Genomic DNA, 54,220 nt, shown 5'->3' with positions numbered 1-54,220 from the left:
GGCCAAGCACAGCGCCACCGAACACCAGCGAGTTGGGGATGCGGCGCGTGCGCAAATCGTTCCAGACAGCTAGTGCCAACAAGCAGCACAAGATAATCAGCGGCAAATGAGTCATGAATCTCCTTGTTGAAAAGGGAGCAGACAATTTAGTGTATAGAAATTTTTCGAAGCGGCGTGCACCGTTTCGGAAATTTTTTTAACTTGCAAATGAGTAGGATTCGATCTGACCAGATATGGCGGCAGCAAGGCGGTGATCGCGGCGAGGCAGGCTCAGGTTCTGGAGCCGAGTACGGCGAGGATGGCGATGATCACGATCACGGAGGCCAGGGCAGCAATCAGCGCGTATTCCATCAGCGTGGCGCCGTCGTCATCGCTGACGAAGCGGGCGATACCGCGTTGGAAGAAAGGAAAGCGCATTATTGCTCCATGAGTGAAAGGGATAGAATCAAATGCCAGTCTAGGCGACTGACAGCGTTTTCACATCGGACAAACGTCCTGATTTGTAGTGACATTTGTCATTGTTTCGTTTCCGGCAAAAAAAATCCGGAACCGTGGTTCCGGACAAATAACTACCAGGAGGTTGCTACGAGGAGACTAAAAATCAGGAAGACTTGATCAGGCCGGAAATGTAAGTCAGCGAAGCGGTGATCTTGGGGCCCAGAATAGCCAGGCCGGCGGTGATCGCTGCGGCGATGGCAGCGGCCATCAGGGCGTATTCGATAGCGGTGATGCCGTCTTCATCGCGGAGGAAGTGTTTGATTGCGTTCATGGTGGTTCTCCTAAGTTTGATCAAAGTGAATGGATGGCGTCTGGATTACGACGATTTGATCAGACCGGAAATGTAGGTCAGCGAAGCGGTGATCTTGGGGCCGAGGATGGCCAGGCCGGCGGTGATCGCTGCGGCGATGGCGGCTGCCATCAGGGCGTATTCGATAGCGGTGATGCCGTCTTCGTTGCGGATGAAGTTGGTGATTGCGTTCATGATTGAATCCTCGTTAAAGTTGGTTGAGTAAGGGATGACTACATCAACTAAAACGGGGTTCAGGTTTTAGGTACTGCGGTATGGCTTGCTGATGTAAGTCATTCTACGCACCTTGCCACCGTCTTACATCCGACAAACGTCACGATTTGCGGTGACATTTGTCACGCACGAGGGGAGCCGCAAGTCGCGGCTGCGCCTGTGCTGCGAGGAGTGGGTCCGGCGTATTCCTGTGATGGCCGGAAGTACTGTAGCGAGATGCGCTCCTGCGGCGACGCCAAGGATTTTTTTAAGCACTGCCCGACGGTCAAAATGGATGGCGACAATGATGGTATTTCTTGCGAAAATCAGTGGTGTACTTAGGACATGCGACAGATGACTGGGATGATTGCAAGATCAAGCTGGCTGGCCCTGTTCTGGATGGGGCATATATCCTTTGCCTGGGCTGGGGCCTTTGAGCGGGATTTTGTGGTGGTGTATGTGGATACGAAAACCGAAGCGAGATTTGGCGCTATTCCGCTAAACCGTGGCGTGCTAGCACAGGGCGTCGACGCTATCGCGGATGCCGGTGCGAGAGGTCTGGTGCTGAAGTTTTTCCTTGATCAGCCGAAGCTTGCGGATGACGATGAACGTTTAGCCAGAGCGTTATCGCGCCTGCCGACGGTACTGCAAGCGCGCATGGATGATGCGGAAAGCAAGCCCAATCCGCTCCCGCAACAATTTACGCTGCAGGGCGAATTCAATGCGGCCGTCGTTGGCCAAAGCGGCTGGCTGCCGTTGCCAGTGTTTATGCAGCGCGCCAAGGATATCGGCTTCGTGGACTTTAATTCGTCCTCCGTGCCGATGATTGAACAGTATCAGTCACGTGCGGTGAAGTCATTGATGCTATGTGCAATGGAGCTGGCGGCGGGCACGAAGGCCACAATATCGCCAGGCAGGCAGATCGAGATAGGCCAGCAGGTGATTGCGCTTAATCCGCAAAACCTAGCCACCGTGAATTTGATCGCGCCACCAGTGCAGCACAGTGTTTCGTTCAGCGCCTTATTAGATGGCAGCGCGAGGGCGGCGTTGAAAGGCAAGGTTGTCATATTGGCCTACGATGGGCCGCATATCGAGCAATTCGATACCAGCCTGGGCGCCATGGGCGCGCATCGCTACTTCGTCAATATTCTGCGTTCGCTGTATGGACGGTGACGCGGGGCCAGCGGGCGGCGTAGTTTTTTTGCGTGGTGCGCTGGTGATAGGTATCCAGGCTGACGCGCGTCGGATTGCGGCGCACCACGCAGTTGAACAGATCATCCAGGCCGTGCGGGGCGATCACTTCGATGCTGTCGTCCGCATGCAGGCACAGGCCGACCGAGGTGGCGTATTCGGGCCATGACGCGACCGCCTCATGCAGTGAGGTTAACGGTTCGACCGCGTGGCCGAAATACTCTGCAAACCAGTGATGTACCGCCGCCTGGTTGGTGACTTCCCACGGCGTATCCGGCATCAGGACGGACAGTCGGTGCTGGATGTCCGCATCGCGCGCCGGCGTCAGATCGCTTGCATCGAAATAGGCGACATCGATATCGGGCAGGTGTGTCGGCGTGGCGTAGCCGTGCAAGGCGTCCCACACCAGATTGCGCACCGCGCCGGCGCCGATGCACCAGGATGGCAGGCCGAGTTCACGCACCGCGCGCAAGGCGGGCATGAGCCAGGTGGACGATTGCGCCAGTTGGCGGAGCCTGGCCTCCAGATCAGTAGTGGATATATGCATGACAGTCTGCATGTTAGCAGACAAAAAAATCCGGCACGAGGCCGGATCTTCAAGGGGTACTACGAAACTGCTATCAGGACGATTTGATCAGGCCCGAAATGTAGGTCAGCGAAGCGGTGATCTTAGGGCCCAGGATGGCCAGGCCAGCGGTGATCGCGGCGGCGATGGCGGCTGCCATCAGAGCGTATTCGATTGCGGTGATGCCGTCTTCGTTGCGGATGAAATTGGTGATTGCGTTCATGATTGAATCCTCGTTTAAGTTAGTTGGAAAGTTTGCTTCAACTAAAACGGGGTTCAGGTTTTAGGTACTGCGGTATTGCTTGCTGATGTAAGTCATTCTACGCAGCGTATCACCGCTGCGCAGCGGACAAATGTCATTTTATGCCGTGACATTTGTCACGCCGTGCCTGGTCGCATACACATATAGCTCCAGCCGATTGGCCACGCCCAGCTTCTGATAAATGGTAGTGAGGTTGTTGCGCAAGGTCGGCTCGGCGATGAACAGCCTGGACGCCAGCTCCTTGTTCGGCGCGCCATTTCCTTCCACCACCACCGCCACGATCTTGCGCTCCTTCGGCGTCAGCGTGGCGATGCGCGCCGCTTCCGGATCGGCCTTGGCCGGTGCAGACAACTGGCCCAGCAGCGCATTCATCAGGCTGGGATCGACGCACATATCGCCCTTGGCGACGGTGCGTATGCTGTTCAGCACCACCTCGGCCGAGGCCTCTTTGCTGACCACGCCGCGCGCACCCAGCTTGACCGCCTGCGTCAGCAAACCCTGATCGCGATTGCCGCTCAGGATCATCACCTTCACACCGGGATGCTCCGCCAGCAGCTGCGGCAGAATCTCGATCGAGCTGCGGCCCTCCAGGTCGAGGTCAAGCACGATCACTTCCGGCTTGAGCGCGCTAGCCTGTTGCAAGGCGGTGTCGTTGTTGCTGGCGGTGCCGAGCAGCTGAAAGTCGCTGCCGCCGCCTTCGATCAGTTTTTCCAGGCCCCACAACATGGTCTTGTGGTCGTCTACCAGCATGAGGCGGATAGGTGTGCTCATGGTGTTGTCTCGGAGAGTTATACCGGGATGGCGATGCTGACCGTGGTGTGGCCCGGCGTATCGCAATCGATCGCGATATTGCCGCCCAGCGCCGCAGTGCGCTCGGCCAGCGATCCAGGCAGGAATGGGGCCGATGGACCTTCCGGTGTGTCGTTGTCGATGCGTATCCGCAGCTGGCCGTCAGCATTGCTCAGGCTGATCGAACCACTGCGGGCACGCGTGTGTTTGCGTATATTGTGCATGCCTTCATTCACGATCTGGAACACTTCCGCAGCGAGCCTGTCGCTGATGGCCAGGCCTTCTTCCGCCTGGATGGTAATCTGGATATCGTAGAACTCCTGCACCTGCTGCGCCTGCCGGCGCAATGCCACCAGCAGCTCGGCCTCGGTCTGCGCCGCGCCTTGCCGCACATTGCGGGTGAACTGGCGCATGTCGCTGATCACCTGGGTGGTCATGTCGAGCAGTTTATCAAGTTCAGCCGATACCGGGTGATCAGATTGCAGCGACTGGCGCACCGCGCTGATGCCGTGCCGCAGCCCGATGTAGGGCTGGATGGTGGTGTCGTGCAGGTCGCGCGCGATCTTCTGCCGCTCGCGGAAGGCGGCATCCGAGGCCAGCCGGTCGAGCAGCACAATGTTCTCGATCACCGGGAACACCTGTGCCGCCAACTGTTGCAAAAATACCGCATCGACGCGGCTGAAGCGGTGCTTCTCCGACACGACATAGATGCGGCCTTCGCCCTTGCGCAAGGGCAGCGGCGCGCTGACGAAGGAACTGGCGTCCAGCAAGTCGATCAGCTGTTCGACGTGCTCCGGCGCCAGCGGCTGCCAGCGCGTATCGCCCGGCACGCGCTGGCGCGATTCCAGCGTGCGCGGCAGGCGTGGATGCAGCGGCGCCGAATACTGCGCCAGCGCTTGCGGCGCGAACACCAGCAGCGGCGCGGCCGCGCCTTCCGGCAGGCGCGACAAGGTGGAACGGCCACCCGGCATACCGGACGAATGCAGCTGCCACAGGTCATCGCCGCTATCGCGCATCAGCAGCAGGCAATTGCTGGCATGGTAGAAGTCGCGTGTCTGCGTCAGCATGGTGGCGATGGTCTGGTCGACGCCGAAGCGCGGATTCGACAGCCGGCTGACATCGCGCAGCAAGCTCAGGCGCCGGCGCTGCGCCACGCCCATGCCGCCCCAGTAGGCGATCATGTAGCCGAGCGCCAGCACGAAGGCGGTGCGCAGCAGCAGGTGGCCGTGGTTGATATTGCTGTCGGTCAGCCAGGTGGCCAGCGCCAGTAAAAAAGTGGCGCCCAGCGTGATGCGCGCGCCTTCGTCGAAGCCCCATTGGAACGACGCGGTCAGGATCACGAAGAAGAAGAACGGGAAGAAGAAGCTGTTGCCGCCGCCGGTGCAGTAGACCATCAGCGCGAACCAGCCCAGGTCGATCCAGTACACCAGCTTGCCGTGCCAGAAGGGATTGCGGTAGCGCCGCGCCGCCAGCAGCAGCGCCAGGCTGTGCAGCATGTAGCCGCCGAAGATGAGGGAGCTGAGCAGCGTGCGCTCGCCATGCCGGTTGCCCAGGTCGCCGGGGGCGACAAACAAGGTCAGGATGGCGGTCAGCGCCAGCACCAGGCGCATGACAAACACCATCGATGCGCCGACGGCATCGCCGCCGGCCTGCAGCGCTGCGGCAGGTGGGCTGTGTGGTATCACTATAGCGATTCGCTAGTTGTTGCCAACGCAACCGAGTCTACGCAGGCTAAGCTGTAATGTCTAGCCGGAGCGTGATACGCTGCACCTATGATTCACGCCTGCGTGATTGCTGTCGTCCGCAGGCGCCGCGTTTTTGATGCTTTCTCAGAACATTAAATAACTAGGCGAAAGAAAATGAATCGGTCTACAATGCCTTACCGTCACCTCATTCCTGTGGCGCTGCGACCGGCCTCTACTGCGCCGGGCAGCCAGTCAGCAGTGCCGCGCCATCCGCGCTCCCGCCTGTATTTCCAACCAGCTGTACCTTCTGACCGTACCACGGACGCAACACCATGAGAGTGCCTGCCTTCCAGCGCCGCCAACGCGGCTCGGCTGTCGTCGAGATGGCCATTATCGCCCCGGTGGCGTTTTTGTTGCTGATCGGCGTGATCGAATTCAGCCTGGTGTTTTTCACCACCTTGACCATGCAATACGCAGTGCGCGAAGGCGCGCGCTATGCGATCACCGGCCGCACCGAGGCGAATGCATCGCAACTGACTTCCGTGATGAATGTCATCCGCACCAATTCGGCTGGCTATCTGGATACGGTGTGTCCGAAGTTTTCGGTCAATGGCACTGCGTCCTCGTCCGGTAACTCCAGCACCTTGCTGGGCGCACCGGGCGACATCATCGTGCTGCGCCTCGATTGCACCTGGAAGCTGGCGACGCCCATCGTCGCTGCGGTGTTCCCGAACGGCGAGTACAAATTTGCGGTGGCGGCCACGATGCAGAACGATGCCGGGAGCGGACAATGAGGCGGCCGGGGAGATTGCCGCCGCATGGTCGTGGCCGTGGCCTGGCTGCGGTTGAATTCGCGCTACTGCTGCCGGTGCTGCTGATCTTGATGATCGGCCTGGTGGACGTGGCGCGCGCGTTGCAGGCGCAGATGATATTGATCAACCTGAGCCGCGAGGCAGCCAACCTGGCTTCGCGCGGCAAGCTGCAGTTGTCGGAAAATGCGCAGACCATCATCGGCCAGGTAGCGGCATCGGCGCCGCCGCTCGACATGAACAAGCTGGGCATGATTTACGTCACCCGCATCATGGGCTCGACCAGTGGCGGAACTACCAAGAGCATCGTGCTGGAGCAGTATCGCTGGGATGATGCAAGTAACAACCGTGGCTACCGCGTCAGCGGCTACGCGCCACTGAGCAAGGTCTGGACTTGCAGTAACTGGGCCAGTGGCACGGCCGGCACCTGCCTGGTGCCGAGCGGCGCGACGGCGCCGGTGGTGTCGATGATGAGCGGCCAGTTGCTCGATGGCGAAGTGATCTACGTGGTCGAGGCCTACTACAAATTCAATATGCTGTTCCAGACCTTCACCTTCGGCAGCTTCAGCACGCCGACGCTGGCGGCGGACTTTTATTCGATGACGGTATTCTGATCATGCGTACTTATCAAAAACAACGCGGCGGCGTGATGGTGATGGTCATCGTTTCGCTGGTGACTTTGCTGGCGGTGGTAGGGCTGGCCTTCAGCGCCGGGCTCAGTTATCTGGTCCGCTCCAAGCTGAACGCCGCCACCGACGCCGCCGGCCTGGCGGGCGCGCGCGCCATCAGCAACGGCAACAACCAGACCGAGCAGACCGCCAACGCCAAGGCGGCGGCGCAGCGCTTCTTCTACGCCAACTTCCCGGCCAACTACATGATGTCGACCGCGACGCTGAATGATGTTGGCGTGTCGTTCAGCGGCAGCGAGGTGACGGTGACGGTGAGCGCTTCGGCGACCATGCCGACCGCGCTGTTCGGCGGTTTTGCCTCGGGCGTGCTGTCGCCGTCGGTGCTGACCGAAACCAAGCGCAAGGACCTGGACATGATACTGGTGATGGACGTGTCCGGCTCGCTGGCGCCGTCGGCGGCCAATGTGCGCAGCTCGGCGGCCACCTTCCTCAACCAGTTCAATGTGACGCGCGACCGGGTGGGGCTGGTGCGGTTTGCGTTTGGCGGCATCGTCGACGATCCGATCCGCCAGATTGCGCGCGGCTTCGACCGGACCAGCATGATCAACCACATCAAGGCTTACCAGTTCAGCGGCGCGACCGCATCGGCCGAGGGCATGTACTGGGCGCGCAAGGAAATCAACGGCGTGCCGACGGCCAACCTGAACCGCTCGAATATGCGGGTGATTGTGTTCTTCTCGGACGGCACGCCGAACTCGATCGGCGCGTATCTCAACTGGAAGAGCTCCAACCCCTGCAGCACGCCTGGCATTGTCTATACCGATGACGATGGTTCGGGCACGCCGGCCGGCCTGTACAAGACCGATGAGCAATACGAGGCTGTTGGTGGCAACTGCACGCCGTCCGACCTGCCGAGCAAAGTGGCGTCGCTGCCGGACTGGTACAACGCGCACAACACGGGCGTCTACCCACTGGTGGCCAACGATCCCTTGCAGCGTGAATTCCCCATTGTGACCAATTCGCCGCGCGTGGTGACGAATACGCTCAACTACCAAAACGTCAACCGCGCGGCGCGCAACCTGGTGGAAGCGATGGCGTCGAAATCGCGCGACGAAGGCATCTACATCTTCACGCTGGGGCTGGGCTCCAGCCTGAAAGCGGCAACCGGCTACGATGGCGAAAAAGGCGAAGACACGCTGAAGTGCATGGCCAACTCGGTAGACGCACCGTCGCGCTGCTACAACCCCGCCAAGCCGGTGGGCGTCTACTGCTTCGCCGCAACGCAGTCCGACCTGACGCCATGCTTCTCCAAACTGGCCTCCGCCATCCTGCGCATCTCCAAATAAATCCGGAGTTTCAGCGGGCGGCCATGGGAGCGAGGCCTTTGTGGGTGTAGGACATCAGTTCCCAGCTGTCGCGGCTGTAGAGGCGGCCCTGGGCGTCGGTGTCGAGGTAGTCGAGCTTGACGTAGTTGTTGAGCGCGGGGACGAACCAGACGGTTTCGGTGAGGTTGCCGCTGTCGGCGCCGCTGTCGACCGCGCCATAGCGTGCTTCGATGACGATTTTCAACGCTTCGAATTCGCCTGCCGGGACGCGCACTTTTTCCCAGTCGAGTACCTTGCCCTTGATCTGGTAGCGCCATTGTTTGCCGGCCTTGCTGTTGTCGCCGATGATGTCGCTCGTCCATTCCTTGCCCGGCGTCAGCGGGAAGGCGAAGCGGGCGAACGATGGCGCAAAGTGCATGCCGCCACGGTCGATGGGATTCATGTCGGGACTGAATAGCTGCGTGCTGAGCAGGGCGCCGCTGGCGGCACGCTTGATCGCCATGTGCACCCCGGCGCTATCGATGGCCACGACTTCCATGCGGTTGATGTTGCCTTTGCTGCCTTTCCAGACGTCGGTGTATTGATAGGTCCATGAATCCCCCACAGCCGGCGCCGGGGCCGGCACCGATTCATGGTTGCCCGCCTGCGCGAGTGCGCACGGCAGGATGAAACAGAGCACTGCAAACGAACGTTTGAAAGTCATGCTGTCTCCTTTATTGTGAATTGTGCACTGACTATATAGGCAACATTGAAACAGTGCTAGCGGCAGTGCAGCATAAATAATTAGGACTCTTTACTAAATCGAAAAAGCTGTTATCCTGCGGTCTCGGTGGTAGTAATTTAGGAATCCTAATTAAATGGAGAAAATCATGAAAGCATTTGCAGCAGCAGTTTTCAGCCTGGCAGCCCTGACAGCCCAGGCCCACGAAGGCCACAAGGGCGGCATCGCCAGCGAACCGGTCAAGGCGGTCAAGGCGCCGTTCGATATCGTCCACACCAAGATCACCACCGAAGGCAATATGGCGGTGTTCCACATGGCGGTGTCGGGCAAGGCCGGCAAGTCCAAGCCGTCCAAAACCGGCAAGCTGGCCGGCAGCAGCGTGTTTTCCTATGTCTGGCCGACCACCATGGACCCTTCGGTGGTGGGCTTCGATCAGGGCGCCGGCATCCTGGCCTTTGCCGTCACCTCGCACCCGGACTTCGACGACACGCCGCTGTACGACGAAAACGGCGACGGCAACCTGAGCAACGATGGCGACCTGTGGCACTCGCACTGGGTGGTGCTGAAACCGGATGACGCCTGCGGCAAGGGCGCGCTGAAGGTGGTGGATATTCCGGAAGGCGCCAAGCCCAAGCTGCCGCGCACCTGGCCCGGCCTGCCGCTGCTGATCGACAGCCCCGGCTACTCGCCGCTGTTCAAAGGTGGTACGGTGGAAGTCAAAGTGCCGTTCGATGATATCGGCGTGGTCAACGCGGCCGGCTTTGACGGTGTGACCTCGGCGCTGCGCGTCAACGCCAGCGTGCACAGCCCGCTGCTGTGCGTGGTGGATGTATTCAAGGTCGCCTCCGGCAAGCTGACGCTGCCGGGCAAGGTCAACCAGTAATCACCAGCGCGCGTCCTGGACGAAGTCGACCAGGGCGCGCAGCGGCGCCGGCAGGTAGCGGCGGCCGGGGTAGTACAGCGATGGCCCGGAGAACGCGGGCCACCAGCGTTCCAGCACCGGCATTAGCGCGCCGCGTTCGAAGTGCGGCTTGAGCCAGTCCTCGAACAGGTAGACCAGGCCGCTGCCGGCCAGCGCCGCATCGACCGCCAGCTCGGCGCCGCCGCCCAGGCTGACGATCAGCGGGCCGCTCGGCTCGATCACCACCTTGCGGCCTTTCTGCTCGAATTCCCAGGCCGGCATGGCGCCGCTGGCAAAGCGTCCGCGCAGGCAGATGTGGCGCAGCAGGTCTTGCGGCCGCTTCGGCATGCCGTGTTGTTCCAGGTAGGCCGGCGAGGCCGCCAGGCCGAAGCGCTGGCGGCGCGGCCCGATCGGGATCGCCACCATGTCCTGTTCCATTCTTTCTTCGTAGCGGATACCAGCGTCGCAGCCGGAACGCAGCAGATCGACAAAGCTGTCTTCCACCGTCACTTCGACGCAGATTTCCGGATAGGCCGCCATGAACGGCGGCAGGATGCGCGGCAGGATCAGCTTGGCCGCGCTTAACGGCACGTTCAGCCGCAGCCGGCCTGCGGGACGGTCGCGGAAGCCGTTGACCACATCCAGCGCCGATTCCACCGCGCCCAGCGCCGGTTCCAGCTGTTCCAGCAGGCGCTGTCCGGCGTCGGTGGCCAGCACGCTGCGGGTGGTGCGGTTCAGCAGCCGCACGCCCAGGCCGGCCTCCAGGCGCCGCACCGCTTCGCTCAGTTGAGAAGGGCTGCCGCCGGTTTGCCGCGCCGCCTCGCGAAAGCCGCCATGCTTCGCCACCGCGACGAAGGCGCCGATGTCCTGTAGGTTGTCCATTGTTGACTGTCCTGAATTCAGCACAAGCTGTGTGATTGTGCTGTATTGTCGCACAGCCTTCCCAGGCCTAGACTGTGTGCATCAACTAAGCAGGGAGCACACCATGAACACTTTCCAACTCGGCGATCTGACTGTCAACCGCATGGGCTACGGCGCGATGCAACTGGCTGGCCCGCACGTCTTCGGTCCACCGAAAGACCGCGAACAGGCGCTGGCCGTGCTGCGTGAGCTGGCTGCGCTGGGCGTCGATCACATCGATACCAGCGACTTTTACGGGCCGCATGTCACCAACCAGCTGATCCGCGAAGCACTGCATCCGTATGCCGACGACCTGACCATTGTCACCAAGGTCGGCGCCACGCGCGGCGCGGACGCCTCCTGGCTGCCGGCCCAGTCGCCGAAAGAGCTGGAGACGGCGGTGCACGACAATCTGCGCAACCTCGGCCTGGAGGTGCTGGACGTGGTCAATATGCGCCTGATGTTTGATGTGATGGGGCCGGCCGAAGGCGATATCGAAGCGCACATCACGGCGCTGGCCGAGTTGCAGCAGCGCGGCCTGATACGCCATATCGGCCTCAGCAACGCCACTGCGCAGCAAGTGCAGCAGGCACGCGGCATCGCGCCCATCGTCTGCGTACAGAACCAGTACAACCTGGCGCACCGCCACGACGATGCGTTGATCGATACGCTGGCACAGGATGGCATCGCCTACGTGCCGTTCTTCCCGCTGGGCGGCTTCTCGCCGCTGCAATCATCGCAACTGGCCGAGGTGGCGGCGCAGCTGGAGGCTACGCCGATGCAAGTGGCGCTGGCCTGGCTGTTGCAGCGTTCGCGCAACATCCTGCTGATTCCGGGCACCTCATCGCTGGCCCACCTGCGCCAGAACGTTGCCGCAGCGACCCTGGTATTGCCGCCGGAAACCCTGCAAAAGCTGGATCAAATCAAGGGCTGAAAATCCTTTCCATATTGTGGGATGCGGCATGGTGGGGTGCCGCATCATTTTTTCCATTTTTTGAAAAGGCGTTTCATATCAAGAAAAATTCTATCTATCTCATTGAAAAATAACGAATAAATTTAAGTTATATGTCTTATATAAGACTTTGTGCGCCGCATCAGAATGTCCTACTATTTAGTCATGCGGTTTTGCTTATTCGTGTTTTTCTTTAGGAGATAAAAATGTCCCAGTACCAAGACGACATCAAGGCAGTTGGCGCTTTGAAAGAGCAACAAGGTTCCGCCTGGAACGCCATCAACCCGGAGTCCGCTGCCCGCATGCGCGCGCAGAACAAATTCAAGACCGGTCTGGACATTGCCAAGTACACCGCCAGGATCATGCGCGCCGACATGGCCGCTTACGACCGTGACCCATCCAAGTACACCCAGTCGCTGGGCTGCTGGCATGGTTTCATCGGCCAGCAGAAGATGATCTCGATTAAGAAGCACTTCAACAGCACCGACCGCCGCTACCTCTACCTGTCGGGCTGGATGGTGGCCGCGCTGCGTTCCGAGTTCGGCCCGTTGCCGGACCAGTCGATGCACGAAAAAACCGCCGTCTCGGCGCTGATCAAGGAGTTGTACACCTTCCTGCGCCAGGCCGATGCGCGTGAGCTGGGCGGCCTGTTCCGCCAGCTCGATGCCGCCGAAGGTGCCGCCAAGGCTGCGATCCAGGACAAGATCGACAACCACGTCACGCATGTGGTGCCGATCATCGCCGACATCGACGCCGGCTTTGGCAACGCGGAAGCGACCTATCTGCTGGCCAAGCAATTCATCGAAGCGGGCGCCTGCTGCATCCAGATCGAAAACCAGGTGTCGGACGAGAAGCAGTGCGGCCACCAGGACGGCAAGGTCACCGTGCCGCATGAGGACTTCCTGGCCAAGATCCGCGCCATCCGCTACGCCTTCCTGGAGCTGGGCGTGGACGACGGCATCATCGTCGCCCGCACCGATTCGCTGGGCGCCGGCCTGACCAAGCAGATCGCCGTCACCAATCAGCCGGGCGACCTGGGCGACCAGTACAACGCCTTCCTCGACTGCGACGAAGTGTCGGCCGATGCGCTGGCCAATGGCGACGTGATTATCAAGCGCGACGGCAAGCTGCTGCGTCCGAAACGTCTGCCGAGCAATCTGTTCCAGTTCCGCGCCGGCAGCGGCGAAGCACGCTGCGTACTGGACTGCATCACCTCGCTGCAAAATGGCGCCGACCTGTTGTGGATCGAAACCGAGAAACCGCATATCGCGCAGATCGGTGGCATGGTCAGCGAAATCCGCAAGGTGATTCCGAACGCCAAGCTGGTGTACAACAACAGCCCGTCGTTCAACTGGACGCTGAACTTCCGCCAGCAGGTCTACGATGCGTTCAAGGCCGAAGGCAAGGACGTCAGCGCCTACGAGCGTGGCCAGCTGATGAGCGTGGAGTACGATGACAGCGAGCTGGCCAAGCAGGCCGACGAGAAGATCCGCACCTTCCAGGCCGATGCGGCGCGCGAAGCGGGCATCTTCCACCACCTGATCACGCTGCCGACCTACCACACGGCCGCGCTGTCGACCGACAACCTGGCCAAGGAATACTTCGGCGACCAGGGCATGCTGGGCTACGTGGCAGGCGTGCAGCGCAAGGAGATCCGCCAGGGCATCGCCTGCGTCAAGCACCAGAACATGTCCGGCTCAGACATCGGCGACGACCACAAGGATTACTTCAGCGGCGAGGCCGCGCTGAAGGCGGCCGGCAAAGACAACACCATGAACCAATTCTGACCTACCCGGTCAAGTCCTCAAGAAGCTCGCCCACAAGGCGAGCTTTTTTTATTTCAGCTTTACCCAAAGAGGATTTCAGTCACATCAAAATCACGTCGTACTGCTCCTGGTGATAGGTGTTCTCGACTTGCAGCGAGATTTTTTTGCCGATGAAGTCGCCCAGCATGGCGAGGTGCTGCGATTCCTCTTCGAGGAACATGTCCACCACTTCCTGCGAGGCGAGGATGCGGAACTCGCGCGGGTTGAACTGTTTGGCTTCACGCAGCAGTTCACGCAGAATTTCATAACAGATGGTGCGCGATGTTTTCACCTGGCCCTTGCCGCTGCACGCCGGGCAGGGTTCGCACAGGATGTGCGCCAGTGATTCGCGGGTGCGCTTGCGCGTCATCTCCACCAATCCCAGCGCCGAGAAGCTGCTGACCGACACCTTGGTGCGGTCGCGCGACAGCGCCTTCTTCAACTCGCCGAGCACCGCGTTGCGATGCTCGGTGTTTTCCATGTCGATGAAGTCGAGGATGATGATGCCGCCCAGATTGCGCAGCCGCAGCTGGCGGGCGATTGCATGCGCCGCTTCCAGGTTGGTCTTGAAGATGGTGTCGGCGAAATTGCGCCCGCCGACGAAGCCGCCGGTGTTGACGTCGATGGTGGTCATTGCCTCGGTCTGGTCGACGATCAGGTAGCCGCCCGATTTGAGGTCGACGCGCCGTCCCAGCGCGCGCAGGATTTCTTCCTCCACGCCATACAGGTCGAACAGCGGCCGCTCGCCGGTGTAGTGGTTGAGCCGCGCCAGCACGCCCGGCGTGTAGGCCTGGCCGAATTCCTGCAGGCTCAGATAGTTTTCGCGCGAGTCGACCTGGATGGTCGCCGTCTCGTCATGCACGAAGTCGCGCAGCACGCGCTGGGCCAGACTCAAGTCCTGGTGCAGCAGCGTGGTGGCCGGCCTGGTGCGTGCGCCGTGGGTGATCGCGGCCCAGGTCTTGCGCAGGTATTCGACGTCGGCGGCGATGTCGGAGTCGGAAGCATCCTCGGCCTGGGTGCGGATGATGTAGCCGCCTTTTTCATCTTTCGGCAGCAGGCTTTGCAGGCGCGTGCGCAGGGCTTCGCGCTCGGACTCCTTTTCAATCTTTTGCGAGACGCCGATATGGCCGTCCTGCGGCAGGTAGACCAGCATGCGGCCGGCGATGGAAATCTGCGTCGACAATCGCGCGCCCTTGGTGCCGATCGGGTCCTTGATCACTTGCACGGTCAGCACCTGGCCGTCGAACAGCAGTTTTTCGATGGGCGTCGGGGTGGCGTTGTTGCCGCCGTCGTGCGGGCGGGCTTCCCAGATGTCGGCGACGTGCAGGAAGGCGGCGCGTTCCAGGCCGATGTCGATGAAGGCCGACTGCATGCCGGGCAGCACCCGCACCACCTTGCCGGAATAGACGTTGCCGGCCAGTCCGCGGGTGAGTGTGCGTTCGATGTGGAGTTCCTGCACGGCGCCCTGCATGATGAGGGCGACGCGGGTTTCCTGCGGAGTGATGTTGATCAGGATGTCTTCGTTCATGCCCTGATGATACACGGCAGGAGTCGGGTACGCCACAAAGGTGGCTAGGGCAGCGGCAAACCCGCCTGGCGCAGCAGTTGTACGGTTTCGTAAATGGGCAGGCCCATGATGCCGGAGTGGCTGCCGGCGATATGTTCGATGAATGCCGCCGCCGGACCCTGGATGCCGTAGGCGCCGGCCTTGTCATATGGTTCCGGCGTGGCGCAATACGCGGCGATGGCGGCCGGCGACAGCACGCCGAAGCGCACTTCGGACACCTGGGTGATCTGGCCGGAAAAGCTGGCCGATTCCACCGCGATCGCGGTCAGCACCTGGTGGGTGCGGCCGGACAGCTGCTGCAGCATGGCGATGGCTTCCGCCGTGTTGGCCGGCTTGCCGAGGATGGCGCCGTCGATGGTGACGGTGGTGTCGGCCGACAGCACCGGCCGCGCCGCCATGCGGCGCTTGACCACCAGCTCGGCCGCAAACACGGCTTTTTCTTTCGCCACCCGCGCCACATAGTCGAGCGGCGCTTCGCCGGGCAGCACTTCCTCGGTCACGTCGGCGCCGCGCGGACCGTCGCTGCGCAGCATCAGCAGCTCGAAGTCGATGCCGACCTGGCGCAGCAGCTCACGCCGGCGCGGGCTTTTGGAGGCGAGGTAAATCTTTTTTTCGACCGGCTTCATAAGATATACCCGAGTTAGACGCGGTGATACGGATGGTTCTGGGTAATGGTCCAGGCACGGTACAGCTGCTCGGCCAGCATCACCCGCACCATACCATGCGGCAGCGTCATGCTGGAAATCCGTATCAGGCCTTCGGCGCGCGCTTTCAGCGCCGGATCGAGGCCGTCGGCGCCGCCGATCAGGAAGGCGGTGTCGCGGCCATCCTGCTGCCAGGCTTCCAGTTGCTGCGAAAGGCCGACCGAGGTCAGGTCCTTGCCGCGTTCGTCGAGGGCGATGATGCGCACCGATTTCGGCAGCGCCGCTTCGATGCGCTCGCGCTCCAGCGCCATTGCGGTGGCGGCGGTCTTGCTGCCGGAACGTTCGACCGGCTTGATTTCCTTCAGCACGATCTTCAGTTCCGGCGGCATGCGCTTCACATACTCGGCATAGCCGGATTCGATCCAGGCCGGCATTTTATGGCCGACCGCAGCGATGATCAGCTGCATGCTGGATTACTCTTCGGATTTCTTGATGCGCTTGATGACGGTCTTGGCCGGCGCTTCTTCAGCTTTCGGCTTGGCCGTACGTGGCTTCGGCGAGGCTTTCAGTGCCTTGATGGCGGCGACCGTGGTCTTCGGCGCGCCGACCTTGATCTTTTTGCCGGCTGGGACAGCGGCTGGCTTGGCAGCAGCTTTCTTGGTCGCGGCGGTGGCGGTGGTCTTGGCGGCGGCCGGCTTGCGTGCGGCTGGCTTCTTCTCGACCACTGCTTCGGCGGCAGCGGCTTTCTTGCCGGCGGCCAGGTGGCTGCTGATCTTTTTCGGTTCGGCTTCTTCGGCTTCCTTGGTGCCCTTGCGCTTGGCGGCGCCCAGTTTCACCGGCTTGTCGCCCCAGATCTCTTCCAGACGGTAGTAAGCGCGGATAGGCGCTTGCATGATGTGGACGATCATGTCGCCCAGGTCGACCAGCACCCATTCACCGGTGTCCTCGCCTTCCATGCCGTAGACGTTGCCGCCGGCTTCCTTGACCTTGTCGCGCACCGAGGCGGCCAGCGCCTTGGTCTGGCGGTTGGAGGTACCGGAAGCGATCGCGATGCGGTCGAACAGGCTGGTGAGGTGGGTGGTGTCGAACAGGACGATGTCTTGAGCCTTGACGTCTTCGAGGGCGTCAACGACCAGGGTTTGCAGTTTTTTGATGTCCATTAGCTTGTATATAAATTGTGTTGTTCAATATAGTCTAGCACTAGCGGCGGGATAAGCGAGTCCGCCTTTTCCCCCCGTTGTAATGCCGCACGTATCCGGGTGGCAGAGATATCCACCGCGAAGTCTTGTGCCAGATACGTCAGACCATGCGGCGTGTTACGGATTTGTTCCGGCGTTCCCAGCCTGCTGGAAAACGCCTGCGCCACTGCCGGCGGCAAGCCGGCGGTGGCAAGGTTGTAGCCAGGGCGCGCCGCTACGCAGATATGTGCGTAGCCGAACAGCGCCTGCCATTCGTGCCAGGTGTCGAGCCGCTGCAGCTGGTCGGCGCCCATCAGGAAGCTGATGCTAGCCTGTGGTCCCAGCTCGGCGCGCACCTGGCGCAAGGTGTCGATCGTGTAAGTGGCCACGCCCAGCGCGCCACGGGCGATTTCCTGCAGGTCGACGCTGACGCTGAACGGCTGGCCGGCAAACGCCAGCGCCAGCATGTCGGCGCGTTGCTGCGCGGAGGCCTTCAGCGTGGCTTTTTGCCACGGCAGTCCGGTGGGGATCACGCGCAGCTGGTCGACTTGCAGCAGCGTGGCGAAATAGGCGCCCAGCGCGACATGACCATGGTGCACCGGATCGTAGCTGCCTCCCAGCAGTGCGACGCGGAACGCCATCGTTATGCGGCGAGCCAGTCGCGGTGCGGCAGGAAGTCGGTGTACAGCGCCGCTTCCGGCGAACCGGCTTCAGGGTCCCAGCGATAGCGCCATTTGACGACAGGCGGCATCGACATCAGGATCGCCTCGGTGCGGCCGCCGGATTGCAGGCCAAACAGCGTGCCGCGGTCGAATACCAGATTGAATTCGACATAGCGGCCGCGCCGATAAGCCTGGAAGTCGCGTTCGCGCTCGCCGTAAGCCGTCTCCTTGCGCTGCTCGACAATCGGCAGATAGGCTTGGAGGAAGGCGTCGCCGACGCTTTGCGTCATGGCATAGCTTTGCTCAAAGCCCGGCGCGTTGAAGTCATCAAAGAAGATGCCGCCGACGCCGCGCGCTTCCTGGCGGTGCTTCAGGTAGAAATACTCGTCGCACCATGTTTTAAAGCGGCCATGCAAATCCGCGCCGAACGGGGCGAGGGCGTCATGGCAGGTCTGGTGGAAGTGCCTGGCGTCTTCCTTGAAGCCGTAATACGGCGTCAGGTCCATGCCGCCGCCAAACCACCACACCGGCTCGCCGGCGCTATTGGTGGTGCTGAAGAAGCGTACATTCATGTGCACCGTCGGCACGTAGGGATTGCGCGGATGGATCACCAGCGACACGCCCATCGCTTCCCACGGATTGCCGCCGATGTCCGGGCGGTGTGCCGACGCCGACGGCGGCAGCCTGGCGCCCATCACATGCGAGAAGTTGACGCCACCGCGCTCGATCACATTGCCTTCTTCGACCAGGCGCGAGATACCGCCGCCACCTTCGGCGCGCTGCCACTCGTCGCGCAGGAAGGACTTGCCGTCAACGGCTTCCAGTCCCTGCACGATGCGGGCTTGCAGGTCGAGCAGCCAGGCTTTGACTGCGGCCGGCTGCGGTGGCGTGGTGGTGCTCATCTCAGTGTTTCAGCCCGCGCCAGCCGATATCGCGACGGCATTGCGCGCCTTCAAAGCTGATCTGGTCGACCACCTCGTAAGCCTGTTTCTGCGCCAGCTTGATGCTGTCGCCCAGGCCGACCACGCACAGCACGCGGCCGCCGGTCACCTGCAGCTGGCCATCCACGTCGGCGGTGCCGGCGTGGAAGGTCACCGACTCCGGCGTCTCGGCCGGGATGCCGTCGATCACGGCGCCTTTCAGCGGCGCGTCCGGATAGCCGGCAGCGGCCAGCACCACGCCCACGGCGGTGCGGCGGTCCCATTCCAGCTCGATCTGGTCCAGCGTGCCGTTGACGGCGTGTTCCATCACCGCCACCAGGTCGGTCTTCAGGCGCGACATGATAGGCTGGGTTTCCGGATCGCCCATGCGGCAGTTGAATTCCAGCGTGCGCGGATTGCCGGCGGCGTCGATCATCAGGCCGGCGTACAGGAAGCCGGTGAAGACGATGCCGTCCTTGGCCATGCCGGCGATGGTCGGGTTGATGATTTCGCGCATCACGCGGGCATGCATGGCCGGCGTGACGATAGGCGCAGGCGAGTAAGCGCCCATGCCGCCGGTGTTCGGGCCTTCGTCGTTGTCTTTCAGGCGCTTGTGGTCCTGGCTGGTGGCCAGCGGCAGGATGTTTTTGCCGTCGCACATGACGATGAAGCTGGCTTCTTCGCCGGCCAGGAATTCCTCGATGACGATGCGCGCGCCGGCGTCGCCGAAGCGGTTATCGGCCAGCATGTCGTCCACCGCGCGGTGTGCTTCTTCCAGCGTCAGCGCGACCACCACGCCTTTGCCGGCGGCCAGGCCGTCGGCCTTGATGACGATCGGTGCGCCATTGGCGTCGATGTAGGCGTGCGCCGGAGCGACGTCGGAGAAGGTCTGGTAGTTGGCGGTCGGGATGCCGTGGCGCTGCATGAAGGCCTTGGCGAAGTCCTTCGACGATTCCAGCTGCGCCGCTTCCTTGGTTGGGCCGAAGACTTTCAGGCCGCGTGCGCGGAACAGGTTGACGATGCCGCCGGCCAGCGGAGTCTCAGGGCCGACCACGGTCAGGCTGATGCCTTCGCTTTCGACGAAGTTGGCCAGCTCGTGCAGGTCGGTGATGTTGACGTTGACCAGGCGTGCGTCGCGTGCGGTGCCGCCGTTGCCGGGGGCCACGTACACCATCTGGATGCGCTCGGATTGCGCCAGTTTCCAGGCCAGCGCATGTTCACGGCCGCCGGAGCCGACTACCAGTATTTTCATAAGTCCTCAGTCTTCGCTCAGTCTTCGATCTCTACGTTGGAATACACTTCCTGCACATCGTCCAGCGCTTCCAGTGCGTCCAGCAGTTTTTGCATCTTGACCGCGTTGTCGCCGCTGACGCCGGTCACTGCGTCCGGCTTCATGACGATTTCGGCCACTTCGGCCTTGAAGCCCTTGGCTTCCAGCGCGTCCTTGACGGCGGCGAAATCGTGCGGGCCGCACAGCACTTCAATGCCGCCTTCGTCGTCGGTCAGCACGTCTTCGGCGCCGGCTTCCAGCGCCACTTCCATCAGCGCGTCTTCATTGGTGCCCGGTACGAACAGGAACTGGCCGCAGTGCTTGAACATAAAGGCCACCGAGCCTTCGTTGCCCATATTGCCGCCGTTCTTGTTGAAGGCGTTGCGGACTTCGGCCACGGTGCGCACGCGGTTGTCGGTCATGCAGTCGACGATGATGGCCGCGCCGCCGATGCCGTAGCCTTCGTAGCGGACTTCCTCGTAGCTCGCGCCGTCTTCGCCGCCGGTGCCGCGGGTAATCGCGCGCTGCACGTTATCCTTCGGCATATTGGCGTCGGCCGCCTTGTCGATGGCCAGGCGCAGACGCGGATTCGCGTTGATATCACCGCCGCCCATGCGCGCAGCAACGGTAATTTCCTTAATCAGGCGTGTCCAGATCTTGCCGCGTTTCGCGTCAGTTGCTGCTTTTTTGTGCTTGATATTGGCCCATTTGCTGTGTCCAGCCATGTTCGGTCTTCCTTCGGCGGTGTATCGGTAATTATGTGTTGGTGGAGCGGTGAGGGCGGTATTCTAGCATAGGGGCCAGCCGAGAACCTTTTCCATCACCTCCGGCAGTTGGATTTGCGCCACCCAGTCATGCGGGCGTTTGACCAGGGTGGCGGCGCTGTTGCGGCGGCGCGTACAGCGGGATGCTGGCGTCGAACTTGAGGATGCTGAGGATTTTGGACCGTTCGAAAAAGCGGTACCGGTGTTTTTTCAGGCCGGCGATGAAGCCGCGCGGGCTGATGCAGCGCGCCAGCCGTGCATACACCATATTTCACGCTAGAGGTGACACTCCATTTTTTGTAGAGAAGCTGTCATATCCCGCTGCTAGGCTTTACTTTTTTGACATTATTACGGCAGCGGGAGCCACCATGGACAGACGGCAGTTTCTTAAATTCGGCAGTTTTATTACGGTATCGGCGGCGACTGGCGCCGCACTGAGCGCTTGCGGCGGCAGCGATGGCTCGGCAGACAACGGCCTGGCGCCGGCCACCGGCGCGTGGAAGTTCCCGCAAAGCGTGGCCTCGGGGGACCCGCGCGCGGACAGCATCCTGCTGTGGACGCGCGCCGTGCCAGCGGCAGCCGACAATGTGGCCGCCGTGGCGGCTGGCGCCGATACGGCGATCCGCCTGATCGTCACCTCCGCCGACAACAGCGCTGCGCTGGGTGGCAGCACTGCGCTGAGCGGCGCCACCGTAGCCGATGTGCGCCTGCCGCTGCAAAGCCGGTACGACAACACCATCCGCCACAAGCTGACCGGCCTGACGGCTGGCACGGTGTACTACTACCAGTTCATCGCCGGTGACAACCGCTCGAACGTTGGCCGCTTCAAGACCGCGCCGGCAGCGGACGCTGATGTGGCGCAGCTGCAATTCGTCTACATGACTTGCCAGGACTGGAGCGTGAATCACTGGGGCGCGATGACCTCCATCGCCGCCGAGCAGCTGGATTTCATCGTCCATCTGGGCGACTACATCTACGAGACGGTGGGCGAGGACTTCCAGCTGGGCGCGGTGGAAAGCCGCCACGATGCGCTGGTGCTGCCGGACGGCGTGTTCAAGAACGGAAGCTCGGGCGCCAAATATGCCAATACGCTGAACGACTACCGCTACCTGTATAAGAAGTACCGCACCGATACCCGTTTGCAGGCGCTGCATGAGCGCTTCGCCTTCATCGCCGTGTGGGACGATCACGAATTCACCGACGACGCGTGGCAGGACGCGCAAACCTATGACGGCTCGTTTAACGCCGACGGCTCGGACCTGCACCAGTCCACGCGGCGGCGCAACGCCAACCAGGCGTGGTTTGAATTCATGCCGGCCGACGTGTCGCTGGATGCGGCCAACACCACCTTCCAGAACATCAGGATTTACCGCGATTTCCAATTCGGTAAATTGATGCAGCTGGTGATGACCGACGAGCGCTTGTACCGCTCGGACCATGTGATACCGGAATCGTCCGTGAATCCGGCGACCGGCAAGCCGCTGGGCCGCATCGGCTCGCGCTACCTGGTGCCGCAGGATTTGTTCAACAGCGTGGAAGCGCAAAAGATGGCGGGTGCGAAAACCATCGGCCTCGATCCGCTGACCACGGCCACCATCCTCGGTAACACGCAGCGCCAGTGGTGGATGGACAAGATGAAGTCCGCCAGTTCGACCTGGAAGCTGTGGGGCAATGAAGTATCGCTGCTGCGCATGGGCATGAATGGTGTGGACGCTGTTGCCACGCTGCTGGCCTTGAATGCAGTGTCGTCGCTGGCCACCTCGGTGGGTACGACGGCAGCAGCGGTGGGCGGCAACTTTGCCGTGGCCGGTGCGATTGTGGCTGCCGTGACGGCAGGCGCATCGGCCGCCGTTGCGCAGGCTGGCGCGGGCGCCATTGCGACTTCAGCCGCCACCGGTGGCGCGCTGGATGCGCAGGCTGTTGCTGGCGTCAAGGCTGGCCTGACAGCGGCGCAGGCGTCGATCGCCGTTGGCGCCTTTGGCAAGGTCGCCACCGCCGCCGCCTCCGGCCAGGGCGGCGCGGCATTGGCCGCTGTGGCGGGGCAGACCATCGCCTTCGGCTACATCAAGCCGGAAGTGCAGGAGAACAAAGCCAATTCGGTGTTTGTGGCGGCATCGGGCAAGAAGGAGGCGCTGGCCTCGTTCTTCACCAAATTCCTGCTCAACTGCGACCAATGGGATGGCTACAACAGCGAGCGCAAGGCGCTGATGGCGCACCTGAAAACCAATAACGTCAAGAACGTGGTGGCGCTGACTGGCGACATCCACGCCTTCTTTGCCGGTACGGTCAGCGATGATTTTGATGCGGCGGGCGGTGGCGCGCCGGTGATGGTGGACCTGGTGTCGGCCGGCATCAGCTCCGACTCCTTCTTCAGCTATCTGCGCGACGCGGCGGCGGCGCTGGGCGATATCGGCACGCTGGTGTCGTATCCGCTGGCGGTGCCGGTGACGGGGCTGGGCACGGTCAACCTCAGCTTCAACCTGCTGGACTACACCATGGGCAAGACCGCGCCCACGGTGGCCGCGCTGGCCGAGCAAACCCGCGTACAGTTGCGCGGCGCGCTGGCGGCGAAGGGCATACCCGAAGCGCAGCTGGAAGCCACCACCGGCGCGGTGCTGGCCGGCCTGCAAGCCAACGTCGACTTCAACACCAGCCTGCTGGCCCTGGCGCAGCAACTGGCGGCACTGGGCAACAACCTGTGGCTCAAGCATCTGAATACCGACGCGCAAGGCTACACGCTGGTCACTCTCACCCCCGGCAAGCTGACCGCGCAATTCAAGCAAGCCAACAAACTAGTCGGCACCGCTGCCCCCGCCGCCGCCATCGCGCGCACTACCATGGCGACGGTCACAGCTGGCGTCGCTGCAGTAACTGTCAACTAGCAGCGACCCGTAACGCCAGTTTGAGCGCCTTCGTTATGACCTTCAAACTGGCGTTATGAGGAGGATTCTTTTGCGAGAGAAGCTGTTGCAAGGACAGACTCGGTATCGATAAGGAATTTGCCAAAGCATCAAATCCAATCGTGCCGACGATGAGTACCCGCAGCATACCCTGAGCCGGTTCACACTCGCTTTGTGATAGCAGTTCCTCTAGCTCATCAAGCAGAATGTTTGTGAATGCTTGATCACTGCGGATCTGTTCAATAATTTCAGTTTCAAAGTCAACGGTCAGCTCCATAATTTCCCTCCGTCGTTCGCTCTTTTCCGCAGTTTGTACTCTTCGTGCATGCTCTTGGCACGTGTAATGTCGATCTGCTGGCGCTGCTTTGTTCCACCGCCAAATAATAAAATCACTGTGTCGCCGTCCTGCGCCAAATAAACGCGATAGCCGGGTCCCCAGTTGATTACGTATTCTCCTATGCCTGCAAACCATTTTACTCGCGAGAGATTCCCTTTCTGGAGGCGAAATATCGCAGTTGAGACTTTCGCCATTGCTCGCCTGTCCAGTTGAGCGTACCACTGCTGAAAAGGAACGGAATGATCCGCTCGCATGTACTTTTTAATCGTGATGTCCATCGAAGAATGCTCACACAGCCTATCATCAATCAATTTGATGTGGCTCACGCGAGTTGGAAAAAGCGTGGCGGCAAGCAGTGGCAGGCGTTAGCGGCTACAATTTGATTATGGACAAAAGCATCACACATGGCGCTCCGGCGCGGGCCGCTTATTTGGGTGGGTTGGGGATCGCCGTTGGCGGCGCGGTGTTGTTTTCTACCAAGGCCATTGTTGCCAAGCTGTTGTACCGATATCAGATCGACGCGGTGACGCTGATTGCTTTCCGCATGCTGTTCTCGCTGCCGGTGTTTGCCGCCGTCGCCATCTGGAAATCGCGCAACGCCGCGCCGCTGTCCAATAGCGACCGCTGGCGCATCGTCGGCCTTGGCCTGGTCGGCTACTATTTGTCCAGCTTTCTCGACTTCCTCGGACTGCAATACATCTCGGTCGGCCTGGAGCGGCTGATCCTGTTCCTCACGCCGACCTTCGTGCTGCTGATCAGCTCCACCGTGCTCAAGCACCGCATCAGCCGCAAGCAATGGATGGCGCTGCTGATTTCCTACCTCGGCATCGTGCTGGTGTTCCTGCATGACCTGCAGGGCGGTGGCAATGTCGCGCTCGGCGCGGCGCTGGTCACCGGCTCGGCCGCCGCCTACGCCGCCTATCTGCTGCTTTCCGGGGAAATGGTCAAGCGGCTTGGTTCGCTGCGGCTGGTGTCGTACGCGATGTGCGTCTCGACCGTCGCCTGCGTCGGCCAGTTCTTCCTGCTGCGGCCGGCCTCCGGCCTGCTGCAGCCGCTGCCGGTATATGGCCTGTCGCTGGTCAACGGCCTCCTGTGCACAGTGGCGCCGGTGTTCATGACCATGATCGCGGTGGAACGCATCGGCGCCGGCGTGGCCTCACAGGCTGGTATGATCGGCCCGGTTTCAACGTTGTTTCTGGGGGCGCTGCTGCTGGGCGAGCCCGTCACCTCCTGGCAACTGGGCGGCACCGCCCTGGTGTTGGCCGGGATCTATCTGCTGTCCAAAAAATAAAAGGGATCAAGAATGAAATTCCGCATCGCGCTGATTGCGCACGACAAGAAAAAAGACGACATGATCGCCCTGGCTGCCGAGTACAAGGCCTTTCTCTCCACCTGCGCGCTGACCGCCACCGGCACCACCGGCGGCCGCCTGATCAACGAGATCGGCCTGGAAGTCGACCGCAAGCACTCCGGCCCATTCGGCGGCGACTTGCAGATCGGCTCGCTGCTGGTCGAAGGCCAGATCGACTGCGTCATCTTCCTGCGCGACCCGATGACGCCGCAGCCGCACGAGCCGGACATCAACGCCCTGGTCCGCGCCTGCGACGTGCACAATACGCCGTGCGCGACCAACGTGGCGTCGGCACATCTGGTACTGTCTCAACTGCAGCAGCGCGCTGCACAATAATTATTGGAGGAAGGAAATGGTGAAGGCGATACGCATCAACCGCGTCGGCGGTCCCGAGGTGATGGAACTGGTGGAGGTCGACCTGCCGCCCCCCGGTCCCGGCGAAGTGCGCATGCGCCATGAAGCCATCGGCCTGAACTACATCGACGTCTATCACCGTACCGGCCTGTACCCGCAACCGATGCCCGGCGCGCTGGGCGTGGAAGGCGCCGGCGTGGTGGAAGAACTGGGCGAGGGCGTGACCGGCCTGCAAGTGGGCGACCGCGTGGCCTACGGTGGCCGTCCGCTGGGCGCCTATTCCGAAGCGCGCAACATCCCGGCCTCGCAGCTGCTGGTGCTGCCCAAGCAGATCGAATTCGACACCGCCGCCGCCATGATGCTGCAAGGGCTGACGGTGCAATACCTGTTTCACCGCACGGTGCCGCTGAAAGCCGGCGACACCATCCTGTTCCACGCGGCCGCTGGCGGCGTCGGCCTGATCGCCTGCCAGTGGGCGCGGGTGATGGGCGTCAACCTGATCGGCACGGTCGGCTCGGCAGAAAAGGCCGCGCTGGCGATTGAAAACGGCGCCAGCCACGTCATCAACTACAACACTGAAAACTTTACCGAGCGGGTGAAAGAGCTGACCGGCGGCAAAGGCGTTTCGGCGGTCTACGATTCGATCGGCAAGGACACCTTCATCGGCTCGCTGGATTGCTTGCAACCACTGGGTACCATGGTCAGCTTCGGCAATGCCTCCGGCCCGGTGCCGCCGTTCAGCCTGACGGAACTGGCCAGCCGTGGTTCGCTGTTCATCACCCGCCCATCGCTGATGGCTTACACCGCCAAGCGTGAGGACCTGGAAGCGATGGCCAGGTCGCTGTTTGGCGTGGTCAGCAGCGGCGAAGTGAAAATCGACATCCGCCAGCGCTATGCGCTGGCCGACGTGCAGCAGGCGCACCGAGATCTGGAGGCGCGCAAAACCACCGGCTCGACGATTTTGCTGCCATGAGCGAGGGTTCGGACTACGACGAGAACGGCAGGGAAGGGGACGGCGACTTCTCTGACATGCTGAGCGAAATGCGCATCCTGCTGCCGGGGGCGCAGATGCTGTCGGCGTTCCTGGTGATATTGCCGTTCAACTCAGGCTTCGCGCAGATCGTCCACATGGAAAAGCTGCTGTTCCTGGCGACCTTCTTCTTCGCGCTGACCAGCCTGGTGCTGCTGAGCGCGCCGGCGATCCAGCACCGCGTGATGCGGCCGCTGAAGGACCGCGTGCGCTTCAAGCGCATCGCCACGCGCCAGATCGTCGCCGGCGCGTTTGCGCTGGCGATCGCTCTGGTGCTGGGAACGGATCTGGTGATTTCGGAGGTGTTCGGCGCCACCATCGGCCTGCTTGCCGCCGGCCTGATGGCGCTGTTGATTGTGGTGTTCTGGTGGGTGATGCCAGTCTACCTGCGGCGTAAAATTTAGTTGACCTTTTGCGCCGGATTGGCGGCCTGCACCGAGTTGCTCTTCGGCTCCAGCGTGATGTCGATGGTGCGCGGCACGCCGTTTTCGCCAGGGAAACCGGTGAAGGCGCTCTGCACCAGGGCCGGCATCACGTAAGGCGTGGCCTGCACGCCGCTGGTGTTCTGCACCGTCACGTCATACAGCTTGCTGCCACTGGCGCTGTTGATGGTCACGCGCAGCTGGCGCTGGTATTGGTGCTTGATGCGCTCTTCCACACGGGTTGGACCGTAGAAGAATGGATCATAGTAGAACGGGCGATAGGCCCAGCGCGAATAGCCCCAGCCGTAACGGCCGTAGTAGCCCGGACCCCAGTACGGGCTCATGAATGGATCTTCCTGAATCACCCGCACTGGATGGTCGATGGTGAAGAATTTCATGCCGACGAGCAACTTGGGCTGCTGGCCGTCCGCCACTTGGTGGAAGCCCAGCTTGCCCAATTCTTTGGCAACCAGTAGCTGGTAATTGCGGTATTCCAGGGTGTCGTCCGCGCCTTGCGGCGCTTCGAACGCGAAGGATTTGTCCTGAATATCGGCCGGCCAGGCATTGAAGGCGGTCACATTGCTATGGATGGTGGTGGCGCAGCCGCTCAGCAGTAGTACGGCGGCGGCCGCCAGGGTGGCGAGATATTTCATGATAAAGCCCTCTCAGATAAGACGGTATTTTCCAGAGCTAAGTGTATGACGCACCCCTGGAGCTTGCACGATTATTACAGAATGTTACCGCATCGTGGAAAGTAGCAACTTACGGGTAGGTAATATGCCAAAGTAAAGATTGGCCGGAATGACAATTCCGCGCGTCTGCCCACGCCGTATTGGTAAAATATGCTTTTGTCCGTCCACCCAGAGCCTCCAATGCGCACAGACAGCAGCCCAACAACGATTTACCGCAAAGATTACACCCCGCCAGCCTATCTGGTAGACACCGTAGAACTGGGGTTCGACCTGGCCCCGGCCCGTACCGTGGTCGCCAATCGCATTCGCTTGCGCCACAATCCGGACTCCGCCAGTGCTGATATTGTGCTGCATGGAGAAGAAATCAAGCTGGTACAGGTCCGCCTGAACGGTACGCTGCTGAGCGCCAAGGACTACGAGCTGACCGAAGCCACGCTGACCATCCGCAACGCGCCGGCCGAAGTGGTGCTGGAAATCGAAACCCTGTGTGCGCCGATTGAAAACACCACGCTGTCCGGCCTGTACGTTTCCAACGGCAACTTCTTCACCCAGTGCGAAGCCGAAGGCTTCCGCCGCATCACCTTCTTCCCCGACCGTCCGGACGTGATGGCCAAGTACACCGTGATGCTGCGCGCTGACAAGGCCGCCTATCCGGTGCTGCTGTCCAACGGCAACCTGGTCGAGCAGGGCGACCTCGGCGATGGCCGCCACTACGCCAAATGGGAAGACCCGTTCAAAAAGCCGGCCTACCTGTTCGCGCTGGTCGCAGCCAAGCTGGTATGCCAGGAGGAGAAGTTCAAACTGGCTGACGGCCGTGAAGTGCTGCTGCAAGTGTGGGTGGAAGAGGGCAACCTCGACAAGACCGACTACGCCATGCAGTCGCTGAAAAACTCGATCCGCTGGGATGAGCAACGTTTCGGCCTGGAGCTGGACCTGGACCGCTTCATGATTGTCGCCGTGGGCGACTTCAACATGGGCGCGATGGAAAACAAGGGCCTCAACATCTTCAACACCAAGTTCGTGCTGGCCAACCCGCGCACTGCCACCGACATCGACTACGCCGGCATTGAAGCCGTGGTCGGCCACGAATACTTCCACAACTGGACCGGTAACCGCGTCACCTGCCGCGACTGGTTCCAGCTGTCGCTGAAAGAAGGCCTGACCGTGTTCCGCGACCAGGAATTCAGCGCCGACATGATCGGCACCGACACCGGCCGCGCCGTCACCCGTATCGACCAGGTGCGCACGCTGCGCCAGGCGCAGTTCCCGGAGGACGCCGGTCCGATGTCGCACCCGGTGCGTCCCGATTCCTTCGTCGAGATCAACAACTTCTACACGGTGACCGTCTACGAAAAAGGTGCAGAAGTGGTGCGCATGTACCAGACCCTGCTGGGCCGCGACGGCTTCCGCAAGGGCATGGACCTGTACTTCGAGCGCCACGACGGCCAGGCCGTCACCTGCGACGACTTCCGCGCCGCCATGGCTGACGCCAACGACCGCGACCTGAGCCAGTTCGAGCGCTGGTACTCGCAAGCCGGCACGCCAGTGGTGAGCGCGCGCACCCGCTACGACTCGGCCAAGGGTAACTTCGACATCATCCTGTCGCAGCGCGGCCAGCCGGAAAGCAAGCCCTTCCACATTCCAGTAGCGGTTGGCCTGCTGGACGCGCAAGGCAAGGACATGCCGCTGGCGCTGGAAAACGGCAAGCACGAAAAAGGCGCCACCACGGTGGTGTTGGAGCTGACGGAACAAGAGCAGATCTTCCGCTTCCGCAACGTCGACGCACGTCCTATCCCATCGATTCTGCGCGACTTCTCCGCGCCGGTGATCCTGCAGCACGACTACACCGACGACGAACTGCTGCATCTGTTTAACCACGACAGCGACCCGGTCAACCGCTGGGAAGCCGGCCAGCGCCTGGCGATGGAGCGCCTGCTGAAACTGACCTCGCAAGTGGCCTCGCATGGCGAGCACAATCTGAAGCTCGACCAGACCTTCATCAACGCCATGCGCACCGTGCTGACCGATGCAACGCTGGACCCGGCCTTCCGCGAACTGGCGCTGATCCTGCCATCGGAAACCATCATCGCCGAGCAGATGGACGTGGTCGATCCGCAAGCCATCTACACCGCACGCCAGTTCATGCGCCGCACCATCGGCGCCGCGCTGAAAACCGAACTGCTGACGCAATACCACGCCAACCAGACGCCGGGCGACTACAGCCCGGACGCGCTGTCAGCCGGCAAGCGCGCGCTGAAAAACCTGTGCCTGTCCTACCTGATGGTGGCGCCGGAAGCAGATGAGCTGAAGCTGGCGCAGCAACAGTTTGAAAGCGCCTCGAATATGACCGACCGCTCCGCCGCGCTGGTGGCGCTGATCCACAGCGGCGCGGACTCCGGCCCGTATCTGAGCGCGTTCTACAAGGACTTCGACAACGAAGCGCTGGTCATCGACAAATGGTTCGCCATGCAGGCCGCGGCGCCGACCACCAACGTGGCGGCGGTGCGCCAGCTGATGGAGCATCCGGCCTTCACGCTGAAAACCCCAAACCGCGCACGCGCGCTGATCTTCAACTTCACCAACGCCAACCCGTCGCAATTCCACGCGGCCGATGGCAGCGCCTACGAATTCTGGGCCGAATACGTGATCAAGCTGGACGCCATCAATCCGCAAGTGGCGGCCCGCCTGGCGCGTGCGATGGACCGCTGGCGCCGTTACGCGCCGGCGCTGCAGGCCAAGATGAAACAGGCGCTGGAAAAAGTCGCTGCGCAAAAGCTGTCGAACGATGTCTCAGAAGTGGTCACCAAGGCCCTCGCAAACTAATCACCATTAACCAAAGGCACACATGAAACGAGTTAGTCTTACTCAATACCTGGTGGAAGAACAACGCCAGCACAACACGATCCCGGCTGAACTGCGCCTGCTGATCGAAGTGGTTGCGCGCGCGTGCAAAACCATCAGCCACTCGGTAGGCAAGGGCGCGCTGGGCGAGGTGCTGGGCACCGCCGAAACCGAAAACATCCAGGGCGAAGTGCAGAAAAAACTGGACATCATCTCCAACGAAATCCTGTTGGAAGCGAACGAGTGGGGCGGCCACCTGGCGGCCATGGCATCGGAAGAAATGGAATCCATCCACCCGATTCCGAACCGCTATCCAAAAGGCGAATACATGCTGCTGTTCGACCCACTGGACGGCTCGTCGAACATCGACGTCAACGTCTCGATCGGCACCATCTTCTCGGTGCTGAAAGCGCCAGAAGGCATGGCCCAGCCGACCGAAGCCGACTTTATGCAGGCCGGCACCAAGCAGGTCGCCGCCGGCTACGCCGTGTACGGTCCGCAAACCATGCTGGTGCTCACCACCGGCAACGGTGTCAACTGCTTCACGCTGGATCGTGAAATGGGTTCGTGGGTGCTCACCCAGCGCAATATGCAGATCCCGGCCAAGACCAAGGAATTCGCGATCAATATGTCGAACCAGCGTCACTGGCATCCTCCGGTGCAGCGCTACATCAGCGAACTGCTGGCTGGCGACACCGGCCCGCGCGGCACCAACTTCAACATGCGCTGGATCGCCTCGATGGTGGCCGACGTGCACCGCATCCTGAATCGCGGCGGCATTTTCATGTACCCGGCCGATACCCGCGACACTTCCATGCCAGGCAAACTGCGCCTGATGTATGAAGCGAACCCGATGGCCTTCATCGTTGAGCAGGCGGGCGGCGCGGCCACCGACGGCAAGCAGCGCATCATGGACATCCAGCCGACCAAACTGCACCAGCGCGTGCCGGTGTTCCTGGGCTCGCGCGATGAGGTGGCGGTGGTGACAGGCTACCATCAAGGCTGATAAAGCCTCAAACCCGCACAAGGCAATGAAATAATTGCAACTAGACTAAAATTTATCGTTTTGGGGCTGGTTGGATGGAAGGTTCTTTGTTAGAATGCGGGTCGTCGCCGCTTTAGCTCAGTCGGTAGAGCAGTTCATTCGTAATGAAAAGGTCGCCAGTTCGATTCCGGCAAGCGGCACCAGGAATAAGCAAAAACCCGTTTTCCTCTCTGAGGAAAGCGGGTTTTTTGTTTTTTGCTCAAATATCAGCCGGGGGAATAAAGTCGATTCAATGATCTCATTCCAGCATTTCTTCTGCATCGGCGAGGCCCAGGTCGACATAAACGTTACCGCTGCCTTCTGCAACGGGAACGCCGTTAGCTATTCGGATCATGGTTGCTTGCTCCTTTCCAGCACCGCCGCAATGACTAACCGGGCCTGGATTAGCTGTTAGGATAGATGTTAAATTCGCCACTTCATGGTTTATATGACCCGCAGTTCCCTGACAATTTTGGTAGTGGAAGACCATCCGACGATCGCATGTCAGGTGGTGGAGTTTCTGGACGGCCTTAACTGGCAAGCCGATCACGCCGCCACTGGGGCGTTGGCCATCGAGTTGGCGACGCGTGAAGTGTATGATGTGGTGCTGCTCGATTTGAATCTGCCGGATCTGGATGGTCTGGAGGTGTGCCGCGCGATCAAGCAGAGGGCGCCGCGCAATGTGCCGGTGCTGATGCTCACTGCGCGTGATGCGTTCGAGGATAAGGCGCGTGGCTTCAATGAGGGCGCAGATGATTATCTGACCAAGCCTTTCGATCTGCGTGAACTGGCTTTGCGCTGTGAGGTGCTGGCGCGGCGCGGGCAATTGCACGTCAGGCAGGAGATGCAGCTTGGTCCGCTCACGCTGCTTCAGCGAGAGAAGCGCACGCTGTACAAGGATGCACCGGTCGCGCTGACGCACATCGGTTTCAAGATTCTGCTTGCAATGGCTAGCGCCTATCCCAACGCTGTATCGCGCTCCGCGCTCCTGCACGCATTATGGGGCGCGAACCCGCCTGACAGCGACGCGCTTAAATCGCACATTTACGCCTTGCGCAAGCAGTTGGAACAGGCCGGCGCGGCGAACATGATCGTGACGATTCCGCAGTTGGGTTATCGTCTGGCGCTGCCCGATGTTTAACTCGATCCGGCATGGCCTGTTTGCCGCACTGGCCGGGTTGACGATATTGATCTGCGTCTTTTATACCGGGCTGGCCCTGGTCATTTCGTATGTGACGGAAGATATGCTGGTCGATCGCCTGTTGGAGCGCGAGGCGTCGAGCATGGCGGTGCATTTCCGCGCGCATGGCGAGATCACATCACCGGGCAGTGATTTTATTCGCGCTTACCGCAGTGTGGATGCGCTGCCGCCGGTTGTGCGGGCGCAGGTCATCGCCGGTAAGGAGCGTGCGGAGATTGCTACCGACACCGGCCAGCACTATCATTTGCGCACGCTCGATCTGGCGACGCAGCGCATTTATCTGCTGGCGGATGTGCAACCGCTGCTGGTGGTGTCGAAGCTGTTTCAGGATGTCGGCGGATTTCTCACGGCGGTTGCCTTGGGCTTGATTGCGCTGGCGCTGTTGCTCGCGTATTGGCTGGCGCGGCGACTGGTGTCGCCGCTGCTGGTGCTGGCGGACGAGGTGCGAGGCCAGACGCCGGTGTTCAGCGCCGCGCAGCGGCGGGATGAAATCGGCTATCTGGCGCAGAAGCTGAACACGACGATCAATGAGCTGAAAGCGTCGCTGCACCGCGAGCATGCGTTCACACGGGATGTCAGCCATGAGTTGCGCACGCCGCTGACCGTGATGAACAATACGCTGACGCAGACGCAATCTCGTCCGCTCGCCTCGCAGGATATCGCTCAGTTGCAGGCCGGCCTGGCGGATATCGGCAATACCATTGATGTGCTGTTCGCGCTGGCGCGCGCTGAGCATATTGCTCAGGAGGTGATCGATCTACGTGGCTGTATCGAAGAAAGCCTGCTACGTGCTGGTGACTGGGATGAGGAGCGGCTGGTGCTTGATCTGCCAGAGCGTCTGCCCGTGACGGGAAACCGGCATTTGATACTGCTGCTCGTTAATAACTGTCTGGGTAATGCGCTGTTCCACGGCGGAGCGAATGTGCGGCTGGAGCTGACGTTCCGTGACGGCGTGATTGGCATCGTCAATTCTGTTGATGCCGGGCGCGCGGTAACGATGCAGGGCTTCCTGCATGGGCTGAATCTTTTGCAGCGGATTGCGAAGGCGATGCAGTGGGAGATCAGCTTCCATGCCAGCGAGACGGCGTACCGCGTCGATATCAAGCCAAGAAAACCGCTGGATTTCACCTAGGTTTCACCTCCGGTTTTTTATGCTGTGTACTCGTTTAACTTTTCGTGTACACGCTATGAAAATCCTGATCAGTTTCCTGACACTTGTCTGTTTCTGCCTGCCGGCGTTCGCGCAGGTGAAGTCGCTTGTTTATAAAGAGGAGAAGCGGCGCTATCTGGTTTATACGCCGCCTTCTTACGTGGACCAGCCGCAGAAGGCTTTTCCGCTGGTGTTTAATTTTCACGGCAGCGGCATGACAATGGCGGAGCAGATGCTGTACACGCAGATGAACCGCGCTGCGGACCGGCATCAGTTCATTGTCGTTTATCCGCTGGGGATCAAGCAGGATTGGAATGTCGGCTTTGGCATGTCGTATCTTGAAGGCAGTGACGACATTGGCTTTACCGAGGCGTTGCTGGCCAGGTTGAAGCAAGATTATCGCGTGGATGCCCAGCGTGTGTACGCGACTGGCTTGTCGCGCGGCGGTTTCTTCTCGATGCGGATCGCGGCCGAGTTGCCGCAGTTGTTTGCGGCCGTGGCGTCGGTCGGCGGGCCGATGCCGGAGCCGGTGATGCAGCACCATGCCAAGCCTGGGAATGTCGGCGTGATGCTGATTCATGGCACGGCGGATCAGGTGGTGGCGTATGGCGGCAAGACTGGCGGATATTTGTCCGCGCAGGATACTTTTCACTATTGGGTGAAGCAGAATGGCGTCACCGGTAGCGCAAGCCAGCGCGTTGATGGCGTCGAAGTGACGACCACGGAGCAGGGGAATGTGGCGTTGGTGACGGTGAAGGATGGCGGCCACACCTGGCCGGGCGCGGATCCGTTCAATGTCGGCCTGCCGATCGGGAAAACCACCCGCGATATCGACGCTAATGATGTGATGTGGCAGTTCTTCGCAAAACACCGGCGATAAAAAAATCCGGCGCGAGAGCCGGATTTTCTGAGGGCTGATGCAGATTACGACGATTTGATCAGGCCGGAGATGTAGGTCAGCGAAGCGGTGATTTTAGCTCGGGGCTGTTTTCCGCGTCAGCAGCGTGGCGGCAGTCAGGGCGCCCACCACACCGATGACCAGCGCGGCGGTGCTGCCGGAGAAGCCGACTGCGGTTTCCATGGCGATCTTGCCTGCCTTGGGACCGACCAGTTCCAGACGGCGCTTGGTCATGGCCACGCCCAGTTCACTCAGGCGGTCCTTGCCCAGCAAGCGCTCGGCGTGCGGCAGCAGTACCGTTTCCTCATCGGCGACGTGATGCATCACATCGCGCATCAGCTCTTGCAGCAGCTGGTCGTGGCGTACATCGCCTGCGGGCGTGCTGCGCAGTTCACTGATCAGGCGGCGCATCTCGTTATGTTCGGGGACGCTCTTCAGCAGTACCGGCTCATCGTTGTCGATGCCGCGCATGGCCGGATAGAAGATTTCTTCTTCCAGCGTGGCGTGAATTTCCAAAGCGTCGCAGATGGTTTCGGCCAGCGCTTTCTTGACTCGGGGCTTGGTGTCCGCCGTGTACTGATGGGAGGTGACCAGCACATGCGAATGATCGAAGCGGATCATGTCGGTAATGGTCGGGCTGAGGTTTTTGAATGCGAACATGGCGATGTCTCCTGGCTATATGGCTGGGAGGTTCATCTTATCGGCCATTTGGCGCTGACGGCGTAGGAGCACGCCGATTTGCCTGTCGGAGCGCTGCCCGCGTATCAGGCCTTGCTTTTGAAGCGCTCGGTCAGCGGCCACAGAATCAGCGTAGCGGCGATTGCGATGGCGCTGCCGAGCAGGTTGTTCTCCAGCCGCGCCAGTGCATAGTTGTATTCCAGCGCCGGCATCGCGTAGTCGGCCACCAGCACGAACGAGGGCGTCAGGAAGGCGACGAAGACGCTGTAGCCGACCGGACGCAGCGCCATCGTCAGGCCGATCAGCGGGAAGACGGCCAGCGCAATCTGCAGCGGCGTTAGTTCCAGCGCACCGATAGCGACGGCGATAAGGGTGCCGATCACCGTACCGATGGCGCGTTCAACGCTGCGCGGCAGTGTGCCGGCGGCGGACGGTTGCAGGATCAGCAGCACCGCCATGGTGGCCCAGTAGCCGCAAGGCAGTTGCAGGATATGGACGGTCAGGTAGGCCGCCGTGGTGGCGATGCCGAGCCGCAGCGCGAAGTGCACGCCATCGCTGGACAGCGAGGTATGGTCGCGCAGCTGGGCGAAGGCCGCACGCACGGTCTGCGTAGCGGCGTCGCGCCAGTGGTTGCTGTGGTAATCCGGTGCGAACGGGCGGATCTGCCAGATCACCATGCTCAAGGCGGTGGCGAACAGGCAGCCCAGCAGGTACAGCCCCAGGTAGGCCATGTCGCCCGATGCCGCCGATGGATGGTCGATCATCACCACGCAGGCGGTGGCCGCCAGGATCGCCACCTGATACGGGCGGTCGCCCCAGATGCGTGTCAGGCCGGCCATGGTGACGAAGATCAGGATGGCCAGCGCGCCTGCGGTCGCGCTCAGCGCCGCCGTGTAGGTGACCAGCACGCCGCCCAGCGTGGACAGCGCCGCGAACGACAGCATCGACGCCAGCCGGCTGCGCGCGGTGTCCGGCGCGGTGGCTAGCGAGGTCCAGAAGGCGCCGATGGCGGCCCAGGAGAAATCCGGCACGTTCAGCGCGCAGCCCACCAGCAGCATGATGGCGGAGGCCGAGGCCGCGCGCATCCCTTCCAGCAGGTTGGCTTTGGCGGCAGTGGTGGTGAGCAGGGTTTTGAACATATTGATAGATTAAGAGAGCGCAGCCCGCAAATCCAATATTTCGTGGTAGTCTCTTCAAGACGAAAAAGATATCGATACGCCGATTGTTGGCGTTTTTAAAGATAGGGAAAGAGTATGGAGTTTCGCCAGTTACGCTATTTTCTGGCCGTGGCAGAGCATCTGCATTTCACCGTGGCGGCGGAGCGGCTGGGCATGGCGCAGCCGCCTTTGAGCCAGCAAATCATCAAACTGGAGCGGGAGATAGGCACCAAGCTGTTTATCCGCCATCCGCGCCGGGTGGAGCTGACCGAGGCTGGCCTGATCTTCAAGGAGCGCGCTCAGCGCGTGCTGGAAGACGCCAACGACGCGCTGGAGCATGTGAAGATGGCGGCGCGCGGCGAGAGTGGCCATTTGTCGATCGGCTTTGCCGGTTCCACCGTATTCCATCCCACAGTGGCGCGGCTGCTGCGGCGCTTCCGCGAAGATTATCCGGGCGTGAAGATCCGCACCGAGGAAAGCAACGCGGCCGCGCTGGTCGGCAAGCTGGCGGACGCGCAGGTGGATTGCGCGATGATCCGCCTGCCGCTGGATTGTGGCGATGCGATTGTCACGCCGCTGCTGCAGGAGAAGATGATTGCGGTGCTGCCGAGCGGCCACTCGCTGGGCCGCCGCCGCACCATCGATCTGAAGCAGTTGGCTGGCGATCCCTTCATCCTGTATCCGCGCGCGATTGGACCGGAGCTGTATGACGCCATCATCAGCGCCTGCCACAAGGCGGGCTTTTCGCCCAAGATCGAAATGGAGTCGCCGCAGATATCGTCCGGCGTAAATATGGCTGCGGCGGGATTCGGCGTGGCCATCATTCCGGAATCGATAGGCCAGTTCCGCGCTGAAGGCGTGACCTATCAGGACATCAGCAACAAGGATCTCGGCACGGCGATTGCGCTGATTACACGGCCGCGCGAAAAATCAGTCACGGTGAATAACTTCCGTGAACTGGTCAGGGAGTTTCACCGGCGTTGAGATTGAAGCTGTGCAGCGGGTCGTGGCTGCCGCCGATGGCCTGTGACAGCGTGCGCATGTCCAGCTCCAGCCGCTTGCGCATTGCGCCCAGCATCTGCCGCACGAAGGCGGACGCGGGCTGGCCGGACGGCTGCACGGTCAGCGACGTGTAGGTCAGGCGTTCAGAGAACGGACGGAACTCCAGTCCCGCATGCAGGTAGTCGCAAGCCGTGATCGGGTTGACGATGGCGATACCGACCTTGTTGCGTACCAGTTCACACTGGCTGATAGTGAACGAGCACTCGACCGCCGTGCGCAACTCGACGCCGTGATGGCGGCAGATGCGATCCAGCCTCAGGCTGACACTGTCCTCCGGCGGCAGCGCGATCAGCGGGTACTTCGCCAGCATGGCCGGCGTGATGCGCTTATGGCGCGCCAGCGCGTGGCCCTGCGGCAGCGCCACTACGCCAAAGTAGTGGGCGAACAGTGTCGCCTCGATGCTGCGGGTGGAGACATCGTCCGCCACCACGCCCAGTTCGGCCTCGTTGGACAGGATGCGTCTACGTACGTCGGGCGAGCCCATAATCTGTAGTGATACCAATGCGCGTTCCCGCTCGTGGGTCAGATCTGCCAGCACGCGCGGCAGGAAGCCGACGCCCAAGCCTGGGAAGCTGGCGACGCGGATACGGTCAACGCCGAACTGGCGCAATGCGCGCAGGCGCTGCTCGATCACTTCCATGCCGACGAAATGCCGTTCTACCTCTGCCTGCAAGGCGCGTGCTTCCGGCGTTGCTTGCAGCTTGCCGCCGGTGCGCTGGAACAGCGCCAGTCCCGCCGTCTGTTCCAGCCGGCGCAGCGACTGGCTGACCGCTGGTTGCGTCAGATTCATCAGGCGGGCGGCCTTGGTGGCCGAACCAGTGGTCATCACAACACGAAAGATCTCTATTTCGCGATTCAGCATGGCGTCACCTTATAACAAATATTTATGGGATGATAAATCATGCAACGTGCATTGTCTCGGCTTCTCTTTATACTGGTCTGCAACATCAACTTCGGGAGTGGCGGACATGGAAGGATTTCAGGCGGGGAGGCGCAAGCTGCTGGGCGCGGCGGCGGGATGGACGGCGTTGACGGCAACTGCCGCGCCGCTGACTTTACCTTCCGGCGGCATCGACTGGGAGACGGTCGCGCAGAGCTACGACGTCGCCACGGATTTCACCAATCTGGAAAACGCCTACTACGGCATCATGCCACGCGCGCTGCTCGAAGAGTTCAAGCGCAATATGGATTACCTGAACCGCTATAACTCCCATCATCTGCGCCAGCAATTCGACCGCGCCGGGATGGAGCAGTTGCGCGTGCAACTGGCCGCGCACGCCGGCGTAGCGCCGGAGGAGCTGGCGATCACGCGCGGCGCCACCGAGTCGCTGCAAAACCTGATTTGCAATTACAAGCTGCTGAAGCACGGCGACGGCGTCATGTACGCCAATCTGGATTACGACGCCATGAAGTATGCGATGAACGATGTGGCGCAGCGGCATGGTGCGACCGTAACGCAGGTGCTGCTGCCGGATCAGCTGACTCGCCAGCTCGCCATCGAGTCCTACGACAAGGCGCTGCGCGAACATCCGCGCACCAGGCTGCTGCTGCTCACGCACATCAACCACCGCACCGGCTTTGTGCTGCCAGTGGCGGACATCGTCAACATCGCCAAGGCTCGCGGCGTCGATGTGATTGCCGATGTGGCGCAGTCCTGGGGCCTACTGGACTTCAAGCTGCCCGACCTGGGCGCGGACTTCGTCGGCGCCAATCTGCACAAATGGGTGGGTGGACCGCTGGGCACCGGCTTCCTCTACATCCGCAAGGAGCGGCTGGCCGACATCGGCGTCGAGCGCGGTGACGAGGACTATCCTGCCAGTGACATCCGCTCACGCGTTCACTCCGGCACCGTGAATGTGGCCGCGCTGATGACCATCCCGGCCACGCTCAAGCTGCACGAGGAGATCGGCCTGGTCAATCGCGGCAATCGCCTGGGCGGTCTGCGCGACCATTGGGTACACCAGCTGCGCGGTGACCAGCGCGTGCAGATCATGACGCCGGACGAGGCGGGCAGCTACGGTGCCGTCACCTCGTTCCGGCTGACGGGGCGCACCAGCTTTGAGCAGAACGTGGCGCTGGCCAAGCGCCTGCTGGAACAATACCGCATCTTCACCGTGGCTCGTCCCGGCCCGGCGGGTGGCGCCTGCATCCGCGTCACCCCGAGCCTGTTCACGCGCACTGCGGACCTCGACAAGCTGGTTGCCGCGATCCGCGCGATCGCCTAGAAGCTGTGGCGGAGTTGTAGCTCGTAGCGGCGATCCGCGCCGAGCAGCCATTGCGTGGTGTTGTAGTAGGAGGTCTGCGCGTAGCGCTTGTCGAACACGTTGAAGCCGCGTGCGGTCAGCGAGGTGCGGCTGGCAAGCTGCCAGCGCAGCCCGAGGTCGACGGTGGTGTAGGCCGGCATCTTCAGCGTGTTGGCACTGTCGGTATTGCGTTCGCCGACGTAGTGTGCGCTGGCCAGTACCGTCCAATGCGGAGCGATGCTGTAGCTGCCGAAGATGTTCGCCATGCGTTCCGGGACGTTGGCCGGTGTGTTGCCTGCTCGGGAAACCAGCTTGCCGCCGCTGCTTTCGTTGAAGTCATCGTACTCCGCGCGCAGCACGGTGGCGTTGGCTTCGACGCGCCATTGCGGGCCATCGCTGAATACTACCGATGCTTCCACCCCGCGCGACGATTGCTGGCCCACCTGGATGCTGCGGGTGATGTTGGCCGGGTCGCGCGTCAGCAGATTATTCTTGACGATGCGGTAGGCGGACAAAGTCCACTCGCCATTCCCGTTCCAGAACACTTGCTTGGCGCCTGCTTCCAGCTGCTTGCCTTTGGCTAGATCGAAGGCGGCGCGGCTGGTGTTGGTGAACAGCAGCGGACCGAGCGGATCGTGTGCCACCGAGTATTGCGCGTAGAGCGAAGTCTGGTCATTCAATGCGCGCACCGCACCCAGGCGGTAGCCGGTGTTGTTGAAGGTTTTCTCAAACGATGCCGACGGCGTGACCAGGTCGCGCTTCTCGACTTCGTCGCGGTCGTAGCGCAAGCCGGCCACCAGCGACAGCTTGTCGTCCAGCTGCAAGCGGTCTTCCATGAAGCCAGCGTACTGCCGCGCCTTGACCTGGTATTTGAGATAGGTCGGGTCAGTGCTGAAGAAAGTACCCGGCGCCGGATTGTCGATATCCACCACGCTGCTGCCGGAGTAGGGCGAGTTGTTGGTGTGGCCGAAGCGGCTGCGGTTGAACTCCACACCGCCGGAGAAGGTATTGCGCATGCCGAACAGCTGTCCTTCGATGGTGGCCACGGTCATATTGCCGGTCTGTTCCTGGTTGTGGCGGATCTCGGTGTAGTCGCTGCGCGCGATCTGCGAGGTGCCGGGCAGCCAGTCGTAGTTTTCGGCGTTGCGCCATTGACGGCGGCTGCGGATGTGGTACAGCGTGCTGCTGATGGATACGCCATCGGCCGGCTGCCAGTGCAGGGCGGCACTGGTTTGCTGATCGCGGTACTGGATCGTGCCATCGGCCACGTTGTAGTTTTTGTCGTAGGTGCGTGGGGAGAATTGGCCGTCGATCAGCGGCACGCCGAAGTAGCGCATCGGGTGCTGGTTGCTTTGCGCGTGCGACAGCGTGACGTTGAGTGTCGGGCTGATGTCGTAGCGCAGCGCGGCGGAGATATTGGTGTCGCGCGAATCACCACGCTCCACCCAGTTGTCGCTGCGGTTGCCGCTGACGTCCAGCCGGTACGACAGCTGCTCGCTGATGCCGCCGCCGCTGCCCAAGCCATAGCGCTGGGTGTCATGGCTGCCGATGCCCAGCATGATCTCGTTCTGTATCGCGCCTGCGCTTGGCTTGCGCGGGATGATGTTGACCACGCCGCCGATCGCCCCCGCGCCGTAGATCACCGAGGCGGGACCGCGCAGCACTTCAATGCGCTCCACCGACCAGGTGTCGAAAGGGAAGGACAGCGCGCCGCTGCCGTATTGCTTCATGCCGTCATACAGTTGCGTGACCGAAGCCAGGTCGGTAAAGCCGCGCGCGGCCAGCGCCGAGCCGCCGTTGCCTGGATGCGGGAAGACACTCAGTCCGGCGGCCCGGCTGAGTGCATCCATGATGCGGGCATCGCCACGGTCGACCAGTTGCGCGCGGTTGATGCTTTCGGTGCTGGCCGGCGTTTCCAGCGCGGTCAGACCGAGATTGCTGCCGGTGCTGGTGGCGCGTTCCAGGCTGGTTTGCTGGGCGCCCTTGATATCAACGGTAGGCAGGACGATGTCGTCCGCGCAGGCGTTGAACGCTGCGGCGGCGAATAAAACAGGATAGATTTTCATGATCAGTTTCGTTGAGTGCCGCTTGCAGCGGCGATGCAATGCACCCGGACGCATAGCGCGTCAAGGCGATGAAGCACAGCTAAAACTCAGACGAAAGCAGGTGGCGCGCGCGGATTCGCCGTGGACCAGGCGAACAGCGGCTGCGGCGAGTGATAGAACAGCGAAGGGAAGATTTGCGCGCCAGCTTCCAGCGGGAAGTGCCACGCGGATGGCGGCGGCAGCGAAGGCGGCGTCGCATGCGCGGCGCAATACGGACAATGCTCAAACGCGTGTACGATGGTGTCCGACAGCGACTTGGTCTTCATCGGCTGTGGGCCGTTAATGCTACACATCTCCAGCCCCGGAATCTGCGCCGCCGCCGACACCGCATGCGAAACGGACGGTGCGATAGCACTGAACAGGAGCGCCAGGATGGCGATCCACAAGTGCAAGACATTCCGTTTATCCGATAAGCGCATCTGGCAATTATAACCATTGCCAAAAGACCTTGCTGCGACGCCTCCGTCAAAACATAAGCTGGATCATGCGAAGTTGGCCATGATGCGTCCTTGCGGATGAGTTGCGTTGGATTTTATAACACCCGCCGCCGGAGCGCGCTATCATCGCGGCATGAACAAGAAATTGCTTGCGCTTGCCGCTGTCGCCATTATTTTCGCTGTGATCAATCTTGGCAGCCGCGCCGCCCAGTCGGGGCAGCGGGCGCCCTTCGATGCACTGCTGACGCCGGCCAGCTGCGCCCAGCCGCAATGGCCAGCCGAAGCCCGCCGCTATGAAATCACCGGCGCCACCACCATCCGCTTTGAAATTGGCAAGGACGGCAAAGTGTTGCGTCCGTTTGTAACCAAGGGCAGCGGCTGGAAGATTCTCGATGACGCTGCCGTTGACGGCATCGCGCGCTGCGCGTTCCAGCCCAACCTGAAGGAAGCGGGCAAGGGCCAGTCCTTCCCGCTGCAATATGTGTGGAAATTCAGCGATGCGCCGGCGGTGCGGCCGCTGCTGGTGAAGGATAGTTGCCAGCCGTCCGAGCGCTTCGCCGGCTTCCGCGAGGCCGATGCGCGGCCGAGTGGCGCCGATGGCGTGCTGATGCGTTTCCTGCTGAACGCCGAAGGCGCCCCGGTGCGCGTGGTGGCGGAAGCGAATGGACAGGCCCAGGAGCTGCTGGTACAGGCGCAAGCCTATCTGCAAAGCTGCCGCTTTGCCTACGATTTGCAACAGAAAGGCGAACGCACCGACACCGCGTTCGGCCGGGTGCTGCTGAGATAAAGATTAGCGCAGATCGCCGGCGCGGCGCCGTTCCGGCTCGTTCAGCACGCGGGCGATGACCGCCAGCGGCAAGCCCGCGTCTTCCAGGAATAGGGCGGCGGCTTCACGCCCTTGCTTGGCTTGCATGGCGATGCCGGCGTTCACGGCGATCGCCTTGTCACGGTCGGGGCGTGTGCGTCTTTCGATCATGATGACACCTCCTGTCTGGCCTCAGACAGTATCACAAAAGCAATTACACCGCGTCGTCGGCGAGGGCTGCGGTGCACAGCTGTTCCCGCTTCAGCAGGGCGTTGCGCACCGCCGCCAGAATGCGATCCAGGTTGGCAGGCTTGATGACGTGCTCGTCGAAGCCGGTATCGGTCACGCGCTGGCGGGTGACCACGTCGCCCCAGGCGGTGAAGGCGATCAGCGCCACATGATCGTAGTCCGGCACGGCGCGCAGCGCTGCGGCCACCTGGTAGCCGTCCATGCCCGGCATGCCGAGGTCGAGCAGCACCGCGTGCGGCTGGAAAGTGCGCACGGCTTCCAGGCCGGGCAGGCCGGCATAGGCGACTGCAGTGCGGTAGCCATGCAGCTCTAATAGCTCAGCCGAGATATCGGCCGCTTCACTATTGTCGTCTACGACTAAAATACGTTGGATAGCAGTGGTCTGGTCCATGATATGTGAACGAAAAAGGGGTAACGTTCGGCTGGGTCCAGGCCGGAGAATGAGGAGCGCGACAAACTAGAGGGCACGCAGGCGGAAGCTGAATGGCTTTCCTAATGACAATTATAGTGGGATTTCGGCTGTTTGCTTGAAGAAATGTGTAGCTGTCTCCAAATTGTGTAAGAACATTTATGGAAAGGAATGATTATGACGAACACGACAGAGAAGGCCATCCTGGCCGGTGGTTGTTTTTGGGGCATGCAGGATCTGATCCGTAAGATCCCCGGCATCGTCGGGACGCGGGTCGGCTATAGCGGCGGCGATGTGCCGAATGCCACTTATCGCAACCATGGCAGCCACGCCGAGGCGATCGAGATCGTGTTCGATCCGGCCGTGATCAGCTATCGCAAGATACTGGAATTCTTCTTCCAGATTCATGACCCGAGCACCCGCAACCGCCAGGGCAACGATATCGGCACCAGTTATCGTTCTGCTATTTTTTACGCCAGCGACCAGCAGAAGGCGACCGCCGAAGATACCATCGCCGACGTCAACGCATCCGGACTGTGGCCGGGCAAAGTCGCCACCGAGCTGGCGCCGGAAGGCCCGTTCTGGGAGGCGGAACCGGAGCACCAGGACTATCTGGAGCGCATCCCCAACGGCTACACCTGCCATTACATCCGCCCAGACTGGGTTTTGCCCAAGCGGTAAAGTCTTTATTAAACAGTCACTTATAAAATAGAAGGTATTCGGAAGGAAAATTTTCGGCGGCAAATCTACAGTGCAGACCTGTTTCACATCTACACTTTAGGAGTGCCATGAGTCAGTTATTTGCCGCCGTCTACGAAATCCACAGCGCCACCCTTGGCCGCCCTTCCTTGCTCCTCAACCTGGTGGTCAACCGGGTGAACGGCAGCGTGGTCGGCACCGCCACCGTGGCCACCGTGCTCGGCGAGCGCTACGAAATGTCGGTGCGCGGCCACCATATGGAAGTTGATGGTAGTGAATCTTTGCAAGCCATCGTCCTGGCTGGCACGCCGCCGATTTTTGCCGTGCAGGAGGAGCAGCCAAGCTCTTTCCAGGCGCTCATGGTATTGCCTACCGCCAATAGAGATGGGCAGACTTATTTCAAGATGAGCTTGGGTAAAGTTCAGCCGCGCGTCATCGATGTACGGGACGGCGTCGCCCGCGCAGTGTTGCCGGAGACGATATACTAAGATATCGTTAAGCCTGAACCAGTCATGATGGGAAAGGCAACACAGTATGGATCGTCAGGACGCCACGCCGGCCATCGAGGTCAATGATTCCTGGCGCGGCTGGGTAGCCGAAAACCTGGTCCGGGGCGGACATCCCCAGCAGCTGGCCGATATCATGGTGCAATCCGGCATTGCCGCCGACATGGCGCGCGCCGAGGTGGAGGCGGCGTTGAGCAGTCCTTACCTGGGCGGCGCCGCGCGCCTGAACAACCGGCTGGCCAAACGCGATTGGGTGCTGGGCATCCAGTCGCGCCTGAATAAACTCGCGCCAGCCGAGGTGCCGCGCCGCGAACGCCTGTCCGGCGACGATTTCCTGCAGCAATACTATAGCCGCAATCTGCCAGTCATCATCACCGGTATGCTGGACGATGCTCCGGCGCGCAGCAAGTGGAGCTTCGATTACCTCGCCTCACTGCTGGGCGAGCGCGAAGTCGAGGTGCAATTCGGCCGCAACGCCGACGCCGACTATGAGCAGAACAGTGCGGCCCACCGCCGCCGCATGCCGTTTGCCGACTACGTGGCGCTGGTGCGCGAGGCTGGCGTCACCAACGATTTCTACATGACCGCCAATAACGACGCCCATAACCAGGGCCCGTTGGGCGAACTGATGGCCGACCTGCCGCCGCTGGCCGAATATCTGAGGCAGCCCGGCGGCTTCTTCTGGTTCGGCCCGGCCGGCACCATCACGCCGTTTCACCATGACCTGACCAATAACTTCATGCTGCAGATCGCCGGCCGCAAGCGGGTGCGGCTGATCGCCCCGTGCGACACGCCCAAGGTCTACAACCAGCGCCACTGCTTCTCCGAGGTCGATGGCCGGGAGATCGACTTGCAGCGCTTTCCGCAAATGGCCGGCGTGACGGTGACCGATTGCGTACTGGAACCTGGCGAGATCCTGTTCCTGCCGGTCGGCTGGTGGCATTTCGTCGAGGCACTGGATATCACCATCACCGTTTCCACCACCCACTTCAAGTGGGACAATGATTTCTATAGCGATTACCCACGCAACCAGGACTTCTGACACGGGAGACGCCCATGCCCATGCACTACCTGCGCAGCTACGCCAGCCCGCAACGCGACGACCTCGGCAACCGCCGCCTGGGCCGCTCGCTGGCCTTCGTGGCCGGGGCGGTCAACGCCGGCGGCTTCTTTGCGGTAGGCGAGTACACCTCGCATATGTCGGGCGTGGTGTCGGCGCTGGCCGACAATCTGGCACTGGGCAAGACCACGCTGCTGTTTGCCGGGCTGGGTTCGCTGCTGGCCTTCTTCCTCGGTGCGGCCACCTCGGCCATCCTGATCAACTGGGGCCGGCGGCGCGAAGCACACAGCCGCTATGCGCTGCCGTTGATGCTGGAAGCGGCGCTGCTGCTGGTGTTCGGGCTGATGGGCGCCAGGCTGGCGGCGCACGGCCATATTGCCGCCACCGTGGCGCTGCTGTGCTTTGTCATGGGACTGCAAAACGCCATCGTCAGCAAGGCCTCGCGCTCTGAAATCCGCACCACCCACGTCACCGGGCTGGTGACCGATATCGGCATCGAACTGGGCAAGCTGTTTTACTGGAACCGCGACCATGCCGCTGGCGGCCGCGTCACCGCCGACCGCCAGCGGCTGGCGCTGCTTAGCTCGCTGCTGGCGATGTTCCTGGCTGGTGGCCTGGCGGGAGCATTCGGTTTCCAGCTGCTGGGTTTCAGCGCCACCGTACCGCTGGCGTTTGCGCTGGTATTGCTGGCTGTTGTTCCGCTGTTGGATGATGTGCGAAGGGGCAACTAGTGTTTTATACTAGTCACATGAACGACATAAGCACTATTTCTGTAAATCATCAAAAGCGCGCCGGTAATGAGCGGCGTGAACGCACCCGCGCGCTGCTGCTGCGCAGCGCCATTGATGTGTTTGCCCAGTTCGGCCCGGACGCCCCGGTGATCGACCACTTTATTGCCGCCGCCGGCGTGGCGCGTGGCACGTTTTACAATTATTTCAAGAGCACCCATGAACTGCTGGCTGCCGTCACCGAAGAGCTGAACGAGGAAGTGCTGGGCATGGTCGATCCGCATGTGCTGCGTTACGACGACCCGGTCGTGCGCTTCTGCGTCGGCACCCGGCTGTACGCACACTTCGCGCTGCGCTATCCGGTATGGGGCGCTTTCCTCACCCGCATCGGCCCGGCCCACGCAGTGCGCGGCCGCCGTATGGACCGCTACCTGATGCGCGACCTGGAACTGTGCCGCTCCAGCGGCCGCTTTGTTGCCAGTAATACGCTGATGGTGCGCGACCTGATCCTGGGCTCGCTGTTCTTCGGCATCGAAACCTCGCTGACCGAAGGCGGCAATGGCCAGCAGCACATCGAGGACATGCTGTGCACCATCCTGCACGGCCTCGGATTGCCGGCAGATGAAGCGAAAAGCATCGTCTACATGCCGCTGCCGGCCATCGGTCCGGTGTTGTCGCCGGTGTTCGCCACGCTGAAAACTGTTCAGGACAACTAGGCGTTTCGTGCGGCACGGCGAGGTAGAGCTTGGTATGATGCAGACCTGATAATTTCGGATTTCTTCGTCCCCATGCCCCAGGATAGCAACGCCATCGATATCGTGAGCTGCGAGCATGAGCCGATCCGCATTCCCGGCGCGGTGCAGCCGCACGGCTTTCTGCTGGCGCTGGCGGCCGATGGCAATCCGCGGATCGTGCAGGTCAGCGAGAATCTGGCCCGCGCCACTGGCATCGCGCCACAACAGGCGCTGGGGCTGACGCTGCCGGACATCATCGGCGAGCCAGCCGCGCAGGCGCTCACGCCCTTGCTGGCGGATGGCAAGCTGCGTGATCGTCCGGTCTACCTGGCCACCATCAGCATCGGAGGCGTTGCCTTCGACGCGCTGGCGCATGCCTGCGATGGCCTGCACATCCTCGAATTCGAACCGGCGCGCGGCAGCTATGGCGCCGACCTGCTGCACCTGTATCCGCTGGTCGGCGACTTCCTCAACAAAATCAGCGACGCCGGCACCATCGAAGAACTCAGCAAGCTGGCCGCCGCTGAAATCCGCGCACTGACCGGTTTCGGCCGGGTGCTGGTCTACTGCTTCGATGAGGAAGGCCACGGTAATGTGCTGGCCGAATCGCTGGCCGATGGCTACGACAGCTACCAGGGCCAGCGCTTCCCGGCCAGCGACATTCCACGCCAGGCCCGTGAACTGTATGTGGCCAACCGCGTACGCATCATCCAGGATGCCAATTACACGCCGGCCGCGTTGACGCCGGTGAGCAATCCGCTCAGCGGCCAGCCCACCGACCTGTCGTTCGCTGCGCTGCGCAGCGTCTCGCCGGTGCACCTGCAATACATGCGCAATATGGGTACGCTGGCGTCGATGTCGGTGTCGCTGGTGGTCAGGGGCAAGCTGTGGGGGCTGATCTCCTGCCACCACGCCGAACCGCGCATGCTGAGCTTCCACCAGCGTACCGTGTGCGAGCAGCTGGGGCAGATCCTGGCGCTGCACATCAAGAACCGCGCCGATGCCGACGAACTGCAGTTCCGCCTTGAAGTGCGGCGCTCGATGGTGCGCATCCTCGGCGGCCTGACGCAAGGCGCGGACTTCATCGAAAACCTGCGCAGCGTGCTGCCCGAACTGCTGCACTTCGCGCGTGCAGGCGGCGTCGCCATCGTGATTGACGACCGGCTGATTACCTTCGGCGATACGCCATCCGATGAACAAGTCCGAGCGCTGGCGGACTGGCTGGGCGCGAATGTGCAGGATGACGTATTCCATAGCGCGCACCTGTCCGCGCGCTACGCGCCGGCCGCCGACTACACCGGTAGCGCCAGCGGCCTGTTGGCGATGCAGATTTCGCGCATCCACCAGCATTACCTGTTGTGGTTCCGTCCCGAGCACGTCTTCCATATCGACTGGGCAGGGCGCCCGGATGGCAAGGAACTGCGCGCCGGCCAACTGACGCCGCGCACCAGCTTCCAGCTGTGGCGCGAGACCATACACGGCAGCAGCACGCCATGGCGCGACGGCGAGGTGGAGCTGGCGGTGGAGTTTCGCGCCGCGCTGCTGGGCATTGCGCTGGAACGCGCCGAGCAGATGGCCGACCTGGCCGAAGAACTGGGCCGCGCCAACAAGGAGCTGGAGGCGTTCTCATATTCGGTGTCGCATGATTTGCGCGCGCCGCTGCGGCATATCGTCGGTTTCTCCGACCTGCTGATGGAAACCGCCGGTGCCGACAATCCGGAACGTCGCCAGCGCTTCCTGGCCAACATCAAGGACGCGGCGCGTCTGGCCGGCAAGCTGGTGGACGACTTGCTGAGCTTTTCGCAGATGGGCCGCGCCGCGTTGCGGCCGATCCGCGTCCGTATGGACGACCTGGTGCGCGGCTGCATCGACAAGCTGGCGCCGGATCTCCCGCCGCACCGCATCGACTGGCAGGTGGATGCGCTGCCGGAGATCACCGCCGATCCGGTTTTCCTGCAACTGGCGCTGTATAATTTGCTGTCGAACGCAGTCAAGTTCACCGCCAACAGCAGTCCGGCGGTGGTGCGCATCAGCAGCGAGAAACTGCCTGGCGAGACTGCGTTTCACGTTGCCGACAATGGCGTCGGCTTCAATATGGAATATGCCCATAAACTGTTTGGCGTATTCCAGCGCCTGCACCGCATGGAAGATTTCCAGGGCACGGGCATCGGACTTGCCAATGTGCGCCGCATCGTCGAGCGCCATGGCGGCCGGGTCTGGGCCACTTCCGTGCCGGGGGAGGGCGCGACGTTTTCGTTTGCCCTGCCCGATATTGATATTGAGTGAGATCCCGTATGTTAAAGCCCATTCTGCTTGTGGAAGATAATCCTAACGATCTGGAACTGACCCTGATCGCGCTGGAGCGCAGCCAGCTGGCCAATGAAGTGATCGTGGTGCGTGATGGCGCCGAAGCGCTGGACTACCTGCATGCGCGCGGCGCCTACGCCACGCGCGAGCTGGGTAATCCGGCAGTGGTGCTGCTGGATCTGAAGCTGCCCAAGGTGGACGGCCTGGAAGTGCTGGCCGAAATCCGTGGCTCCACCACGCTGAAAAGCATGCCGGTGGTGATGCTGACGTCATCGCGCGAAGAGCAGGACCTGGTGCGCAGCTATGAGCTGGGCGTCAATGCCTATGTGGTCAAGCCGGTGGACTTTGGCGAATTCGTGCGCGCCATCGCCGACCTGGGCATCTTCTGGGCGGTGCTCAACGAGCCGCCGCCAGGTTCGCACCGCTACATCAAGCCGCAGTAACGCCGTTCCGCCGCAGCAGATGGCGGATGCGCGAACTCAGCACCTCCACCGTGTACGGCTTGCGCAACAGGTGCACGCCGGGCGGCAGCTTGCCATCGTGCGCCAGCACGCCTTCCGCATAGCCCGAGGTGAACAGTACCTGCGCCTTGGGCAGCTTGCGCTGCACCAGCTCACTCAATTCCAGGCTGCTGACTTTGCCAGGCATGATCACGTCGGTGAACAGCAGGTCGATGTGGGCGCCGTCCTCGATCAAGTGTGCGGCCTGTTCGGCGTCGGCGCTGCTCAGTACCGCATAACCCAGTGCCGCCAGCAGATCGACGGTGGATTCGCGCACATCTTCCTCGTCTTCCACCACCAGGATGGTTTCTGCACCCGCGCTCAGTGGCGATGACGGTGCGGGCGTTGGCGTGGCCGGCGCGTCCAGGCTGCGGCGCAGGCAGATCTGCACGCAGGTGCCGACGCCAACCGTGCTTTGCAGCGCGATCTCGCCGCCGGACTGCTTGACGAAGCCATAGGCCATGCTCAGGCCCAGGCCGGTGCCCTGGCCGGTCGGCTTGGTGGTAAAGAATGGCTCAAATGCCCGCAGCAGCACTTCTTCCGGCATGCCGACGCCGGTGTCGGCGATTTCGATCAGTACATACTCAGCGCTGCTGTCGCCATGCTTGTCCGGCAGCGGCGAACCGGCCGGCAGGTTGCGCGCGCGGATGGTCAGCGTGCCTTCGCCGTTCATCGCATCGCGCGCGTTGATGGCCAGGTTGAGGATCACATTGTTTAACTGGCCGATATCGACCTCGATATTCCACAGCTGCGGCGCGATATCGGTGACCACCTGCGCGCGCGGACCCAGCACGCGGCGCAGCATGTCGTCCATATTGGCCAGCACCGGTTGCAGCTCCACCACCGCGTTTTGCAGCGGCTGGCGGCGCGCGAAGGCCAGCAGGTGGGCCGCCAGACGCGCGCCGCGTTCCACACCGTTCAGCGCGTTGTCGACGCGCGCCATGCCTTGCGGGTTAAGGCCGCCGATCATCTTCACCAGCTGCAGGTTGCCGCCGATAATTTGCAGCACGTTGTTGAAGTCGTGCGCCACGCCGCCGGTCAGCTGGCCGATGGCTTCCATTTTCTGCGACTGATGCAGCGCCGCCTGGCTGGCGCGCAGCTCCTCTTCGCGCTGGCGCAGTTCGAGAAAGGCAGCGTCGCGTTGCAGGCGCGCCTGATAGGCAGCGCTGTGGTAGCGGATGCGCGCTTCCAGTTCGCGCGCGTCCGGCCATTTGACCAGGTAGTCGTTGGCGCCCAGCGCGAAGGCGCGCGCCTTGATGTCGGCGTCGTCTTCGGAAGATAGCAGGATGATGGGGATGTGTTCGGTGTCCGGCGTGGCGCGCAGCATGCGGATCACGTCGAAGCCGTCCGGGCCGGGCATGCGCAGGTCGACCAGGACAACTGTCGCCTCGGTTTCGCGGCATAGCGCTGCGGCCTGCTCGGCGCGGCTGTCGTAGCGCAGGCGGATGCCGGCCTGGCGCGACAGGTGGTAGCCGATCAGGTCTTCGGCCATGGCCTCGTCATCGATCAGCAGGACGGAGCAGGGTTGTGCTGGAGTATCGTTCATGGACCAAAAATACGCTGGGAATATGGAAATTCTACCTGAGCGTGAGCCTAAGCGAATGTGCTGTTGCGTACCGTGCGCAAGGCGCGTCTGTGTACAATCGTTAAATCATGTTGAGCCTGGGGAATGAATTGGATGTATTGACCGCCTTGCGCGCCGCCACGGCGCAGCGCCATGCCGAACTGGACACGCGCACGCCGCTGGCCGCCGAGGCGCCGGACCTGCGCGCCTATCGTGACCATCTGCACCTGCTGGAAGCCTGGCTGGCGCCGTTGCAGCCGGCGCTGGCGGACACCCCATCCGGGCTGCCGCCGCGCGATTACCTGTCGCTGATCCGCGCCGACCTGGCGCATCCGGCGCTGGCCGGGCTGCCGGCATTGCCGTCATTGCAAGCGGCGCTGCTGCCGCAGCTGGACGATGCGGCTTACCGCTGGGGTGTCAGGTATGTGGTGGAGGGATCGCAACTGGGCGGTGCGGTGCTGTACAAGCGCCTGCACGACAAGCTGGCACCGCATCCCTTGGCGTATCTGCGCGGCGATGGATCACCGGGGCCGCGCTGGCAGCAATTCCTTGCCGCGCTGCGCGGCGCCGTGGTGAGCGAGCGCCAGATCGAACAGGCTTGCCACGGCGCGCGGCAAGCCTTTGACAGCCTGATCGGGCTGCTGGATGGGCTTAGTAGCTCGTCAGTGGAGACGGCTGGCCGCCCTTGAAGGTGAAGATGGTCACCGGCGACTGTTTCATATCGCCCTTGGCATCAAACGCGTAGACGCCTGCCACGCCCTGGTAGGAACCGGCGCTGATTACCGCCTGCACTTTTTGCGGATCGATCGAGTTTGCCTTCTGCATCGCCTGGGCGTACATCATGGTGGCGTCGTAGTAGGCGGCTGCGTAGACATCGGCGTCCTGCTTGAAGCGGGCCTTGAACCTGGCCTTGAAGGCCGGGCCTGCCGAAGCTTTGTCGAGGATGGCACCGCCTTGCGAGCACAGCACGTTGTCGCCGACCGCGTCACCGCCCAGTTTGCCCATTTCTGCGGTGCAGATGGTGTCGCCGCCCAGCAGCTTGGCGTTGATGCCCAGCTGTTTCATCTGCCGCGCCATCGGTGCGCCTTGTGGCGCATAGCCGCCGAAGAAGATCGCTTCGACCTTCTTGGTTTTCAGCTTGGTCAGGATGGCGGTAAAGTCAAAGGCCTTGTCGTTGGTGAACTCGTGGCCGACCACGTTCATGCCGGCGGCTTTGGCCTGTTTCTTGAATTCCTCGGCCACGCCCTGGCCGAAGGCAGTGCGGTCGTCGATTACGGCGACGGTCTTGAAGTTCAGTTCCTTGGCGGCGTACAGCGCCATTTTCGAGCCGAGCTGGGTGTCGCTGGCGTTGACGCGGTACAGGCCGCTGTAGCCTTGCTGGGTCAGCTTGGGATTGGTGGCCACGGTGGCGATCAGCGCGCCGGCGTCGTTGTAGGTGCGCGAGGCTGGGATGGCCACGCCGGAGTTGTACGGGCCGACCACGAAGCGCACGCCCTTGTCGATCAGTTTTTGGGCAGCGGCCATGCCGGCTTTGGGATCGCCCTGGTCGTCTTCCGACAGCAGTTCGAATTTGACCTTTTTGCCGGCGACGGTGATCGGCTTGGCATTGAGTTCTTCCACCGCCAGGCGGGCGCCGCTTTCGTTGTCCTTGCCGGAGAAGGCTTGCGAGCCGGACAACGGGCCGCTATGGCCGATTTTGACCACGGTATCCTGGGCGTGCGCGCCAAAGGCGGCCATCAACGCCAGGGCGGCGGCAGTGTGCTTCAATTTCATGCGATCTCCTGAATAACTATAGTCCGACGATTATCGCCAAAAACGCAGAATATTATCGTGCGAGTTTAGCCGCTAAACACGAGTCGTTCAGAATTTAATTTGGTGCACCTCGCCCCGGAAAGGGGCGGTCACACCGTCTTCCCGGCGAAAGCCGGGACCCATGCTGAATTTGCTTGCATGCGCCCCTGCTTGGTCTTGCTTGTTGCGTGTTACGGCGCGTTGCCAATGCTGCGGGTGGCCGTGGTAGCGTTCACTGCGCTCACGCGGGGAATAGCCGCTTGGGCTGCTTGTGTGGCACCAGCGTTGGTGCCAGCCACGTTGTTGATGTTGTAAGCAGCAATTGCAGCGGCCAGCGCCGGGTTGGCGCGCAGGTCGGTTGATGCATCGATGGCGTTTTGCGCGGCCGCGGCCTGAGCGGCATTGGTCTGTTCGGCGGTCGCCTGTGCCGCTGCAGCTTGCTGCGCG

61 protein-coding genes and 1 tRNA gene (2 of these 62 cut by a window edge) are annotated in these 54,220 nt (G+C 61.8%); 30 read left to right on the top strand and 32 right to left on the bottom strand.

Translation table 11 applies throughout. The annotated features are described in order from the left end of the window. The 4 genes from KW842_RS15485 to KW842_RS15470 form a co-directional block, all read right to left on the bottom strand. Nucleotides 1-115: the start of a prepilin peptidase gene (locus KW842_RS15485; RefSeq protein WP_218304992.1), read on the bottom strand. It extends 461 nt beyond the left edge of the window; only the first 115 of its 576 coding nucleotides appear in the window; the start codon lies at nt 113-115; its stop codon lies off the left edge, out of view. Nucleotides 116-270: 155 nt separating this feature from the next. After that, nucleotides 271-417: a Flp family type IVb pilin gene (locus KW842_RS15480; protein WP_218304991.1), complete on the bottom strand. Its 147-nt coding sequence runs from the start codon at nt 415-417 to the stop codon at nt 271-273. A 184-nt stretch (nt 418-601) separates the two neighbouring features. Beyond that, nucleotides 602-769 (bottom strand): Flp family type IVb pilin, encoded by a 168-nt coding sequence (locus KW842_RS15475; protein ID WP_218304990.1) that lies wholly within the window; start codon nt 767-769, stop codon nt 602-604. 45 nt (nt 770-814) lie between these two features. Beyond that, a complete protein-coding gene (locus KW842_RS15470) occupies nt 815-982 on the bottom strand; it encodes a Flp family type IVb pilin (protein ID WP_154360730.1) in 168 nt (55 codons plus the stop codon). 198 nt (nt 983-1,180) lie between these two features. Between KW842_RS15470 and KW842_RS15465 the strand changes: the two genes are divergently transcribed. Together KW842_RS15465 and KW842_RS15460 are read left to right on the top strand one after the other, a co-directional pair. Beyond that, nucleotides 1,181-1,342 (top strand): excalibur calcium-binding domain-containing protein, encoded by a 162-nt coding sequence (locus tag KW842_RS15465; protein WP_373925188.1) that lies wholly within the window; start codon nt 1,181-1,183, stop codon nt 1,340-1,342. 12 nt (nt 1,343-1,354) lie between these two features. Then, nucleotides 1,355-2,173 (top strand): CHASE2 domain-containing protein, encoded by an 819-nt coding sequence (locus KW842_RS15460; protein ID WP_218304988.1) that lies wholly within the window; start codon nt 1,355-1,357, stop codon nt 2,171-2,173. Here KW842_RS15460 and KW842_RS15455 read toward each other — a convergent pair. The 4 genes from KW842_RS15455 to KW842_RS27890 all read right to left on the bottom strand — a co-directional run bounded on the left by KW842_RS15455 (nt 2,142) and on the right by KW842_RS27890 (nt 5,492). After that, nucleotides 2,142-2,738: a nucleotidyltransferase family protein gene (locus KW842_RS15455; protein ID WP_229223713.1), complete on the bottom strand. Its 597-nt coding sequence runs from the start codon at nt 2,736-2,738 to the stop codon at nt 2,142-2,144. The genes KW842_RS15460 and KW842_RS15455 overlap by 32 nt on opposite strands. A 73-nt stretch (nt 2,739-2,811) precedes the next feature. Then, nucleotides 2,812-2,979, bottom strand: coding sequence for a Flp family type IVb pilin (locus tag KW842_RS15450; RefSeq protein WP_154360730.1), 168 nt, complete (start codon nt 2,977-2,979; stop codon nt 2,812-2,814). Between the two features lie 138 nt (nt 2,980-3,117). Then, on the bottom strand, nt 3,118-3,789 hold the full coding sequence (locus tag KW842_RS15445) for a response regulator transcription factor (protein WP_229223712.1): 672 nt from the start codon (nt 3,787-3,789) through the stop codon (nt 3,118-3,120). 17 nt (nt 3,790-3,806) lie between these two features. Further along, on the bottom strand, nt 3,807-5,492 hold the full coding sequence (locus KW842_RS27890; RefSeq protein WP_218304987.1) for a histidine kinase: 1,686 nt from the start codon (nt 5,490-5,492) through the stop codon (nt 3,807-3,809). A 332-nt stretch (nt 5,493-5,824) separates the two neighbouring features. Here KW842_RS27890 and KW842_RS15435 point away from each other — a divergent pair, with 332 nt between their 5' ends. From KW842_RS15435 to KW842_RS15425, 3 genes are read left to right on the top strand one after another with little or no spacing between them, the layout of a single operon-like run. After that, nucleotides 5,825-6,286 carry a TadE/TadG family type IV pilus assembly protein gene (locus KW842_RS15435; protein ID WP_229223711.1) on the top strand — a complete coding sequence of 154 codons (462 nt, stop codon included), beginning with the start codon at nt 5,825-5,827 and terminating at the stop codon, nt 6,284-6,286. Continuing rightward, nucleotides 6,283-6,915: a TadE/TadG family type IV pilus assembly protein gene (locus KW842_RS15430; RefSeq protein WP_218304986.1), complete on the top strand. Its 633-nt coding sequence runs from the start codon at nt 6,283-6,285 to the stop codon at nt 6,913-6,915. Before KW842_RS15435 ends, KW842_RS15430 begins: the two co-directional genes overlap by 4 nt. A gap of 2 nt (nt 6,916-6,917) precedes the next feature. Continuing rightward, nucleotides 6,918-8,276, top strand: coding sequence for a VWA domain-containing protein (locus KW842_RS15425; RefSeq protein WP_218304985.1), 1,359 nt, complete (start codon nt 6,918-6,920; stop codon nt 8,274-8,276). A gap of 10 nt (nt 8,277-8,286) precedes the next feature. Here KW842_RS15425 and KW842_RS15420 read toward each other — a convergent pair whose 3' ends face one another. After that, entirely contained in the window at nt 8,287-8,958 is a 672-nt protein-coding gene (locus tag KW842_RS15420; RefSeq protein WP_218304984.1) for a DUF3108 domain-containing protein, read from the bottom strand. Between the two features lie 166 nt (nt 8,959-9,124). Between KW842_RS15420 and KW842_RS15415 the strand changes: the two genes are divergently transcribed. After that, on the top strand, nt 9,125-9,859 hold the full coding sequence (locus tag KW842_RS15415; RefSeq protein ID WP_229223710.1) for a hypothetical protein: 735 nt from the start codon (nt 9,125-9,127) through the stop codon (nt 9,857-9,859). Here KW842_RS15415 and KW842_RS15410 read toward each other — a convergent pair whose 3' ends face one another. Next, the gene (locus tag KW842_RS15410; protein WP_218304982.1) at nt 9,860-10,759 is read right to left on the bottom strand and encodes a LysR family transcriptional regulator; all 900 of its coding nucleotides are present in this window, start codon (nt 10,757-10,759) and stop codon (nt 9,860-9,862) included. Nucleotides 10,760-10,862: 103 nt separating this feature from the next. Between KW842_RS15410 and KW842_RS15405 the strand changes: the two genes are divergently transcribed. Both KW842_RS15405 and KW842_RS15400 read left to right on the top strand, forming a co-directional pair. Continuing rightward, complete coding sequence (locus KW842_RS15405) at nt 10,863-11,711, top strand: aldo/keto reductase family oxidoreductase (protein WP_218304981.1); 849 nt, start codon at nt 10,863-10,865, stop codon at nt 11,709-11,711. A gap of 224 nt (nt 11,712-11,935) precedes the next feature. Further along, complete coding sequence (locus KW842_RS15400; protein WP_218304980.1) at nt 11,936-13,516, top strand: isocitrate lyase; 1,581 nt, start codon at nt 11,936-11,938, stop codon at nt 13,514-13,516. A gap of 79 nt (nt 13,517-13,595) precedes the next feature. Here KW842_RS15400 and rng read toward each other — a convergent pair whose 3' ends face one another. The 9 genes from rng to KW842_RS15355 all read right to left on the bottom strand — a co-directional run bounded on the left by rng (nt 13,596) and on the right by KW842_RS15355 (nt 20,807). After that, nucleotides 13,596-15,062, bottom strand: a complete 1,467-nt coding sequence (gene rng, locus KW842_RS15395; protein WP_218304979.1) for a ribonuclease G — start codon at nt 15,060-15,062, stop codon at nt 13,596-13,598. Between the two features lie 44 nt (nt 15,063-15,106). Further along, complete coding sequence (locus KW842_RS15390) at nt 15,107-15,727, bottom strand: nucleoside triphosphate pyrophosphatase (protein ID WP_218304978.1); 621 nt, start codon at nt 15,725-15,727, stop codon at nt 15,107-15,109. A 14-nt stretch (nt 15,728-15,741) separates the two neighbouring features. Further along, nucleotides 15,742-16,212 (bottom strand): 23S rRNA (pseudouridine(1915)-N(3))-methyltransferase RlmH, encoded by a 471-nt coding sequence (gene rlmH, locus KW842_RS15385; protein WP_218304977.1) that lies wholly within the window; start codon nt 16,210-16,212, stop codon nt 15,742-15,744. A 6-nt stretch (nt 16,213-16,218) separates the two neighbouring features. Continuing rightward, nucleotides 16,219-16,905, bottom strand: a complete 687-nt coding sequence (gene rsfS / locus KW842_RS15380; RefSeq protein WP_218304976.1) for a ribosome silencing factor — start codon at nt 16,903-16,905, stop codon at nt 16,219-16,221. After that, entirely contained in the window at nt 16,905-17,564 is a 660-nt protein-coding gene (locus KW842_RS15375) for a nicotinate-nucleotide adenylyltransferase (protein WP_218304975.1), read from the bottom strand. Before KW842_RS15375 ends, rsfS begins: the two co-directional genes overlap by 1 nt. Before the next feature lie 2 nt (nt 17,565-17,566). Continuing rightward, nucleotides 17,567-18,487, bottom strand: coding sequence for an oxygen-dependent coproporphyrinogen oxidase (gene hemF / locus KW842_RS15370; protein WP_218304974.1), 921 nt, complete (start codon nt 18,485-18,487; stop codon nt 17,567-17,569). Nucleotide 18,488: 1 nt separating this feature from the next. Next, nucleotides 18,489-19,757, bottom strand: a complete 1,269-nt coding sequence (gene purD, locus KW842_RS15365; RefSeq protein ID WP_218304973.1) for a phosphoribosylamine--glycine ligase — start codon at nt 19,755-19,757, stop codon at nt 18,489-18,491. A gap of 17 nt (nt 19,758-19,774) precedes the next feature. Then, entirely contained in the window at nt 19,775-20,500 is a 726-nt protein-coding gene (locus KW842_RS15360) for a YebC/PmpR family DNA-binding transcriptional regulator (RefSeq protein ID WP_218304972.1), read from the bottom strand. Nucleotides 20,501-20,627: 127 nt separating this feature from the next. Next, the gene (locus KW842_RS15355; protein WP_218304971.1) at nt 20,628-20,807 is read right to left on the bottom strand and encodes a hypothetical protein; all 180 of its coding nucleotides are present in this window, start codon (nt 20,805-20,807) and stop codon (nt 20,628-20,630) included. A 100-nt stretch (nt 20,808-20,907) separates the two neighbouring features. Here KW842_RS15355 and KW842_RS15350 point away from each other — a divergent pair, with 100 nt between their 5' ends. Continuing rightward, nucleotides 20,908-23,421, top strand: a complete 2,514-nt coding sequence (locus tag KW842_RS15350) for an alkaline phosphatase (RefSeq protein ID WP_218304970.1) — start codon at nt 20,908-20,910, stop codon at nt 23,419-23,421. Here KW842_RS15350 and KW842_RS15345 read toward each other — a convergent pair. Next, entirely contained in the window at nt 23,414-23,716 is a 303-nt protein-coding gene (locus tag KW842_RS15345; RefSeq protein WP_218304969.1) for a hypothetical protein, read from the bottom strand. The genes KW842_RS15350 and KW842_RS15345 overlap by 8 nt on opposite strands. Then, entirely contained in the window at nt 23,707-24,054 is a 348-nt protein-coding gene (locus KW842_RS15340) for a type II toxin-antitoxin system RelE/ParE family toxin (protein WP_218304968.1), read from the bottom strand. Before KW842_RS15340 ends, KW842_RS15345 begins: the two co-directional genes overlap by 10 nt. A 107-nt stretch (nt 24,055-24,161) precedes the next feature. Between KW842_RS15340 and KW842_RS15335 the strand changes: the two genes are divergently transcribed. From KW842_RS15335 to KW842_RS15320, 4 genes are read left to right on the top strand one after another with little or no spacing between them, the layout of a single operon-like run. Continuing rightward, entirely contained in the window at nt 24,162-25,067 is a 906-nt protein-coding gene (locus KW842_RS15335; protein ID WP_218304967.1) for a DMT family transporter, read from the top strand. Between the two features lie 12 nt (nt 25,068-25,079). Then, nucleotides 25,080-25,463: a methylglyoxal synthase gene (locus KW842_RS15330; RefSeq protein WP_218304966.1), complete on the top strand. Its 384-nt coding sequence runs from the start codon at nt 25,080-25,082 to the stop codon at nt 25,461-25,463. Nucleotides 25,464-25,479: 16 nt separating this feature from the next. Beyond that, nucleotides 25,480-26,454: a quinone oxidoreductase gene (locus tag KW842_RS15325; protein ID WP_218304965.1), complete on the top strand. Its 975-nt coding sequence runs from the start codon at nt 25,480-25,482 to the stop codon at nt 26,452-26,454. Then, on the top strand, nt 26,451-26,915 hold the full coding sequence (locus tag KW842_RS15320; protein WP_218304964.1) for a DUF6328 family protein: 465 nt from the start codon (nt 26,451-26,453) through the stop codon (nt 26,913-26,915). The genes KW842_RS15325 and KW842_RS15320 overlap by 4 nt, the downstream gene beginning before the upstream one ends. On the opposite strand, the gene KW842_RS15315 is transcribed toward KW842_RS15320, so the two are convergent. Continuing rightward, a complete protein-coding gene (locus tag KW842_RS15315) occupies nt 26,912-27,586 on the bottom strand; it encodes a DUF4136 domain-containing protein (protein ID WP_218304963.1) in 675 nt (224 codons plus the stop codon). The two genes, KW842_RS15320 and KW842_RS15315, sit on opposite strands and share 4 nt — an antisense overlap. Before the next feature lie 219 nt (nt 27,587-27,805). Between KW842_RS15315 and pepN the strand changes: the two genes are divergently transcribed. The 6 genes from pepN (at nt 27,806) to KW842_RS15285 (ending at nt 34,721) form a co-directional block, all read left to right on the top strand. Continuing rightward, nucleotides 27,806-30,448: an aminopeptidase N gene (gene pepN / locus KW842_RS15310; protein ID WP_218304962.1), complete on the top strand. Its 2,643-nt coding sequence runs from the start codon at nt 27,806-27,808 to the stop codon at nt 30,446-30,448. A gap of 22 nt (nt 30,449-30,470) precedes the next feature. Then, complete coding sequence (locus KW842_RS15305; RefSeq protein WP_218304961.1) at nt 30,471-31,472, top strand: class 1 fructose-bisphosphatase; 1,002 nt, start codon at nt 30,471-30,473, stop codon at nt 31,470-31,472. A gap of 106 nt (nt 31,473-31,578) precedes the next feature. Next, nucleotides 31,579-31,654: transfer RNA gene (locus KW842_RS15300), tRNA-Thr, on the top strand. Nucleotides 31,655-31,938: 284 nt separating this feature from the next. Continuing rightward, entirely contained in the window at nt 31,939-32,631 is a 693-nt protein-coding gene (locus tag KW842_RS15295; protein ID WP_218304960.1) for a response regulator transcription factor, read from the top strand. Further along, nucleotides 32,624-33,823 (top strand): HAMP domain-containing sensor histidine kinase, encoded by a 1,200-nt coding sequence (locus KW842_RS15290; protein ID WP_218304959.1) that lies wholly within the window; start codon nt 32,624-32,626, stop codon nt 33,821-33,823. The genes KW842_RS15295 and KW842_RS15290 overlap by 8 nt, the downstream gene beginning before the upstream one ends. A 55-nt stretch (nt 33,824-33,878) precedes the next feature. Continuing rightward, nucleotides 33,879-34,721 (top strand): PHB depolymerase family esterase, encoded by an 843-nt coding sequence (locus KW842_RS15285; protein ID WP_218304958.1) that lies wholly within the window; start codon nt 33,879-33,881, stop codon nt 34,719-34,721. Between the two features lie 93 nt (nt 34,722-34,814). Here KW842_RS15285 and KW842_RS15280 read toward each other — a convergent pair whose 3' ends face one another. Next, the gene (locus KW842_RS15280; RefSeq protein WP_218304957.1) at nt 34,815-35,399 is read right to left on the bottom strand and encodes a hemerythrin domain-containing protein; all 585 of its coding nucleotides are present in this window, start codon (nt 35,397-35,399) and stop codon (nt 34,815-34,817) included. Between the two features lie 104 nt (nt 35,400-35,503). Then, nucleotides 35,504-36,556: an FUSC family protein gene (locus KW842_RS15275; protein ID WP_218304956.1), complete on the bottom strand. Its 1,053-nt coding sequence runs from the start codon at nt 36,554-36,556 to the stop codon at nt 35,504-35,506. Between the two features lie 114 nt (nt 36,557-36,670). On the opposite strand from KW842_RS15275, the gene KW842_RS15270 reads away from it, so the two are divergent. After that, nucleotides 36,671-37,558 carry a LysR family transcriptional regulator gene (locus tag KW842_RS15270; protein WP_218304955.1) on the top strand — a complete coding sequence of 296 codons (888 nt, stop codon included), beginning with the start codon at nt 36,671-36,673 and terminating at the stop codon, nt 37,556-37,558. On the opposite strand, the gene KW842_RS15265 is transcribed toward KW842_RS15270, so the two are convergent. After that, on the bottom strand, nt 37,536-38,498 hold the full coding sequence (locus KW842_RS15265) for a LysR substrate-binding domain-containing protein (RefSeq protein WP_218304954.1): 963 nt from the start codon (nt 38,496-38,498) through the stop codon (nt 37,536-37,538). The two genes, KW842_RS15270 and KW842_RS15265, sit on opposite strands and share 23 nt — an antisense overlap. Before the next feature lie 106 nt (nt 38,499-38,604). On the opposite strand from KW842_RS15265, the gene KW842_RS15260 reads away from it, so the two are divergent. Continuing rightward, entirely contained in the window at nt 38,605-39,861 is a 1,257-nt protein-coding gene (locus tag KW842_RS15260) for an aminotransferase class V-fold PLP-dependent enzyme (protein WP_218304953.1), read from the top strand. On the opposite strand, the gene KW842_RS15255 is transcribed toward KW842_RS15260, so the two are convergent. Both KW842_RS15255 and KW842_RS15250 read right to left on the bottom strand, forming a co-directional pair. After that, nucleotides 39,858-41,945: a TonB-dependent siderophore receptor gene (locus KW842_RS15255; protein ID WP_218304952.1), complete on the bottom strand. Its 2,088-nt coding sequence runs from the start codon at nt 41,943-41,945 to the stop codon at nt 39,858-39,860. The genes KW842_RS15260 and KW842_RS15255 overlap by 4 nt on opposite strands. Nucleotides 41,946-42,031: 86 nt before the next feature. Further along, a complete protein-coding gene (locus tag KW842_RS15250; RefSeq protein WP_218304951.1) occupies nt 42,032-42,376 on the bottom strand; it encodes a DUF2946 domain-containing protein in 345 nt (114 codons plus the stop codon). Between the two features lie 178 nt (nt 42,377-42,554). Between KW842_RS15250 and KW842_RS15245 the strand changes: the two genes are divergently transcribed. Continuing rightward, nucleotides 42,555-43,208, top strand: a complete 654-nt coding sequence (locus tag KW842_RS15245; RefSeq protein WP_218304950.1) for an energy transducer TonB — start codon at nt 42,555-42,557, stop codon at nt 43,206-43,208. Between the two features lie 3 nt (nt 43,209-43,211). Here KW842_RS15245 and KW842_RS15240 read toward each other — a convergent pair whose 3' ends face one another. Beyond that, nucleotides 43,212-43,397 (bottom strand): hypothetical protein, encoded by a 186-nt coding sequence (locus KW842_RS15240; RefSeq protein WP_229223709.1) that lies wholly within the window; start codon nt 43,395-43,397, stop codon nt 43,212-43,214. Between the two features lie 43 nt (nt 43,398-43,440). Further along, nucleotides 43,441-43,866, bottom strand: a complete 426-nt coding sequence (locus tag KW842_RS15235; protein ID WP_218304949.1) for a response regulator — start codon at nt 43,864-43,866, stop codon at nt 43,441-43,443. 195 nt (nt 43,867-44,061) lie between these two features. Between KW842_RS15235 and msrA the strand changes: the two genes are divergently transcribed. The 7 genes from msrA to KW842_RS15200 all read left to right on the top strand — a co-directional run bounded on the left by msrA (nt 44,062) and on the right by KW842_RS15200 (nt 50,361). Beyond that, nucleotides 44,062-44,565, top strand: coding sequence for a peptide-methionine (S)-S-oxide reductase MsrA (msrA, locus tag KW842_RS15230; protein ID WP_218304948.1), 504 nt, complete (start codon nt 44,062-44,064; stop codon nt 44,563-44,565). A gap of 107 nt (nt 44,566-44,672) precedes the next feature. Continuing rightward, entirely contained in the window at nt 44,673-45,071 is a 399-nt protein-coding gene (locus KW842_RS15225; protein WP_218304947.1) for a DUF1842 domain-containing protein, read from the top strand. A 46-nt stretch (nt 45,072-45,117) separates the two neighbouring features. After that, nucleotides 45,118-46,131: a cupin-like domain-containing protein gene (locus tag KW842_RS15220; protein ID WP_218304946.1), complete on the top strand. Its 1,014-nt coding sequence runs from the start codon at nt 45,118-45,120 to the stop codon at nt 46,129-46,131. Nucleotides 46,132-46,145: 14 nt separating this feature from the next. Continuing rightward, nucleotides 46,146-46,880 carry a YoaK family protein gene (locus KW842_RS15215; protein WP_218304945.1) on the top strand — a complete coding sequence of 245 codons (735 nt, stop codon included), beginning with the start codon at nt 46,146-46,148 and terminating at the stop codon, nt 46,878-46,880. A gap of 17 nt (nt 46,881-46,897) precedes the next feature. Then, nucleotides 46,898-47,593 (top strand): TetR/AcrR family transcriptional regulator, encoded by a 696-nt coding sequence (locus KW842_RS15210; protein WP_218304944.1) that lies wholly within the window; start codon nt 46,898-46,900, stop codon nt 47,591-47,593. 72 nt (nt 47,594-47,665) lie between these two features. Continuing rightward, nucleotides 47,666-49,897: an ATP-binding protein gene (locus KW842_RS15205; RefSeq protein ID WP_218304943.1), complete on the top strand. Its 2,232-nt coding sequence runs from the start codon at nt 47,666-47,668 to the stop codon at nt 49,895-49,897. Nucleotides 49,898-49,905: 8 nt separating this feature from the next. Continuing rightward, nucleotides 49,906-50,361 (top strand): response regulator, encoded by a 456-nt coding sequence (locus KW842_RS15200; protein ID WP_218304942.1) that lies wholly within the window; start codon nt 49,906-49,908, stop codon nt 50,359-50,361. Here the strand turns inward: KW842_RS15200 and KW842_RS15195 are convergent. Then, nucleotides 50,348-51,964, bottom strand: a complete 1,617-nt coding sequence (locus tag KW842_RS15195) for a response regulator (RefSeq protein WP_218304941.1) — start codon at nt 51,962-51,964, stop codon at nt 50,348-50,350. The genes KW842_RS15200 and KW842_RS15195 overlap by 14 nt on opposite strands. A 128-nt stretch (nt 51,965-52,092) precedes the next feature. Here KW842_RS15195 and KW842_RS15190 point away from each other — a divergent pair, with 128 nt between their 5' ends. After that, nucleotides 52,093-52,671, top strand: a complete 579-nt coding sequence (locus KW842_RS15190) for a biliverdin-producing heme oxygenase (RefSeq protein WP_229223708.1) — start codon at nt 52,093-52,095, stop codon at nt 52,669-52,671. Here KW842_RS15190 and KW842_RS15185 read toward each other — a convergent pair. Next, nucleotides 52,634-53,755 (bottom strand): branched-chain amino acid ABC transporter substrate-binding protein, encoded by a 1,122-nt coding sequence (locus tag KW842_RS15185; protein ID WP_218304939.1) that lies wholly within the window; start codon nt 53,753-53,755, stop codon nt 52,634-52,636. The genes KW842_RS15190 and KW842_RS15185 overlap by 38 nt on opposite strands. Nucleotides 53,756-53,964: 209 nt before the next feature. After that, nucleotides 53,965-54,220 carry the final stretch of a hypothetical protein gene (locus KW842_RS15180; protein ID WP_218304938.1) on the bottom strand. It continues 1,739 nt past the right edge of the window, so only the last 256 of its 1,995 coding nucleotides appear in the window; its start codon lies beyond the right edge, outside the window — the gene reads right to left on this strand; it ends in the stop codon at nt 53,965-53,967.

Origin of the sequence: Duganella sp. sic0402 (assembly GCF_019219065.1) — a bacterium.
Lineage (GTDB): Bacteria > Pseudomonadota > Gammaproteobacteria > Burkholderiales > Burkholderiaceae_D > Rugamonas.
Note: the sequence above shows the minus strand (reverse complement) of the source record. Positions and strands in the feature narration are given on the sequence as shown.

Excerpts from the sequence above, each read along its gene's own strand:
- KW842_RS15480 (WP_218304991.1), bottom strand. The coding sequence starts at position 417 with ATGCGCTTTCCTTTCTTCCAACGCGGTATCGCCCGCTTCGTCAGCGAT.
- KW842_RS15475 (WP_218304990.1), bottom strand. The coding sequence starts at position 769 with ATGAACGCAATCAAACACTTCCTCCGCGATGAAGACGGCATCACCGCT.
- KW842_RS15470 (WP_154360730.1), bottom strand. The coding sequence starts at position 982 with ATGAACGCAATCACCAACTTCATCCGCAACGAAGACGGCATCACCGCT.
- KW842_RS15460 (WP_218304988.1), top strand. The coding sequence starts at position 1,355 with ATGACTGGGATGATTGCAAGATCAAGCTGGCTGGCCCTGTTCTGGATG.
- KW842_RS15455 (WP_229223713.1), bottom strand. The coding sequence starts at position 2,738 with ATGCATATATCCACTACTGATCTGGAGGCCAGGCTCCGCCAACTGGCG.
- KW842_RS15450 (WP_154360730.1), bottom strand. The coding sequence starts at position 2,979 with ATGAACGCAATCACCAATTTCATCCGCAACGAAGACGGCATCACCGCA.
- KW842_RS15445 (WP_229223712.1), bottom strand. The coding sequence starts at position 3,789 with ATGAGCACACCTATCCGCCTCATGCTGGTAGACGACCACAAGACCATG.
- KW842_RS15435 (WP_229223711.1), top strand. The coding sequence starts at position 5,825 with ATGAGAGTGCCTGCCTTCCAGCGCCGCCAACGCGGCTCGGCTGTCGTC.
- KW842_RS15430 (WP_218304986.1), top strand. The coding sequence starts at position 6,283 with ATGAGGCGGCCGGGGAGATTGCCGCCGCATGGTCGTGGCCGTGGCCTG.
- KW842_RS15425 (WP_218304985.1), top strand. The coding sequence starts at position 6,918 with ATGCGTACTTATCAAAAACAACGCGGCGGCGTGATGGTGATGGTCATC.
- KW842_RS15420 (WP_218304984.1), bottom strand. The coding sequence starts at position 8,958 with ATGACTTTCAAACGTTCGTTTGCAGTGCTCTGTTTCATCCTGCCGTGC.
- KW842_RS15415 (WP_229223710.1), top strand. The coding sequence starts at position 9,125 with ATGAAAGCATTTGCAGCAGCAGTTTTCAGCCTGGCAGCCCTGACAGCC.
- KW842_RS15410 (WP_218304982.1), bottom strand. The coding sequence starts at position 10,759 with ATGGACAACCTACAGGACATCGGCGCCTTCGTCGCGGTGGCGAAGCAT.
- KW842_RS15405 (WP_218304981.1), top strand. The coding sequence starts at position 10,863 with ATGAACACTTTCCAACTCGGCGATCTGACTGTCAACCGCATGGGCTAC.
- KW842_RS15400 (WP_218304980.1), top strand. The coding sequence starts at position 11,936 with ATGTCCCAGTACCAAGACGACATCAAGGCAGTTGGCGCTTTGAAAGAG.
- rng (WP_218304979.1), bottom strand. The coding sequence starts at position 15,062 with ATGAACGAAGACATCCTGATCAACATCACTCCGCAGGAAACCCGCGTC.
- KW842_RS15390 (WP_218304978.1), bottom strand. The coding sequence starts at position 15,727 with ATGAAGCCGGTCGAAAAAAAGATTTACCTCGCCTCCAAAAGCCCGCGC.
- rlmH (WP_218304977.1), bottom strand. The coding sequence starts at position 16,212 with ATGCAGCTGATCATCGCTGCGGTCGGCCATAAAATGCCGGCCTGGATC.
- rsfS (WP_218304976.1), bottom strand. The coding sequence starts at position 16,905 with ATGGACATCAAAAAACTGCAAACCCTGGTCGTTGACGCCCTCGAAGAC.
- KW842_RS15375 (WP_218304975.1), bottom strand. The coding sequence starts at position 17,564 with ATGGCGTTCCGCGTCGCACTGCTGGGAGGCAGCTACGATCCGGTGCAC.
- hemF (WP_218304974.1), bottom strand. The coding sequence starts at position 18,487 with ATGAGCACCACCACGCCACCGCAGCCGGCCGCAGTCAAAGCCTGGCTG.
- purD (WP_218304973.1), bottom strand. The coding sequence starts at position 19,757 with ATGAAAATACTGGTAGTCGGCTCCGGCGGCCGTGAACATGCGCTGGCC.
- KW842_RS15360 (WP_218304972.1), bottom strand. The coding sequence starts at position 20,500 with ATGGCTGGACACAGCAAATGGGCCAATATCAAGCACAAAAAAGCAGCA.
- KW842_RS15355 (WP_218304971.1), bottom strand. The coding sequence starts at position 20,807 with ATGGTGTATGCACGGCTGGCGCGCTGCATCAGCCCGCGCGGCTTCATC.
- KW842_RS15350 (WP_218304970.1), top strand. The coding sequence starts at position 20,908 with ATGGACAGACGGCAGTTTCTTAAATTCGGCAGTTTTATTACGGTATCG.
- KW842_RS15345 (WP_218304969.1), bottom strand. The coding sequence starts at position 23,716 with ATGGAGCTGACCGTTGACTTTGAAACTGAAATTATTGAACAGATCCGC.
- KW842_RS15340 (WP_218304968.1), bottom strand. The coding sequence starts at position 24,054 with ATGGACATCACGATTAAAAAGTACATGCGAGCGGATCATTCCGTTCCT.
- KW842_RS15335 (WP_218304967.1), top strand. The coding sequence starts at position 24,162 with ATGGACAAAAGCATCACACATGGCGCTCCGGCGCGGGCCGCTTATTTG.
- KW842_RS15330 (WP_218304966.1), top strand. The coding sequence starts at position 25,080 with ATGAAATTCCGCATCGCGCTGATTGCGCACGACAAGAAAAAAGACGAC.
- KW842_RS15325 (WP_218304965.1), top strand. The coding sequence starts at position 25,480 with ATGGTGAAGGCGATACGCATCAACCGCGTCGGCGGTCCCGAGGTGATG.
- KW842_RS15320 (WP_218304964.1), top strand. The coding sequence starts at position 26,451 with ATGAGCGAGGGTTCGGACTACGACGAGAACGGCAGGGAAGGGGACGGC.
- KW842_RS15315 (WP_218304963.1), bottom strand. The coding sequence starts at position 27,586 with ATGAAATATCTCGCCACCCTGGCGGCCGCCGCCGTACTACTGCTGAGC.
- pepN (WP_218304962.1), top strand. The coding sequence starts at position 27,806 with ATGCGCACAGACAGCAGCCCAACAACGATTTACCGCAAAGATTACACC.
- KW842_RS15305 (WP_218304961.1), top strand. The coding sequence starts at position 30,471 with ATGAAACGAGTTAGTCTTACTCAATACCTGGTGGAAGAACAACGCCAG.
- KW842_RS15295 (WP_218304960.1), top strand. The coding sequence starts at position 31,939 with ATGACCCGCAGTTCCCTGACAATTTTGGTAGTGGAAGACCATCCGACG.
- KW842_RS15290 (WP_218304959.1), top strand. The coding sequence starts at position 32,624 with ATGTTTAACTCGATCCGGCATGGCCTGTTTGCCGCACTGGCCGGGTTG.
- KW842_RS15285 (WP_218304958.1), top strand. The coding sequence starts at position 33,879 with ATGAAAATCCTGATCAGTTTCCTGACACTTGTCTGTTTCTGCCTGCCG.
- KW842_RS15280 (WP_218304957.1), bottom strand. The coding sequence starts at position 35,399 with ATGTTCGCATTCAAAAACCTCAGCCCGACCATTACCGACATGATCCGC.
- KW842_RS15275 (WP_218304956.1), bottom strand. The coding sequence starts at position 36,556 with ATGTTCAAAACCCTGCTCACCACCACTGCCGCCAAAGCCAACCTGCTG.
- KW842_RS15270 (WP_218304955.1), top strand. The coding sequence starts at position 36,671 with ATGGAGTTTCGCCAGTTACGCTATTTTCTGGCCGTGGCAGAGCATCTG.
- KW842_RS15265 (WP_218304954.1), bottom strand. The coding sequence starts at position 38,498 with ATGCTGAATCGCGAAATAGAGATCTTTCGTGTTGTGATGACCACTGGT.
- KW842_RS15260 (WP_218304953.1), top strand. The coding sequence starts at position 38,605 with ATGGAAGGATTTCAGGCGGGGAGGCGCAAGCTGCTGGGCGCGGCGGCG.
- KW842_RS15255 (WP_218304952.1), bottom strand. The coding sequence starts at position 41,945 with ATGAAAATCTATCCTGTTTTATTCGCCGCCGCAGCGTTCAACGCCTGC.
- KW842_RS15245 (WP_218304950.1), top strand. The coding sequence starts at position 42,555 with ATGAACAAGAAATTGCTTGCGCTTGCCGCTGTCGCCATTATTTTCGCT.
- KW842_RS15240 (WP_229223709.1), bottom strand. The coding sequence starts at position 43,397 with ATGATCGAAAGACGCACACGCCCCGACCGTGACAAGGCGATCGCCGTG.
- KW842_RS15235 (WP_218304949.1), bottom strand. The coding sequence starts at position 43,866 with ATGGACCAGACCACTGCTATCCAACGTATTTTAGTCGTAGACGACAAT.
- msrA (WP_218304948.1), top strand. The coding sequence starts at position 44,062 with ATGACGAACACGACAGAGAAGGCCATCCTGGCCGGTGGTTGTTTTTGG.
- KW842_RS15225 (WP_218304947.1), top strand. The coding sequence starts at position 44,673 with ATGAGTCAGTTATTTGCCGCCGTCTACGAAATCCACAGCGCCACCCTT.
- KW842_RS15220 (WP_218304946.1), top strand. The coding sequence starts at position 45,118 with ATGGATCGTCAGGACGCCACGCCGGCCATCGAGGTCAATGATTCCTGG.
- KW842_RS15215 (WP_218304945.1), top strand. The coding sequence starts at position 46,146 with ATGCCCATGCACTACCTGCGCAGCTACGCCAGCCCGCAACGCGACGAC.
- KW842_RS15210 (WP_218304944.1), top strand. The coding sequence starts at position 46,898 with ATGAACGACATAAGCACTATTTCTGTAAATCATCAAAAGCGCGCCGGT.
- KW842_RS15205 (WP_218304943.1), top strand. The coding sequence starts at position 47,666 with ATGCCCCAGGATAGCAACGCCATCGATATCGTGAGCTGCGAGCATGAG.
- KW842_RS15200 (WP_218304942.1), top strand. The coding sequence starts at position 49,906 with ATGTTAAAGCCCATTCTGCTTGTGGAAGATAATCCTAACGATCTGGAA.
- KW842_RS15195 (WP_218304941.1), bottom strand. The coding sequence starts at position 51,964 with ATGAACGATACTCCAGCACAACCCTGCTCCGTCCTGCTGATCGATGAC.
- KW842_RS15185 (WP_218304939.1), bottom strand. The coding sequence starts at position 53,755 with ATGAAATTGAAGCACACTGCCGCCGCCCTGGCGTTGATGGCCGCCTTT.